Origin of the sequence: Methylobacterium sp. Leaf466 (assembly GCF_001425565.1) — a bacterium.
In the GTDB taxonomy this organism is placed as follows: Bacteria; Pseudomonadota; Alphaproteobacteria; order Rhizobiales; family Beijerinckiaceae; genus Methylobacterium.
In genome coordinates this window covers 434,883-490,820 of the sequence record NZ_LMRC01000031.1, presented here as the reverse complement: position 1 = coordinate 490,820, position 55,938 = coordinate 434,883, and the positions used below count along the sequence as shown (strand labels likewise).

Sequence of the window (55,938 nt, the reverse complement as noted above, 5' to 3'; positions counted from 1 at the left end):
GGGGCAATGACACGGCCGACTATCGTGACAAGACCACGGCCGTGGTGGTGACGCTGAACGGCGCGACCGGGGTGACTGCCAGCATCGGTGGCGTGGCGGAGGATACGCTTCAGAACATCGAGAACATCTTTAGCGGAGCGGCAGCCGACACGCTGACCGGCGACGGACTGGCCAACCTGTTCCGGGGCGGGCTCGGCGCTGACACGCTCAATGGCGGGGTGGGGCTCGACACGGCCGACTATGGCGACAAGACGACGGCTGTCGTGGTGACGCTGAACGGGGCGATGGCGGTGAACGTCATCGTCGGCGGCGCCGCCGAGGACACTATTCAGAACATTGAGAACCTCATCGGCGGATCGTCCAACGACACGCTGACCGGCGACGGGCTCGCCAACATCCTGACTGGCGGGCTGGGCAACGACATTTTGCGCGGCGGCCTGGGCAATGATCGGCTCGACGGTGGCGTCGGAGTCGACACGGCCGACTATCGCGAGAAGGCGACGGCGGTGGTGGCGACGCTGAACGGGGCGACGGCGACAAACGTCACCGTCGGCGGCGTTCTGGAGGACACCATCCTTAATATCGAGAATGTCTATGGCGGCTTGGGCAGTGACACGCTGACCGGCGATGGGCTCGACAACTACCTTTACGGCTTTGGAGGCGACGACATCCTGCGCGGCGGGTTGGGCAAGGACCGCCTCGACGGCGTCGGGGGCAATGACACGGCCGACTATCGTGACAAGACCACGGCCGTGGTGGTGACGCTCCAGCATCGGTGGCGTGGCGGAGGATACGCTTCAGAACATCGAGAACATCTTTAGCGGAGCGGCAGCCGACACGCTGACCGGCGACGGACTGGCCAACGTTTTGGCTGGCGGGCTGGGCAACGACACCTTGGATGGCGGGCTGGGCCAGGATGCGTTCGTCTTCAACACGGCCCTGACCGGCACGAGCAACACCGACACGATCAGTGACTATGTCGTCCTCGACGATACGATCCGGCTAGAGAACGGCGTGTTCACCACGCTGATCAAGACGGGCGTGCTGGCGGAGAACGCATTTCAGGATCTCAGCTTGGGCGCAGCCGATACCAACGACCGAATCATCTATAACCGCACCACAGGCGCGCTGTTCTACGACGCCGACGGGTCGGCGTCGGGCGCATCGGCCATCCAATTCACAATCATCTCCAACAACGCTGTGCTTACTAACGCGGACTTCCTGGTGATCTGAAGGCGATGCCGCCGCGCAGGACGTAGAAGATGGTGTTCAGATTCTTTCGCATCGTCCAGACAGGCCGACGACCGCAGGAGGCCCGCTCCGGCATCAGCGGGGCGATCACGGCCCACTCGCCATCCGTCAGGTCAGTTTCGTAGCGCAGGTTGGCGCGGCTATGCTGCCGGCGAGTGGTCGGGATCCACATGGCACTTCCAGGTCAGGCTTCAGCACCCTATCTGGAATCAGCGCCATCCCGGCCACTCAACCCCTGCCGGACGTTATCGGACAGGCTCTAACACACGTTTGACATCAACAGCGTAACCATAGATGTGCGAGATCAAGACCTGGAAATTTGACTGCTTCAATCATGAGGCAGCGTTGAGCAAGGTCGCCTTCGGCAAGAAGGCCATATCGACCGGTTGTCGTTGCCTGTGTATGCCCCAATAGAAAGCCAAACTCCTCGTCACGATAGCCGGCACGCCGCAGCGCGTCGGCCATTCCATGCCGGAACGAATGGAAATTGACAGACCCATCGTCCTTCACTCCGATGCGCTTCAGATAGCGCGCATACCATCTTGAATAGTGGCCGGCGAGCGAACCGCGAGTGTCCGGCTTGATCTCTGGGAACAGGCGAGATCCGGTGCATTCGGCGTGTAAGCTCAGAAACCCTAAGCGCTCGAGCGTCGGGTGAACTGGGATGACGCGCATCGATCCCTTCGTTTTGATGACCTTCGAAGGGTCGCCCTCTGTGGTCACATGAATGATCCAGCGCCCACGATCCTGTCGCACGTCTGACGCGAGAAGTTGGGCGAGTTCACCCAAACGGGCGCCTGTAAATAATGCGAGGAGTGGAAGCCAATAGCGGTGATCGCGGACGTGAACGTTACCCGGCTTGTGAGGCTCATCTTCCGACTGCGATCCTACAAACAACGGCGAGGCAAAAATCTTGTTTAGCTGGTCAGGCGTGTAAGGATGAATTTTGCTCGGCCTCCGATCTTTACCAAGGTGCATCCCGTCAACGGGATTGGTTTCGAGATGGCCGTTCTGCATAAGCCATTGACAGAAGGCGCCAAGGGCCGATAGGTATTTGTTAATGGTCCGATCCGCGAGGGTCGGACGCTTCAGGCGGTCGTTCTCGATGACGATCTTTTTGAAGTGAAGGCCTCGGAACTCACGAACCTCAACGGCTTTGATAGGGAAACGCCCAAGGGCCTGTTTCCACTCACGTACCGCACGCTTGTCGATTGCCGAGGCCGGGAAGGTCGACCCGACGTGCTGCGCGAACCAAGCGACGATTTCCCGGTTCATGCGTAGCGTATCGGGCTTCACTCCCTTGGGGTTTTCTCGGGCAAATGCGTCGAACAACTCCATCACGCCCTCACCTGGGGCCGCAACCTTCGCCGTGGATGCCCGGTGAGCATTGAGGATCGGGTCGAGCGGCTTGCCGGTGAAGTCGCCTCGGTCCTGCTCCTCAGCACGTCTCAGCCCCTCGATCTCGACGCGCATGAGCCGATGTGCGAGATCGCGGAAAGCCGGGCTCTCCTCTTCGATCGCGTAGCCTTCCCGGTGAATGACCTCCCGAACTGCGTCGTTCACGAGCACCGTCTCGTTGACTGCGAGATGACGTTCAAGCTCGTGTCTACGCCGCGCTCGAAACTCTCTATCTAGACCAACTTGCCCGTCGAGTAGCATCGCGTCTGCAACGACGTTGATGAAACCGACCGGGCCTTCCTCTACATCGCCTGACTCGATCCGAGTTCGCGCCGCCTGCTTGGCTGCATCGATCTGATCCGCTGATGGAAGTCGCTGTCTGTGGTCGTGGTGGTTCTGGATCTCATTTTGATAGTGATCCCACGTCACCGAAGCGAGCTCGTCAGCGGTCGCTTCCCTCCGCCTGCGCAGGTTGGTGAACTCGGCGTGCCAACGGGCAAGTACCGCGCAGACCCGCGCTTTTGCCTCGCGCGCATCCTTGGTGCCAAGGGACTGCCACAGCTCGCGCTTGCCCATCACCTCCCGAAGGTCTTTCGGGACTGCAAGCCGTGCATAGTAGGAAGCTGAGCCAGAGCGGCGAGCAATGTTGGTCGCGATACACATAGACCGATCCAGGGCGTCACCGGGACGTATTGCCGTAACAGTTAGTCGTAACATGGCCACCGAAAAGATCAACTAGTTCAGTAGTTTGCTTATGAATCAATGGGTTGAGAAATGTAGCTGGGAATCCTGGCGCCCCAGCCAGTCCCAATACCGATTTCCTTCGACAAAGACCGGGCCCCGCACGGCCTGTCACGGGCGGTGGGTCGATCGCGTGACGTTCAGCGCGCTCGGCGGCACGGATGGCGTCCGTCTTCGGACGCCGCGCGCTCCGTCATTCGCCGGTCGCATCGCTCTCGCGGTGAATGGACCTTACGACGGTGCAAGTCTTCGCGCCTGTCGGGTCGGTTGAAGTCCGGGCGCCCTATGGTGCGATGCGGTGCCCTTAAACCTGAATTAACCAGCGTATCGATAGGTGTAGTGTCACGCTGGGGCGAACGTCATGCTGTCAAACTTCACGATTCGCGCGCGCCTCATCGGTGCGCTGGTGATGCTGTTCGCCCTGACCTCCGGACTGGGCGCATTCTCCTACGTCCGGCTCCAGGCCCTGAGCGTCGCCACCGACGAGATCGGCGGCAACGCGCTGCCGTCGACGCGGATTCTGGGGCGCCTCGCCACGAACTTCGAGACGCTGCGAAGCCGGCAGCTCGCCTATTTCGTCTCCAGCGACGAGCGCCGTCCGCAGTCCCTCGTGCGGTTGCAGGCGAGCAAGGCCGATATCGCCAAGGACCTGGCCGATTACGCCCCCCTGGTCAGCAAGGGCGAAGAGGCTCTGTGGAAGGCCGTCGCCACGACCGTCCCGGCCTATGCCGCGCTGGGCGAGGAGTTCCTGCAGCGTCTGCACGATGCCGACGTGAAGGGCGCGCGCGATCACCTGCTCGACGGCATGCTGCCGGCCCTCAACGCCGCCCGTGCCGCCTTGAAGGCCGAACTCGACTTCAACGAAACCTCCGCGAAGCAGGCCGCCGTCGTAGCCATCGCCCTCGGTGAGAGCGGTCGCTTCGGCATCGCCGTCGTCCTGGCCCTGGTCGCGGCGGTCACCGTGGCGATCGGCTGCATCGCCGTCACCACGATCTCGGTGCCCGTCCGGCGGATGGCCGGCGTGATGGAGACGGTGGCGCAGGGCGACACCACCGTCGGCGTCCCGCATGCGGGCGAGCGCAGCGAGATCGGCGCGATGGCCAGCGCCGTCGCGGTCTTCAAGGACAATCTCGTCCGGGCCCGCCGCATCGAGGCCGAGACGGCCGATGCCCGTCTGGCCGCCGAGGAGCAGCGCAAGGCCGGCATGCGCCAGATGGCGGACGATTTCGAGACCGCGGTCGGCGGTGTCATCGGCATGGTGTCGGCCTCGGCCACCGAGTTGCAGGCCACCGCCCGGACGATGACCGCCACGGCGACGGAGACGGCGACGCAATCGATCAGCGTCGCCACCGCCGCCGAGGAGGCGGCCACCAACGTCAGCACCGTCGCGGCCGCGGCCGAAGAGCTCGGTTCGTCGGTCCAGGAGATCGGACGGCAGGTCGACGGCTCGGCCGAACTGGCGCGCAAGGCGGTGTTCGAGGCCGACCGCACCGGTGCGCTGGTCCAGGAGCTGAGCGGGGCCGCGGCCCGCATCGGAGACGTCGTCGGGCTCATCTCGTCCATTGCCAGCCAGACCAACCTCCTGGCGCTCAACGCCACCATCGAGGCGGCCCGCGCGGGCGAGGCGGGGCGGGGCTTCGCGGTGGTCGCCGCCGAGGTCAAGGACCTGGCCGGCCAGACGACCCGGGCGACGGAGGAGATCTCCAGCCAGATCGCCCGCATCCAGACCTCGACGGGTCAGGCGGTCACGGCCATCGGCGTCATCACCGATCGCATCCAGGAAATCTCCGGGGTCGCCACCTCTATCGCGGCCGCCGTCGAGGAGCAGGGCGCAGCGACGCAGGAGATCGTGCGCAACGTGGCGCAGGCGTCGAGCGGCACCGGCGACGTCACGGCCAATATCGCCAGCGTGGCGGGGGCCGCCGAGGAGACGGGCGCGGCCGCGACCCAGGTGCTGGGCGCGGCCTCCGAGCTGTCGCGCCAGTCCGAGCACCTGTCGGCCGAGGTCACGCGTTTCCTCGCGACGGTGCGCGCGGCCTGACCGCATCCCAGGCGTTACCGGGCGAAGCCAGCAACGCTTACCCGCGTGAGGCGGGGAGGCGTGCCGCCGGGCGCGCGGCGAGCCGGCAGCGGCCGCCCGTGCCATGACGACGGCGTCCGATCCCGCCGGCTAGGTCCGGCCGGAGGTGGCTGCGGTTCTCGCCGCGATCCCGGTGAGGCGTCGGCGGGCGGGGCGCTCCTGCCCGCCCTCGCGCCCAAACGCGTCCACGGAGAAGGGCAGGGGTGTCCGGTCGAACCGTGGCTGTGGCGGTGCCGACACACCCCAAAAGCATCCCGACATCGCCTTGGGAGACGCCCTCATTCGCCGCGATCCCGCCATAAACCGGGACCACCTCAGCATCCGCGGTAAACGGCTTTTTCCCCAACGCGTTACCGCAGGATTTCGGGTCATTCGCCCAACGCGCCGAACCGGTCGCCCCATCGCCTCGCCGGCGGTGAGCGCGCCCGCATCCGCGAAGGGGACGATCCGGCGTCCATGCACAACGGACCGGGGGCGCGGGACAGGCGATGGACGTGCGGACCACAGACAAGTCGAAACTTCCGAGCCGTCACGTCACGGAGGGGCCCGAGCGGGCGCCGCACCGCTCGTATCTCTACGCCATGGGCCTCACCAAGGAGCAGATCCACCAGCCGTTGGTCGGCGTGGCCTCCTGCTGGAACGAGGCGGCGCCCTGCAACATCTCGCTGATGCGCCAGGCGCAGGCGGTGAAGAAGGGCGTCTCGGCCGCCAACGGCACCCCGCGCGAGTTCTGCACCATCACCGTCACCGACGGCATCGCCATGGGCCACGCCGGCATGCGCGCCTCGCTGCCCTCGCGCGAGGTCATCGCCGATTCCGTTGAGCTGACCATGCGCGGCCATGCCTACGACGCCCTCGTGGGCCTGGCCGGCTGCGACAAGTCCCTGCCCGGCATGATGATGGCCATGGTGCGCCTCAATGTGCCGTCGATCTTCATCTACGGCGGCTCGATCCTGCCCGGCTCGTTCCGCGGCAAGCCGGTCACCGTGCAGGACCTGTTCGAGGCGGTGGGCAAGCACGCCGTCGGCGACATGAGCCTCGAAGACCTCGACGAGCTGGAGCAGGTCGCCTGTCCCTCGGCCGGGGCCTGCGGCGCCCAGTTCACCGCCAACACCATGGCCACGGTCTCCGAGGCGATCGGCCTGGCGCTGCCCTATTCGGCCGGCGCGCCCGCCCCCTACGAGATCCGCGACAGATTCTGCATGACCGCGGGCGAGAAGGTGATGGAGCTCATCGCCAAGAACATCCGCCCGCGCGACATCGTCACGCGCAAGTCCCTGGAGAACGCCGCGGCCGCCGTGGCCGCCTCGGGCGGCTCCACCAACGCGGCGCTGCACCTGCCGGCGATCGCGCACGAGTGCGGCATCAAGTTCGACCTGTTCGACGTCGCCGAGATCTTCAAGCGCACGCCCTACATCGCCGACCTGAAGCCGGGCGGGCGCTATGTCGCCAAGGACATGTTCGAGGTCGGCGGCATCCCGCTCCTCATGAAGACGCTGCTCGACCACGGCTTCATGCACGGCGACTGCCTGACCGTTACCGGCCGCACCATGGCCGAGAACATGGAGCACGTGGCCTGGAACCCGGACCAGGACGTGGTCCGCCCGGCCAACGCCCCCATCACCGTCACCGGTGGCGTCGTGGGCCTGCGCGGCAACCTCGCTCCCGAAGGCGCCATCGTGAAGGTCGCCGGCATGGGCCCCGACAAGCAGGTGTTCACCGGCCCGGCCCGGGTGTTCGACGGCGAGGAAGCCTGCTTCGAGGCGGTCCAGAAGCGCACCTACAAGGAGGGCGAGGTTCTCGTCATCCGCTACGAGGGCCCGAAGGGCGGCCCGGGCATGCGCGAGATGCTGTCGACCACCGCCGCCCTCTACGGCCAGGGCATGGGCGACAAGGTCGCGCTCATCACCGACGGACGCTTCTCGGGCGCCACCCGTGGCTTCTGCGTCGGCCACGTCGGGCCGGAAGCCGCCATCGGCGGGCCGATCGGCCTGATCCGCGACGGCGACGTCATCACGCTCGACGCGATCAAGGGCACCCTCGACGTCGCCCTGTCGGACGACGAGATGGCGGCGCGCCGGGCCGCCTGGACGCCGCGGACCAACTCCGCGACCTCGGGCTATCTCTGGAAGTACATGCAGACCGTCGGGCCTGCGGTGGACGGCGCGGTGACCCATCCGGGCGGCGCCGAGGAGATTCAAGCCTATGCGGATGTCTAGGACTGACCTCAGCCGGCCCGTGCGGCCGGCCGGGGCCGATCCCGGCCGGCCCGCGGTTTCCGCTCGGCTGCGCCTCGCCCTGGCGGCGGCCGCGGTCGTGGCCGGGACACTGCTGCCCGGCATCCCGCCGAGCCAGGCCCTCGATGCCGCCGCCCGCACGCCCGTGCCGGCCGGGAACTATCGCACCGCCCGCGAGGCCCTGCGCTCGGGCGTGCGCGACTACAACGCCGGCGACAAGGAGGGCGCGGCGCGCGCCCTCGAATACGCCGCCGGCCAGGGCCACGCCCTCGCGTTGTGGAAGCTCGGCCGCATGTACGCCGAGGGCGACGGCGTGCCCCACGACGACCTCAAGGCCTTCGAGTTCTTCTCCCGGATCGCCGACGACACCACCGACGACGGCCCCGACGCCCAGAACTCGGGCGTGGTGGCCAGCGCCTTCACGGCGCTCGGCGCCTATTTCCTCGACGGGATCAAGGGCACCTACGTGCGCCCCAACCCCGAGCGCGCCTACGACATGTTCAATTACGCGGCCTCGTACTTCGGCGACCCGAACGCGCAGTACAACCTCGCGCGGCTCTACCTCGACGGCACCGGCGTCGAATCCGATCCGCGCCAGGCCGCGCGCTGGTTCAACCTCGCTGCGGAGAAGGGGCATGCCCCGGCCCAGGCGCTGCTCGGCCAACTGCTCATCAACGGCCAGGGCGTGCCGGTCCAGCGCTCGCGCGGCCTGATGTGGCTGTCGCTCGCCCGTGAAGCCGCTCAGGGCCGCAAGGACGACTGGATCGTCGCCCTCTACGACAAGGCCTGGACCCAGGCCAGCGAGACCGACCGCGCCGAGGCGCAGACACAGGTGCAGACCCAGGTGACGGGATCGGCCAAGCGGCGGCGTTGAATGCAGGTCGTCGCTGAGCGCAGCCTTCCGGCCTTCCAGGACAAGCACCCACGGAGAGAATCCGCGTGGCGTGCCCTGTTTCATTGCGCGCTGAGCGACCACAGCGCCTGACCTCGGACCAGATCCGTACGATCAGCGACGCCTAGCCATTGGCGATGGCCCTGCTGATCAAGCCGTACCATCTGGAACACGACGCGGCCTGATCAGCGCGGGATACGAACCGCCAAGCGATGCCGCGGTCAGCCGCCGGTGGAGGCCGACACCGCCTTCACGAACGACGGCCGCTCCAGCGTCGCCGCCACATAGGCCGCGAGCTTGGGCCAGCGGCCCGCATCGACCTCCTCGCCGGCGAGCTTCAGGTTGTGGAAGCCGGTGACGATGGAGATGTCGGCGATCGAGAAGGCGTCGCCCACGAGGTAGGGGCCGTCGACCTGGGTCTCGAGGTAGTCGTAGAGCTTGGGCAGGTCCACGGTGAGGGCCTTGTCGATCGCCGCGTCGTCGCAGGGCTGGCCCATCATCTTGGGCTTCACCACTCGGTTGAAGAACGGCGTGATCAGCACGGGAAACAGCTCGGTGTCGCCGAACTTGTCGAACCAGATCGCGCGGCCGCGCGCCTTGGCCTCGGTGGGCAGCAGGGCCGGCGTCGGGTGGTTGGCCTCGATGTAGAACAGGATCGCGGAGGAATCGGCGAGCTTGAAGCCGCCGTCGTCGATCGCCGGGATCTTGCCCAGCGGGCTCGCCGACTGGAACGCCGCGTCGGGGGAATGGAAGAAGCAGGGGTTGTGTTCGGCCTCGACACCCTTTTCGGCCAGGGCGACGAGGATCTTGCGGACGTAGGGAGACAGGCTGGTGCCGTAGAGGATCATGCGGAAGCGTTCCTGAGGTGGGTAGAAGCGACCGGGCCCGGGAGGGGCGCGGGGCGCGGCCGTCGCGCTCCATATGGGTCCGGGTTCAGCGATCGGCGAGGTCCACCGTCACCGGCACGTGGTCGGAGGGCTTCTCGAGGCCGCGCTGGGATTTGTCCACGGATGCCGAGACCAGCCGGTCTGCGGCCTGGGGCGAGAGCAGCAGGTGGTCGATGCGGATGCCGGCGTTCCGTTGCCAGCAGCCGGCCTGGTAGTCCCAGAAGGTGTAGAGGCCGCTGCTCCCGTCGCAGGCCCGCAGCGCCTCGGTGAACCCTTCCGCCAACAGCGCGCGGAACGCGGCGCGGGTCGGAGGCAGGAACAGCGCGTCGGCGACCCAGGCCTCGGGGTTGGCGGCATCCTCCGGCTCGGGAATGACGTTGTAGTCGCCCGCCAGAACCAGCGCCTCCTCGGCTTCCAGCAGCCGGCGGGCATGGGCGCGCAGGCGGCCCATGAAGGCGAGCTTGTAGTCGTACTTCGGTCCCGGCGCCGTGTTGCCGTTGGGGAGGTAGATCGAGGCCACCCGTACCGGCGCCAGATCATCGCCGGAGATCAGCGCCTCGATGTAGCGGGCCTGCTCGTCGGCCTCGTCGCCCGGCAGGCCGCGGCGGATCTCGCTCATGGCCAGCGGCGCGCGCACCAGCAGCGCGACGCCGTTGTAGGCCTTCTGGCCCAGGGTCTCGACGGAATACCCCGCCGCCACGATCTCGTCGCGCGGGAAGGCCACGTCCTGGCATTTCAGCTCCTGCAGGCAGACCACGTCGGGCTTGGCCTGCGTGAGGAAGGCCGTGAGATGCCCGACCCGCTGCTTGATCGAATTGACGTTCCAGGTGGCGATCCGCATGGGCTCTGATCTGGCTGGCGAGAGGAGGGGCGGCCCGTCATCGGGCCTTCGCAGGCCGCTGGCAAGGCGAGCCGTGGCCCTCGCGCCGCCGCAACCGGGAGCCGCGTGGTGACCGAGACCTGGTTCGTCCCCATCCGGGCCTATTGCGAGCGCGGCGATGCGTCGTTCTGGGCCGAGCCGCTCAATGCCGTCTCGAACGGAGCCTTCCTGCTCGCCGCCGTCGCCTTGCTCCGGCGCGAGCGGCGGGCCGCGGCCGCCGATCCGGCCGCCCTGGCCCTGGCCGGCCTGATCGCCGTCGTCGGCCTCGGCTCGTTCCTGTTCCACACCGTCGCGGTACGCTGGTCGCTCTTTGCCGACGTCGTCCCGATCGCGCTGTTCATCTACGCCTACTTCCTGCTGGCGATGCGCCGTTTCCTCGGGCTGGGCAGCGCGGCGGCCATCCTCGTCACGCTGTCGTTCGCCGGCTTCAACATCGGTCTGGAGCCGGCTCTCGACGCGATCGCCGGGCCTTCGCTCGGTCTGCGGACGAACGGCTCGCTGTCGTACCTGCCGGCGGTGCTCGCCCTGGTGGGCGTCGCCGCGGCCCTGCGCCTGACGAAAGGACAGGAGGCGTCGGCGCGACGGTCCTCTTCGGCGCTCATCGGCCTCGCGGCGCTGTTCGCCCTCTCGCTCACCCTGCGCACCGTCGATACGGCGCTCTGCCAAAGCCTGCCGACGGGCACGCATTTCCTCTGGCATCTCCTCAACGCCGGGGTGCTCTACGGCCTCGTGGCGACGGCCTCGCGCCATCGCGCCCGCTGACGGCGGTCTCGGACAACGACGGTCTCGGACAACGACGGTCTCGGACGACGACGGTCGTCGGGTCAGACCGCCGTGCCGACGAGGCGGCCGATACCCGCCGTCACCGCCATGGCGAGGGCACCCCAGAACGCCACGCGCAGGGTGGCGCGCACAACCCCGGCCCCGCCCGCCCTGGCGCCGAGTGCCCCGAGCCCGGCCAGGAACACCAGCGACGCGCCCGAGACCAGGTAGACGACGAGGTGGGCCGGAGACGCCCAGGCGACCGCGAGCGGCAGGGCCGCGCCGGCCGAGAACGTTGCGGCCGAGGTCAGCGCCGCCTGGATCGGCCGTGCGGTGGTGAATTCGGAGATGCCGAGTTCGTCGCGGGCGTGGGCGCCCAGCGCGTCCTTGGCCATCAGCTGGTCGGCCACCCGCCGGGCGAGGTCGTGGTCGAGGCCGCGCGCCACGTAGATCCCGGCCAGCTCCTCGCGTTCGGCGGCAGGATCCTGCAGCAGTTCGGCGCGTTCGCGGGCCAGGTCCGCCCGCTCGGTATCCGCCTGCGAACTGACGGAGACGTATTCGCCGGCCGCCATCGACATGGCACCGGCCACGAGCCCGGCGCAGCCCGCCACCAGGATCTCGCTCGATGCCGCCGCCGAGGCGGCGACGCCGACGATCAGGCTCGCCGTCGACACGAGGCCGTCGTTGGCGCCGAGCACGGCCGCCCGGAGCCAACCGATCCGGTCGATGAGGTGGCTTTCGCCATGGGAACCGGCAGGCGGCATCGTTGATCCCTGACGAACGTCGCGCCGGGAGCGACGCGCCAGCGGCCTGCCCGATCGTGTCTCAGGCGGCGGAGGTTGCGGTCTCTCCCGACGCCGGAGTGTGGGTTCCCCGCGGCCTCAGCCGCGCCGCCGGATCGGGGAGGGCACCGGATCGCGGTGCTGGAGCAGATATTCCAGGCGTTCGTTCCAGGGCCGCCGCTGCTCGGCGGGAAGCGTGTCGAGATCACGCTTGGTCGACAGGAGGTCGAGGATCATCAGGACGATCCAGGGTCCGCCGATCCCGAGGAAGAATGCCATCCGCCCACCTCCATGCGCGACCTTGAGCGTCGCCTCGCGGCATTATGGCATGGGGTCTTTCGGCCGGAAAGCGTCGTGTCGTCTCATCGCTCGCGCCGCCACAGACCGGCCCGCTCGGAGCGGGCCTGCTCCTCCGCGGCGAGGAGGTCGGCCGGCGCATCCTCGCCCGCCCGTCCGCCGCCCGCCGCCAGGATCAGCGAGGCGAGGTCGTCGCCGTCGATCTGGCAGCGGACCGTGCCGGGCGTCCCCGCCGCCGGCTCGGGAGGAGCGGCGCAGGTGACCTCGCGGCGACGCAGGTAGCGGGCGAGCTGGCGGGCGAGGGCGCCGCCCTCGCCCTCGACGCCCAGGAGCCGCACGACGCGGCCGCGGAAGGCCAGCGTGCCGGTGTCGATCACCTCGGGCACGCCGCGCAGGTCGGCGCTCGCCGGCGTCGACGGCGGGGCGGCGGCGGGAGCCGGCTGCGCCCGGGCGGCGGAGGGGCGCTTACGGGCCTTGGCCATCTGCGCGGAAGCCCGTTCGACGAAGTCGCGGAAGATGGCGGCCGGCAGGTCGCCGCCGCTGACCTTGTTCATCGACGTGTTGTCGTCGTTGCCGACCCAGACTCCCACCACGAGGTCCGGGGTGAGCCCGACGAACCAGGCATCGCGGTAGTCCTGGGTCGTGCCGGTCTTGCCGCCGACGGGAATGTTGGCGACGCGGGCCGCCTTGCCGGTGCCCCCGTCGACCACCGCCTGGAGCGAATCGAGCATCATCGTCCGGCTCTCGCCGGGCAGCGGCACGCCGGCCTTCGGCTCGGGCCGCAGGTAGAGCGGCTGGGGGGTGCCGCCGCGGATCGCGTGGACCCCGAAGCTCTCGAGCCCGGTGCGGTTGGCGAGCACGCCGGTGTAGGCGCGGGTCATCTCCAGAAGCGTCACCTCGGCCGAGCCGAGGGCGAGGCTCGGCAGGTTGGGCAGGTCGGATTGGACGCCGAGCTGGCGGGCGGTCTCGATCACCGCCGGGATGCCGACCTCGTCGGCGATCTGGGCGGCGATGGTGTTGATGGAGAGGGCGAAGGCGCTGCGCAGCGGCACCGCCCCGCGAAAACGGTTGTTGGAGTTCTGCGGCTCCCATTCGCCGATCTGGATCGGCCGATCCACCAGCACGGTTTCCGGCGTGTAGCCCTTCTCGTAGGCGGTGAGGTAGACGAACAGCTTGAACAGCGATCCCGGCTGGCGCTTGGCCTGCGTCGCCCGGTTGAACTGACTCTCCTCGTAGTCGCGGCCGCCGACCATGGCGAGGATGGCGCCGTCCTTCGACATCACCACCATCGCCGCCTGGGAGGCCTTCTTCTTGACCCCCTCCGCATCGAGGCGGCGGGCGACGATGCCCTCGGCCAGGCTCTGCAGGTCGAGGTTCAGGGTGGTGCGCACCGTGACGTCGCCGGTGGTGTCGGCGAGGCGCTTGGCATCGGCGGCCACCACGTCGAGAAAGAAGTTGGTGCCCGGCGGCGTCTCGGGCGGCGTGCGCAGGGTGATGGTCTCGGCCCGCGCCTTGTCGGCCTCCGCCGTGGTGATGGCGCCGGTCTCGACCATGGTCTGGAGGACGACGTCGGCGCGCTCCTTGGCGCCGCCGAAGTTCCGGGTCGGCGAGAGCTGCGAGGGCGCGCGCACGAGGCCGGCGAGCATCGCCGATTCCGGCAGGGTCAGGGTCTTGGCCGGCTTGCCGAAGTAGCGCCGTGCCGCCGCATCGACGCCGTAGGCGCCGGCACCGAAATAGGCGGTGTTGAGGTAGCCGAGCAGGATCTCCTGCTTGGTCATCTGGCTCTCGGCGCGCAGGGCCAGGATGGCCTCCTGCAGCTTGCGCCGCAGGGTCTTCTCCTGCGTCAGCGAGGTCAGGCGGACGTACTGCTGGGTGATGGTGGAGGCGCCCTCGCGCACGCCGCCGCTCGACAGGTTGCGCCAGATCGCCCGGGCGAGGCCGCGCGGGTCCACCCCCCAGTGGGAATAGAACCGCCTGTCCTCGATCGCGATGATCGCCTGGGCGAGGTGGGGCGGCAGGTCGGCGGCCACCAGCTTCTGGCCCTGGAACACCCCGCGCGTGGCGAAGACCCGGCCGTCGTCGGCCTCCACCGTGATCGCCCGGCGCTCGTTCTCCGTCACGACGCCGCCCAGCGGCGGCAGCGTCGCCAGGATCCACAGGAGGTAGCCGGCGATCGCGAAGGCCGTGACGGCGCAGGCCATCCCGACGGCGAAGGGTACCTGCCGGCGGCGGCCCGTGGCGGGAGGTGGCGCGGACCCGGTGCCCGATCGTGGCGTCGGCACGTCCGCCGGGGCCGGCTTGGTGCGCAGCCGCGCGGCCAGGGTGGCGCCTGCCGCCGCGCTGCCGGCCGCCAGGCGGCCCATCACGCTGCGCCCGCGCCGGCCGCCTGAGCGCGCCGCGCCGGCGGCGAGGATGCCGAGCTGACGGGCGAGGACGCGTGCGGCCGCCACCGCTTCCCCGGCCGCCGCCCGTGGATCGGGCTCCGTGGCGCCCGGCTGCGTCGCGGCAGGCGAGGGCGTCGTGCGCGAAGGCTCGGCCGGGGCCGATGCCGCCATGGCCGCCATGTCGGGCGCGGGTTTCGGCTCGGGGCCGGGGGCCTGCCTGGCGGAGGCGGGCGTGTCCTGGACCGTCGTCGGACCCTTGCGGTCGGCGTCGTCGGGCGGGGTCGAGGTCATCCGGTTCGTGTGTCCTGACCGCTTGATGTACCCCGGCCGACCAGGGAAGGGGACGATGGCGACCGTGAAGTCACGGTCGTGGCGCGGCAGTCTTAGCCGCCCGGCGCCGGGCGAGGCTAGGCCGTGGAGGACGCCGGGACAGGTTTTCGCGTCGGACGCCGATGCCGTGGTGCCGCGTGCATCTTCGGTGTCGTCTTGACCGCGATCCGCAAACCCCGCTTGTTCGCGGCCGAGTCCTGCCCCAACAATCGGGAACCACCGCCATGACCGCTTCGGACACGCCCCTCAAGACGCTGCGCGATGTCTCCGGCCTCAGTCCCGCGCCGGCCGCCCTGTCCGGCTCCGCCCTCGTGATGATCGACCTGCAGAACACCTATCGCGAGGGCGTGATGCGGTTGGAGGGCGTCGAGCCCGCGTTGCTGGAGGCCCAAAGCCTGCTCGCCCGCGCCCGCGCCGCCGGCATTCCCGTGTTCCACGTCCAGCACGATGCCGGGCCGGGCTCGCCCTACGACGTCACCGCGCCGATCGGCGCGATCAGCCCCGAGGTCGCACCGCAGGGCGACGAGCCGGTGATCGTGAAGACTTTTCCGAACGCCTTCGTCGGCACCGACCTCCAGGCGCGGCTGGAGGCGGCGGGCGTCAAATCGGTGATCCTGGCCGGGTTTATGACGCACATGTGCATCAACTCGACGGCGCGCGGCGCCTTCAACCTCGGGTTCAGCCCGACCGTGGTCGCCTCCGCCACCGCCACCCGCGCCCTTCCCGGGCTCGACGGCGGCATCGTGCCGGCCGCGGCCCTGCAGGCGGCGAGCCTGGCGACCCTGGGCGACCTGTTCGCCGTCATCGCCCCGACGGTGGCCGAGATCGGCGCCTGACGTTTCACGGGAACGGGTGACCGGACCCGGCGGTTCGGCTCCTGAACACGGGAACCGCACCATGCGCATCGCCACCGTCGCCGATTTCCTCGTCGAGACCCTGCAGCAGGTGGGGGTCCGCCGCATCTACGGGGTGGTCGGCGACAGCCTCAACGCGATGACGGAATCGATCCGGGCGCGCGGCGTCATCGATTGGGTCCACGTCCGCCACGAAGAGGTCGGCGCCTTCGCCGCTGGCGCCGAGAGCCAGATCACCGGCGAGCTCGCCGTCTGCGCCGGTTCCTGCGGGCCGGGCCACGTCCACCTCGTCAACGGCCTGTTCGACTGCCACCGCAGCCGCACCCCGGTGCTGGCCATCGCCGCCCACATCCCCTCGGCCGAGATCGGCTCGGGCTACTTCCAGGAGACCGACCCCAAGGCGCTGTTTACGCAATGCAGCCATTATTGCGAGGTCGTCTCGGACCCGGCCCAACTGCCCTTCGTCCTGGAGAACGCCCTGCGCGCGGCGATCGGCCAGCGCGGCGTTTCCGTCGTCATCATCCCCGGCGACGTGGCGCAGATGGATGCGCCCAAGCGCGCGGCCTCGCCCAATCCCGGCCTCAAGCCGCCGCGTCCGCTGGTCCGGCCGGCCGACCGCGACCTCGACGCCCTGGCCGAGCTCCTCAACGGTTCGGCCAAGGTCACCCTGCTGTGCGGGCGCGGCTGCGCCGGAGCCCACGCCGACCTCCTGGCCGTGGCGGGCAGGCTCAAGAGTCCGATCGTCCATGCGCTCGGCGGCAAGGACGTCGTGGAATACGACAATCCCTACGATGTCGGCATGACCGGGCTGATCGGGTTCTCGTCGGGCTATGCCGCGATGATGGGCTGCGAGACGCTGTTGATGCTCGGCACCGATTTTCCCTACAAGCAGTTCTATCCCGGCGACGCCAAGGTGGCGCAGGTCGACATCCGGCCCGAGCAACTCGGCCGGCGCAGCCGCCTCGCACTCGGCCTCGTGGGCGACGTCGGCGACACCCTGCGGGCGCTCCTGCCCAAGCTCACGGTGAAGGCCGACCGCGCGTGGCTCGATGCGAGCCTGAAGCACTACGCCAAGGCCCGCGAGGATCTCGACGATCTGGCCACCGGAACGCCGAAGTCGGGCTGGTTCGGCCTCAAGGCCGGGACGGCATCGCCGATCCATCCGCAGTACCTGGCGAAGGTCCTGAGCGATGCGGCGGCCGAGGACGCGGTCTTCACCGCCGATGTCGGCACCCCGACGATCTGGGCGGCCCGCTACCTCAGGATGAACGGTCAGCGCCGGCTGCTGGGATCGTGGGTGCACGGCTCCATGGCCAACGCCATGGCGCAAGCCATCGGCGTGCAGGCGGCCCAGCCGGGTCGGCAGGTGGTGTCGCTCTCGGGCGACGGCGGCTTCACCATGCTGATGGGCGACCTCCTCACCCTGCGCCAGGAAAAGCTGCCGGTGAAGGTGGTGATCTTCAACAACGGCTCCCTCGGCTTCGTCGAGATGGAGATGAAGGCCGCGGGCTATCTCGAGACCGGCGTCGAACTCGAGAACCCGGATTTCGCCGCCATGGCCCGGGCCGCCGGCATTCACGCCGTGCGCGTCGAGGACCCGGCCGACTTGGAGGCCGCCGCCCGCGGGGTGCTGGCCCACGACGGCCCCGCCGTCCTCGACGTGGTGGTGAACCGCCAGGAGCTGTCGATCCCCCCGAAGATCGACGGCCAGCAGGTGAAGGGTTTCAGCCTCTACGTCCTGCGCGCCGTGATGAGCGGACGCGGTGACGCGGTACTCGATCTGGCGAAGACGAACGTGATTCGGTAGAGCTTTTCCAAACTGGAAACGGGCCGACTCGTCTCGCCTCCCCCTTGCGGGGAGGGAAGCGCACGCGGGCTGGACGAGAACGATATGGAAACGCCATGCGCATCGGACTGTTCGTGCCGTGCTACGTCGACGCCTTCGAGCCGGAGGTGGGCATCGCCACCCTGGAGTTGCTCGAACGCCTGGGGCTCGACGTCGAATACCCGTTCGACCAGACCTGCTGCGGCCAGCCGATGACCAACACCGGCTGCCACGCCGAGGCCGCCGCCACCGAGGCTCTGTTCGTCAGGAACTTCACCGGCTTCGACTACGTCGTGACCCCGTCCGGCTCCTGCGCGCACCAGGTGCGCGAACATCTGACCGCGATCCCGCAGACCCCCGAGGTGACGGCGGTGCGGGAAAGGACCTACGAACTGGTGGAGTTCCTGCACGACGTGCTGAAGGTCGAGGCGTTTCCCTGGGCGCGCTTCCCCCACAAGGTCGCCTATCACTCCAACTGCAACGCCCTGCGCGGCATCCACCATGCCAAGCCGTCGGAACTGAACGCGCCGGCCTTCTCCAAGCCCCTCGATCTCCTGGCCAAGGTCTCCGGCATCGAGGTGGTCAAGCTGGCGCGGCCCGACGAATGCTGCGGCTTCGGCGGCACCTTCAGCGTGTTCGAGCCGGCGGTCTCGGCCAAGATGGGCTACGACAAGGTGGCCGACCAGGCCAGGGCGGGGGCCGACTACGTGGTCTCGGCCGATTCCTCCTGCCTGATGCACCAGAAGGGCTGTGCCGACCGGGTCGGCGTGCCGCTCAAGTTCATCCACATCGCCCGCATCCTCAATGGAGCGACAGCATGAGCATCGAGGACCAGCCCCGCCTCTCCGAGCCCCCGGCCGAGAGCGCCCGCGGCCAGGACGGGCGCCCCCTCCAGCATGCCGAGGCCGCGACGAAGCCCGTGGCGGTGAAAGCCCCGCGGGAGGCCCAGCCGCGCGGCGCCAAGATCCGCGGCGACCGGCCGATCGACCAGGCCGAGGCGGCCGAACGCTTCCTCGCCGCCCCGCTGCACCAGGCCGCCCACGACGCACGGCTCTGGGACCTGCGCACCAAGCGCGACACCGCCGCCTTCGGCATCCCGGAGTGGGAGGAGCTGCGCGAGCTCGCCTCCGCCATCAAGACCCACACGCTGAGCCGCCTCGACCACTACCTCGAGCAGTTCGAGGCGGCCGCCAAGGCCAACGGCGTCCACGTGCATTGGGCGACCGACGGGGCCGACCACAACCGCATCGTCCACGGCATCCTCAAGGATCACGGCGCCAGGTCGCTGATCAAGTCGAAGTCGATGCTGACCGAGGAATGCGGGTTTCGCCACTACATGGCGACCACCGGCATCGAGGTGATCGAGACGGATCTCGGCGAGCGCATCCAGCAGCTCGACGACGAGGAGCCGAGCCACGTCGTGGTGCCGGCCGTGCACAAGACCCGCTTCGACGTGGCCGAGGTGTTTGCCCGCACCATGGGCACCGACCCGGAGAACGACGATGCCAAGTACCTCGCCGAGAGCCAGCGCATGCACACGCGTCCGCTTATCCTGGAGGCGGACGCCGGGTTGACGGGGTGCAACTTCGCCATCGCCGAGACCGGCACGGTGGTGACCTGCACCAACGAGGGCAACGCCGATCTCTCGGGCAACGTGCCCAAGCTCCAGATCCACTCCATCGGCATCGAGAAGCTGATCCCGCGCATCGAGCATCTCGGCGTGTTCCTGCGCCTGCTCTCGCGCTCGGCGCTCGGCTCCCCCATCACCCAGTACACCTCGCATTTCCGGGCGCCCCGCAAGGGCACCGAGATGCACATGGTGCTGGTCGACAACGGCCGTTCGGAGCGGCTCGGGATGGAGGAGTTCTGGACCTCGCTCAAATGCATCCGCTGCGGCGCCTGCATGAACACCTGCCCGGTCTACCGGCGCAGCGGAGGCTTGAGCTACGGCGCCACCTATTCGGGGCCGATCGGTCTCATCATCGATCCGACCTTCAACAAGCGGAAGTACTCGACCCTGCCGTTCTCCTCGACGATGAACGGTTCCTGCACCAACGTCTGCCCGGTCAAGATCAACATCCACGAGCAGATCTTCGCCTGGCGCAAGGTGCTGGCCGAGGAGCACCAGATCCCGCTCCTCAAGCAGGGCATGATGAAGGCGGCGGGCCAGGTGCTGAGCCGCCCGGCGGCCTACCGCGCCGCCATCGGCGCGGCCGATTCCGCCTTGAAGGTCCTGCCGCGCTTTGCCGTCTACAACCCGCTCAACACCTGGGGGAAGGCGCGCGAGATGCCCGACAGCCCGGGCCGGAGCTTCCACAGCTGGTACAAGCAGAACCGGATGGGGAAGAAGGCCGGAGCCGGAACGTCCGCTGCGAAGAAGGACGGCGCATCGTGAGCGCGCGCGAGACCACCCTCGCCACGATCCGGCGCAACCGCCCGGCCGGCGACCATCCCCTGCCGGAGATCCCGGCGTTCGCGCCCCTGGTCGGCGACGATCTCGTGGCCGAGTTCGGCGAGCGCCTTCAGCGCATGGGCGGGCGGGTCGCCGAGGTCGTGCCCGGCCAAGACCCGTTCGCCGCCGTGCGCGAGCGTCTCGACGGCGCCGCGGTGATCGCCTCCGCCGTGCCCGAGATCGCGGGCAACCGCGACCTCGCGCAGGTGGCGCTGCCGGCCGATCTGGCCGATGTGGACGTGGCGATCGTGCGCGCGGTGTTCGGCGTCGCCGAGACCGGTTCCGTGCTGTTCACCCAGGCGGAGTTGCAGGTGAACGCCGTGGCCTACCTCGCCCAGCACCTCGTCGTGCTGCTCGACCCGGCCGATATCCTGGTCAACATCCAGGCCGCCTACCGGCGGCCGGACTTCGCCCGGGCGGATTACGCCGTGCTCCACACCGGCCCCTCGGCCACCGCCGACATCGAGGGCGTGCTGATCCACGGCGCGCAAGGGGTGCGCTCGCTGACGGTACTGCTGCTGCCGCGGACGGAGGAGGGCGTCGGCGAACGGTCCGCGACGTCCTGAACGCCGCCACCCACGCCGTGGCCGCGGGCCGTCGCGGATCGTGCAGCGGCGACGCGGTTCTCCGACGCCCGCCTGGCGCGAGCGCGTGGAACCCCGCCCGTCTCGCGATCTTGGCTGTGCGAGGTCCGGTCCTTGCTTTGCGGCACGGAACGGCGGTCGATGTGATGCCAGGGAGCGACGAGTGCGATACGAGCTGGGCTGCAGTCTGTCCTACAATATCCTCTCGGAGACGGTCTTCATCTTCAACGTGGAGGTCGCCCACCTCCAAAGCCTGGAGATCCTGAGCGAGGCCCTGACCCTGGCGCCCGACCTGCCGCGGCGGACCTACGTGACCCCCGACCTGCAGAACCGCTACCTCGGCGTCGTGGTGCAGCCCGGTCCGTTCTCGCTCGAGTACAACGCCACGGTGGATCTGACCCCGTTCCGGGCCGACCCGGCGACCATCGGCGAGACCCCGGTCAATCGGCTGCCCCTCGACATCCTGCCCTTCCTGCTGCCGAGCCGCTACGTCTCCTCCGACCGGCTGACGCCCTTCGCCGTGGCCGAGTTCGGCGCCCTGCCCAAGGGCCACCAGCGCGTCAACGCGATCTGCTCGTGGATCCACACCCACATCACCTATCAGGCCGGCACAAGCGATGCGGAGACCACCGCCGACGAGAGCCTGCTGCGCCGAGCCGGCGTCTGCCGCGACTTCGCACATCTCGGGATCGCCTTCTGCCGGGCCCTGGGCATTCCCGCCCGGTTCGTCTCGGCCTATGCGCACGGCCTCGTGCCGAGCGACTTCCACGCAGTGTTCGAGGCCTATCTCGACGGGCGCTGGTGGCTGTTCGACGCGACCCGGCAGGCCAACCTCGACGGCCTCGTGCGCATCGGCGTCGGCCGCGACGCGGCCGAGATCGCGTTCTCGACCCCCTTCGGCAACATGCAGCCCACCGCCATGCAGGTGCGCATCGCCCGCTCGGACGGGGTGAGCGACGCGGTGATCCGCACCGTCGACGCGATCTCGACGGAGATCCCCGCTCCGCATGCAGGGGCGGCGTAGTGGCGCTCGGAATGCTAGTCTCACCTGCGAGGATCGTTGCGGGAGGCGTGCAGGTGCCAAATCCAGACATCACGGACGGGCATCCGATCGTTCGCCTGCCGGAAAGCGCGCAGGCCGCCCTCGATATGATCGCCGGTGTTCCTCAGGTCGAGCGGGTGATCCTGTTCGGATCGCGGGCGATGGGCGATCACGACGAACGATCCGACCTCGACGTCGCCGTATCGGCGCCCGATCTCGGCCGTGCCGGCCTCGCGACGTTGCGGGACAAGCTCAATCGGTTTCGAACGCTGTACACGATCTCGCTGACGCCGATCGAGTCGATGCCGCCCCGTCTGAGGGATCGCGTTCTCGCCCAGGGGGTGGTGTTGTATGAGCGACAGGAAGCTGAAGGATAGCCTGGGTAACCTGACAAAAGCGGTGATCAACCTGGAACGGGCCTTGGAGATCCCGAACGACCGGGAACTCGTTTCGGAGGGAACGATCCATCGCTTCGAGATCGCCATGGAGTTGATGTGGAAAACCTTGAAGCGTGCGCTCGAATTTGAAGGCCTCGGCCCTCGAACGCCGCGGGAAAGTCTGAAAGAAGCCTTTAGAGCAGGATGGCTTCACGACGAAACGGTCTGGCTTGATATGCTCGATCATAGAAACACGACGTCCCACGCTTATCTCGCCGAGGAACTTGCCGACGAGAACTACCGTGATGTCGTTCGCGTGGCGCCGATCTTACGCGAAACTCTGGACTTTCTCCTGAAACGCTACGACGGCACCGCTCGCTGATCGAAACATCCGATCCACCTGGGCAGAGAGGCCTTCAGCAGATGCCCTATCGCCACGTCGTCGGCCCCAAGACCCATGTGTTCGCCGACCTCGCCACGCTCATGGCCAAGGCGACCCCGGTGCGCTCCGGCGACCGGCTCGCGGGCATCGCCGCCGAGACGGCGGAGGAGGGGATGGCCGCGCGCTGGTGCCTTTCGGAGGTGCCGCTGGCGGAGATACTGGCCAGACCCCTGATCGCTTACGAGGACGACGACGTCACCCGCCTGATCCTCGACGGCCACGACGCGCCGGCCTTCGCCGAGATCGCCCATCTCACCGTCGGCGACTTTCGCGAGTTCCTGATCAAGGCCTCGCCGGAGACGCTGACCCGGATCGCGCCCGGCATCACACCGGAGATCGCGGCCGCCGTCTCGAAGGTGATGCGCAACCAGGACCTGATCCTGGTCGCCCGCAAGTGCCGGGTGGTGACGAAGTTCCGCAACACCATCGGCCTGCCCGGCCGGCTCTCGGTGCGCCTCCAGCCCAACCACCCCACCGACGATGCCGCCGGCATCACCGCGGCGATCGTCGACGGCCTGTCCTACGGCTGCGGCGACGCGGTGATCGGGCTGAACCCGGCGTCCGATTCGGTCTCCACCCTCGGCGGCCTGCTCCATCTCTTCGACGACCTGATCCAGCGCCTCGCGATCCCGACGCAGGGCTGCATCCTCACCCACGTCACCACGACGCTGGACGCCATGAACCTCGGCCTGCCGGTGGACCTCGTGTTCCAGTCCATCGCCGGCACCCAGAAGGCCAACGCCAGCTTCGGCGTCACCCTCCCCATCCTGAAGGAGGCGCACGAGGCGGCGCTGGCGCTCAAGCGCGGCACGGTGGGCGACAACGTCATGTACTTCGAGACCGGCCAGGGTTCGGCGCTCTCGGCCGACGCCCATCACGGCATCGACCAGCAGACCCTGGAAGCGCGCGCCTACGCGGTGGCGCGGCCGTTCCGGCCGTTGCTGGTCAACACCGTGGTCGGCTTCATCGGGCCCGAATACCTCTACGACGGCAAGGAGATCATCAGGGCCGGGCTGGAGGACCACTTCTGCGGCAAGCTCATGGGCCTGCCTCTGGGTTGCGACGTCTGCTACACCAACCACGCCGAGGCCGACCAGAACGACATGGACACGCTCCTGACGTTGCTGGGTACGGCCGGGTGCACCTTCGTCATGGGCATCCCGGGTGCCGACGACGTGATGCTGAACTACCAGTCCACCTCGTTCCACGATTCGCTCTACATCCGCGAGGTGCTCGGCCTGAAGCGGGCGCCGGAGTTCGAGGCCTGGCTCGAACAGATCGGGCTGACCGACGCCGACGGGACACTGCTGCCGGAGGGGCCGAGCGCCCGGCTCATCGCCGCCGCTCCGGGCCTGTCGGGAGACCTCGCGGCATGACCGGCGAAGACCCCTGGGCGCGCCTCGCCCGCCTCACGCCCGCCCGGATCGGCCTCGGGCGGGCCGGCGCCGGCCTGCCCACCATCGAGGTGCTGCGCTTCGGCCTCGCCCACGCCCAGGCCCGCGACGCGGTCCACACCCCGATGGACGCCGGCGAGGTCGCCGCCGGCATCGAAGCGCTCGGCTTCACGACCCTGACCGTGGCTTCCGCCGCCACCGACCGCGCGACCTACCTGCGCCGGCCCGACCTCGGGCGCGCCTTGAGCGAGGACGGCCTCGCCGCATTGACGCAGGAACCGGCCGAGCCGGTCGACCTCGCCATCGTGGTGGCCGACGGGCTCTCGGCCCGTGCCGTCCACGAGGGTGCGGCGGGCTTCCTCACCGCCTTCAAGCCGCACATCGACAAGGCCGGCTGGAGCCTCGCCCCGGTGGTGGTGGCGACGCAGGGGAGGGTGGCGCTAGGTGACGGCATCGGCGCGGCACTCAAGGCCCGCGCGGTGGTGGTGCTCATCGGCGAACGGCCGGGCCTGTCCTCGCCCGACAGCCTCGGCGTCTACCTCACCTTCGCGCCCCGTGTCGGGCGCTCGGATGCCGAGCGCAACTGCATCTCGAACGTGCGGCCGGCCGGGTTGTCCCACGAACTGGCGGCGTTCAAGCTCGAATGGCTGCTGCGCGAGGCTCTTCTGCGCGGGATTACGGGGGTGAGCCTCAAGGACGGCAGCGGCGTCGCCCTGGAAGCGGCCCCACGCAGTGAGCTTTTGGGCGACGCCTCGAAAGCCGACCCGGCGCCTTGAGGCGGTCCCCGTCCGTGACGTGACCGGACATCCTGTCCGGCCGGAATCAGCGCGGGGCGAGGGCCTGCGTGGCGGAGCCCGAGAACCGGGCGGTGGCCGGAGCCTGCGATCCTTGCGCCGAGAAGCGGGTCGCCGCCATGGCGTCGGCCGGCCGGGCGACGAGACCGTCGGGAGCGCCCTCGGTGCGGGGACGGGCGACCGCCATATGCACCACCGGCGCCACCCGATCGATCGACTGGGCGACCGCGACGGCGAACAACCAGCGCATCTGCGCGCGCGGATCGGAATCCGGCGGCAGTCGCGCGGAGGCGGGAAGCGGATCGGGCTCTGCGGCGGCGAGGTTCGCCGTCGCGGCGGCCCGCGCCGGCACCGAACCGAGATTGGCCATGCCGGCGGTTCCGAGCGAGGCGACCTGGACGGAGGGACGCGGCGGCGGCAGGGGCATCGCGAGGGCAGCGGCCACGGCGGCGAACTCGGACGGCCGGCGCGGCGGCGCCGGCATGATCGCCTGGACCGTGTCCTTCACCGCCTGCGGCTCGGCGGTGAGCAGGCTCTGGGCATCGCGGCCATCGCGACGGGCGGATTTCGCGGTCTGCTCGGCGGCGGCGTAAGCCAGTGCCGCGCGGGTCCCGGTCGTGTCCTCCGGATCGGCGCTGGCGACGGCGACGATGGGCCTGGTCCGTGCCTTGGCGGGCGCGGCCGGTGCTTGGATCTGGGCCTCGCTCGGCCGGCTGCCGCCGCCGAACAGGCCGGCGAAGAAGCCCTTCAGGCTCGGGCCCTCGTCCTCCTCGCCGCCTTGGGCGTTCTGGGTGTAGCCCAGCACGGTGCCGCCGCGCGACAGGATCTCGGCGCGGGCTTCCTCGTAGCGGGCGAGCGGACGGTTATCGCTGGGCAGGTGGACGGTCCGGCCGTCGGGGAACAGGCGCGCGAGCTGGTCGTGGCTCATGCGCGGCCAGGAGCGGACCGAGCCGACGTCGAGGTGGACGAAGGGAGAACCGGCGCTCGGGTACCAGCCGACGCCGCCCCGCTGCATCTGCATGCCCACCGCGCGGATGCGGTCGACCGAGACGTCCGGCAGGTAGAAATCCATCGCCTTGCCGCGGGTATGCTGGCTGAACTCGGCCACGCCCCGCGAACGGCGGCGCAACATCGCGTTGGTACCCGGCGAGCGGTAGGCCGAGACGACGGTGATCGGCTCGGACGAGCCCACCGAGCGGTAGGCCTCCCACACCGTGTCGAACAGGCGCGGGTCCATCTTGGTCGGCTCGTCGACCCGCCAGTCGCGCAGCATCCAGTTGAGCTGCTCCAGGGCGGCGCGGTCGTAGCGCCCGTCACGCTTGAACGTGATCGTCGCGCTTTCCTTCGTGTGGGAATGGAAGATCGAGATCGTTCGGGTGTCGCCGTTGGCGACCGCGTCCTGCGTCCCGTGCGCGCCACCGAGGACGCCCGCGGCGATGCCGGTCATCAGGGCGAGGGATCGCGACAGGAGTCCGCGGCGATGCCGGGATGGCGCGGGCGATCTGTCTCGCTGATGTGCCTGCACGATCGTCCCCACCCTCTGCCAGACCACGCCTGAGCGCGACACGTCATGGTGAATGCAGGGTTGCCGAAAACCGTAAACGGGGGGTTAACGGACCCGAACGCTGCATCGTTTGCAGGCAAACGGCTAAGTCCGAACCGTGGCGAAATCGTGCCGCGCAAGAGTGGCCGCGCACATGGACCGACGCTGTGGCAACCCTGCCTCAGCGTGGTTGGACGGAACGGTACCCTCCCTCACGACAAGGGCGCGGCCCGCCAAAGCGGTCCCGCGCCCTTTTCCGACGTTCCGTGACGATGCCGCTCAGGCGGCGGGCGCCTTTACCGGTACGCCCTTCTCGGCCAGGAACTGCTGCAGTTCGCCGGACTGGAACATCTCGCGGGTGATGTCGCAGCCGCCGACGAACTCGCCCTTCACGTAGATCTGCGGGATGGTGGGCCAGTTCGAGAAGGCCTTGATCCCGTCGCGGATGGCCATGTCGTCGAGCACGTTCACGCCCTTGAACGGCACTTCGAGGTGGTTGAGGATCTGCACGACCTGGCCCGAGAAGCCGCACATCGGAAATTGCGGCGTGCCCTTCATGAACACGACCACGTCCTGGGATTCGATCTCGGCCTTGATGGCGGTGTTGGCGTCGGTCATCGGGTATGTCCTCGTTGGTGGCTTGATCTAGTGATGGTCGGCCGGCCTGTTCAAGGTCGAGGCGAGGCGCTCCAAGGCCCAGTCCATCGTGAAGGTCTCGGAAACGAGTTCTTCGGGTGTGAACGGTATCGCATCGGGTAAGCCCACGACGAGGCGATCGTCGAACATCCGGAGGGAGACTTCCGCCTGGATCCGTGCCGTCTTCCACAACCACGACCAGTCGATCCGCTGCCGCATGCCGGGAGAGTAGGCCCGGTGGGCCGCCGCATGAAAAGCGATCACCTCGGATCGCCAGGATCGGGTCGATTGTGCACTCGGCGCAGACATGTACTTCAGCACGTGGATGAGCACCTGCAGGAGCTTCTGCTCGACCGCGCTGATCTGGGACCGCCCCACGCTCTCGATCTCCTCGGCGACGTTCTCCCAGTCGAGGGCATTCGACAGATCGGGCCGTGACGCGAGGGCGCGAACGGCAGCGGCCTGCTGCTCGGCCCAGGTCACGATGTCGTCGTCGTAGAGGCTCGGCTGATCCATGTGATCGACCCCGCTGAAGCGGATCAATCCTGGGGGACGCCCGTGGTCAGCGCAAGGGCGTGGAGGACACCCCCCATCCGCCCCTGGAGCGCGTTGTAGACGAGCTGGTGCTGGGCCACCCGCGTCTTGCCCTTGAAGGCCGACGAGATGACGGTGGCGGCGTAATGGTCGCCGTCGCCTGCGAGATCCTTGATCTCGATCCTCGCGTCGGGCAGCGCTTCCCGGATCATCGCCTCGATCTCGCGCGCATCCATCGGCATCGGGTGTCTCCTCGAAGAAATGTCAGGCGGCGGCCGGCCGGCTCGCCATGTAGGCGGGAAGCCAGCCCTCGTGCGCCTCGCGCAGGGCCGTCAGCGAGATGGTCTGTCCGCCGGGCAAGGTCAAACCGTCGCCGCCGACGCTGCCGACGATGGCCGCCGCGATGCCGAGTTCCGCTGCGCGCGCCAGCAGGTCCTGCGCCGTGGTGAGGTCGGTGCTCAGGAGGTAGCGGGCCTGGTCCTCGCCGAAGAGCCAGGCATGGGCCGGGACGCCGGCGGGGCCCTCGCCCAGGGTCGCGCCGAGGCCGCCGGCCAGGGCCATCTCGGCCACGGCGATGCCGAGGCCGCCGTCGGAGAGGTCGTGGACGCTGTCGATCCGCCCGGAGCTGATGAAGCCGCGCAAAAAGTCGCCGTTGCGGCGCTCGGCGGCGAGGTCGACCGGGGGTGGTGCACCTTCCTCGCGGCCGGCGACGACCGCGAGGTAGACCGACTGGCCGAGCCAGCCCGCGGTCTCGCCCAGCAGCACCAGGACGTCGCCCTCGCGCTTCAGGGCGATCGTTGCGTGGCGCGTGACGTCGTCGAGGAGGCCGACGCCGCCGATGGTCGGGGTGGGAAGGATGCCGACGCCGTTGGTCTCGTTGTAGAGCGAGACGTTGCCCGACACGACGGGGAAGTCCAACGCCAGGCAGGCCTCGCCGATGCCCTTGAGGCAGCCCACGAGCTGGCCCATCACCTCGGGCTTCTCCGGGTTGCCGAAGTTGAGGTTGTCGGTGATCGCGAGCGGGCGACCGCCGACGGCGGTGATGTTGCGCCAGGCCTCCGCCACCGCCTGCCGGCCGCCGGCGACCGGATCGGCCTCGCAGTAGCGCGGGGTGACGTCGCAGGTGAGCGCCAGACCCTTGGGACCGTCCTCGACGCGGACGATGGCGGCGTCGCCGCCGGGCTTTTGGACGGTGTTGCCGCCGATGAAGTGATCGTACTGCTCGTAGACCCAGCGCTTCGAGGACAGGTCCGGCGACCCGAGGAGGGTCAGCAGCGCCTCGGCGTCGCCGACCGGGGCCGCTACCTCGGCGGCCGCGACCACCGGCTGGTGGGTGTTGGCGATGTGGGGGCGGTCGTAGAGGGGGGCCTCGTCGCCGAGCTCCTTGATCGGCAGGTCGGCCATGACGACGCCGTCGTGCTTGACGACGAAGCGCAGCGTGTCTGTGGTGTGCCCGATCACCGCGAAGTCGAGGCCCCATTTTACGAAGATGGCTTGCGCCTCGGCCTCCATGCCGGGCTTGAGGACCATGAGCATGCGCTCCTGGCTCTCCGACAGCATCATCTCGTAGGCGCTCATGCCGGCCTCACGGGCCGGCACCTTCTCGATTTGGAGTTCGACGCCCAGATCGCCCTTGGCGCCCATCTCGACGGCCGAGCAGGTCAGCCCCGCCGCTCCCATGTCCTGGATCGCGATGACGGCGCCCGAGGCCATGAGTTCGAGACAGGCCTCCAGCAGCAGCTTCTCCGCGAAGGGGTCGCCGACCTGGACGGTGGGGCGCTTCGATTCCGAGGCGTCGTCGAACTCGGCCGAGGCCATGCTGGCGCCGTGGATGCCGTCGCGGCCGGTCTTGGAGCCGAGGTAGACGATCGGGTTACCGACGCCGGTGGCCGCCGCGTAGAAGATCGCGTCGGTGCGCGCCAAGCCCACCGCCATGGCGTTGACGAGGATGTTGCCGTCGTAGCGGGAATGGAAGCCGACGGCGCCGCCCACCGTCGGCACGCCGAAGGAATTGCCGTAGCCGCCGATGCCGGCCACCACGCCCGAGACGAGGTGGCGGGTGCGCGGATGGTCCGGCGAGCCGAACCGCAGGGCGTTCAAGGCCGCGATCGGCCGCGCTCCCATCGTGAAGACGTCGCGCAGGATGCCGCCGACCCCCGTCGCCGCGCCCTGGTAGGGCTCGATGAAGCTCGGGTGGTTGTGGCTCTCCATCTTGAAGACGCAGGCCAGCCCGTCGCCGATGTCGATGACGCCGGCGTTCTCGCCCGGCCCCTGGATCACGTGCGGCCCCGTGGTCGGCAGCCCGCGCAGATGCTTGCGCGACGACTTGTAGGAGCAGTGCTCGTTCCACATCGCCGAGACGATGCCGAGCTCCGTCAGCGTCGGGTCGCGTCCGATCAGGCCGCGGAACCGCGCGTACTCGTCGGGCGTCAGGCCGTGCTGCTTGATGAGCTCGGGGGTGATCGGAACTTCGTTGCGGAACATGCGACTCCCCTCGACCGGCTCGGCCGGAACCGGAAGGCACGGCTCTAAGCAGGTTTGCGCGATGTGGCCACCGGTTTGTGGCCGCCGGTTTCGCGACGAAAACCCGGCCGTCAGCGCTCGACCTCGGCGGACTCCTGCCCCATCGGCTGCGCCTTCACGCTGCGCCACCGCTCGATCAGCCCGTGGATCGGCTCCGCGCCCGTGATGAGGCTGATGTAGTCGAAGGTGTCGGGGCTCTCGCTCGACATCAGGAGCTGGAAGTGCATCTGGAACAGGTTGAAGCGCCGGCGCGACAGGCGCTTCTCCGAGACGAGGTCGGGCATCCGCACGTGGAATTCCACCGGCCGATGCGCTTTGGGCGAGGGCAGCCCCGAGGCGCTGAGCGGATCGCGCTTGTGGATCGAGAGCCAGTCCCACTTCGTGCGGATGTCGAGCCAGCCGATCGCCGCGGCGGCCCCCACCCGGGCGAGCGCCGCGCGGCTGGCGTGCGCGTTGGCGTCCAGCGTGATCCAGGGGATCACGCTGCCGATCGTCACGAAGGAGACCGGGGTGCCGCGGGTGCCGAAGTCGGGGTCGTTCAGGAGCACCCGGTCGAGGGCCTCGTAGCCGAAGAAGCTCGACGAGGAATGGCCGATCAGCACGATCTCGCTGGCCTTGCCCTCGGCGGCGCGGATCAGGGCCGCGAAGGCGTCGAGCCGCGCCTCCATCTCGGGGGCCTCGCCCTTGGCATGGGCATGGGTGAACGCGGTGTCGTCCACGAGATGGGCGACGAAGAACGGCTTCTCGCGGGTGATCCGCATCAGCCACCACAGGATGGCGTAGGCCGCCGCCGGCACGGCGAGGATGGCGACAGGCGCCGGCATGACGGAGGCGGGGAGCAGCAGCATGGTGCAGGCGAGGGCGACGCTCGCCGCCACGATGCCGAGGTAGATCAGGTGGATGCCGACGATGACCCGGTAGAACCGCCGCGCCTCGCGCCGGTAGGCGCTGAGGTAACCGGTGCGCCACAGGCGCCAGCCGAGCGCCAGGGTCTCCGCGAAGCGCCGGTCGTTGGGGCGGGGAAACCGGGCACGCACGATGTCGTCCCAGCGCAGCAGGGTGTAGCGGGTCGCCTGTCCCTCGCTCGCGAGCTCCCAGTCGAGCCGCAGCCCGTCGGCCGAGCGCACCGGATCGCCGACCGTGATCGGCGTGTCCCGCCGCGTCGCGGTGAGCCGCGCCTCGCGGCGGAACAACCCCCAGTAGGTCTCGGGCTCGCGCGGATCGAAACCGGGCATGTAGAACACCTGCCGGGGCAGGGCGTCCCTGGCTCGGGTCTCGGGTGGCGTGCCGGTGGGCGCGATGTCGTGGGAGATGGGCCGTCCGTCCGGTTGTGGCCGCGCCGGGGCGATGAGGCCTCGGACGCGCGCGGGACATGTCCCCTACACGATCCGGCCACCCTGCGACGAGGGGAAACCGCGTCAGGCCGACGCGGCGGGGCTCCCGGCCAGGAACTCGGCGATCGCCCCCACGAAGCGCTCGCCATACGCCTCGCGCTTCTTCTCGCCGACCCCGTGGACGGTGCGCAGGGCGTAGAGGTCGACCGGCTTGGATTTGGCCATCTCGATCAGGGTGCGGTCGGGGAAGACCATGAAGGCGGCGATGCCTTCGGAGCGCGCGATGGTGGCACGCAGGCCGCGCAGGTGCTGGAACAGGGCCTCCGTCGCCGGATCGAGGTCGAGGTCGGCCTCGTCGCGCACGGGGCCGGCCCGGCGGCGGTCGCGCGGTTCGGCGGGGCGCGGCTCGGGGTCGGGGCGCAACTGCACGGTCTGGCGCCCGAACAGGATGTCCTCGCCCTTGCCGGTCAGGCTGAGGCCGCCGTGCCCGTCGGCGTTCTCGGCCACCGCGCCGGCGGCGAAGAGCTGGCGCAGCATCGCCCGCCAGGCCGGCACCGGCCTGTCGGCGCCGACCCCGAAGGTCTTGAGCGCGGCGTGGCCGTTGCGGCGGATCTGGTCGGATTCCTTGCCGTGGACCACGTCGCAGACGTAGGCCGCCCCGAACCGCTGGCCGGTGCGCACGATCGCCGAGAGCAGCTTCTGGGCCGGCACCGTGGAATCCACGAGCGAAACGCCGCCGCGGCACAGGTCGCAACGCCCGCACGGCTCGCTCGCCTCGTCGAAATAGGCGAGCAGCGACTGGCGCCGGCACAGGGCGCCCTCGCACAGGGCGATCATCGCCTCGAGCTTGCGCCGCTCGACCCGGCGACGCTCGTCCGGCACGTCCTTCTCGTCGATCTGGCGGCGCTTCAACGACATGTCGTCGAGGCCGTAGAGGGTGAGGGTGTCGGCGGGCAGGCCGTCGCGCCCGGCCCGGCCGATCTCCTGGTAGTAGCCCTCGACGTTGGAGGGCATGTCGGCGTGGCAGACGAAGCGGACGTCGGGCTTGTTGATGCCCATGCCGAAGGCGACGGTGGCGGTCATCACCACGCCGTCCTCCTGCAGGAAGGTGTCCTGGTTCTTCATGCGCGTGCCCTGGTCGAGGCCGGCGTGATAGGGCAGGGCGTTGAAGCCGTCCTTGGCCAGCACCTCCGCCAGTTGCTCGGTGCGCTTGCGCGACGAGCAGTAGATGATGCCGCTCTCCTGGCGGCGCGACTTCAGGAACCGCTCGATCTGGCGCGTCGGCTGGTCCTTGGGCGCGAAGGTCAGCCGGATGTTGGGCCGGTCGAAGGAATGGACGAAGGCCTTGAGCGGGCGCCCGGCGGGAAACAGCCGCTCGGTGATGTCGGCCCGCGTCGCCTTGTCGGCGGTGGCGGTGAGCGCCAGGGTCTGGACGTCGCCGAGCGCGGTACGGGCGCGGGCGAGGTCGCGGTATTCGGGCCGGAAGTCGTGTCCCCATTGCGAGACGCAATGCGCCTCGTCGACGGCCAGGCGCCGCACGTCGGCGTCGCGCAGGGCCTCGATCAGCCCCTCCATCATCAGCCGCTCGGGCGAGACGAACAGCAGGCGCAGGTCGCCGGACCGGATCTGCCGCCAGGTCTCGCGGGAGGTCGCCTCCGGCACCGACGAATTCAGCGTGGCGGCCGCGACGCCGAAGCCGAGCATCTGCTGCACCTGATCGTGCATGAGCGCGATCAGCGGCGAGACCACCACCGTGAGCGAATGCTCGACGAGGGCCGGCAACTGGTAGGTCATCGACTTGCCCGACCCCGTCGGCATCACCGCGAACACGTCGGTCCCGTCGAGGACGGCCCCGATCACCTCGTCCTGCCCGGGGCGGAAATCGTCGTAGCCGAAGGTGGTCTTGAGGGCGCGCCGGGCTTCGTCGAGGCGGGATGTCATCGCTGCCTTGTGGGATCGTGGTGCGGTCGTCCGGCCGGGACGAGGGGGTGCCGGTGGGGGCTTGTAGCGGGCCGCGCTCAGGGCGTCCCGCGGGGCCCGCTCTCGGGCGGCTCGCCGTCCTCGTCCTCGTCGATGGGCGTCGGGATGGCGTAGCGGTCGGTGAGCCAGCGCCCGAGGTCGACGTCGGCGCAGCGCGCCGAGCAGAACGGCGCGAAGCCCGCCTTCGCCGGCTTGGCGCAGATCGGGCAGGGCGGCACGTCGGAGGTCGGAGCCTTGCGGGCGCTCACAGCGGGCTTCCCCAGCGGTCGCGTACGGGAAAGCCTTCCCCCTCCAGGAGGGTGAGGGTTTCGTAGAGCGGCAGGCCGACCACCGCCCCGTAGGACCCGACGAGCTTGACCACGAAAGCCCCGGCCAGCCCCTGGATGGCGTAGCCCCCGGCCTTGCCGCGCCACTCCCCCGAGGCGAGGTAGCGCTCGATGTCGCGGGACGACAGGCGCTTGAACCGCACCCGGGTCTCCACCAGCCGCTCGCGGCGCTGGTCCTTGGGCGACAGGACGCAGACCGCGGTGAAGACGCGGTGCTGGCGGCCCGACAGCAGGCGCAGGCAATCGGCGGCCTCGTCGGGCAACTCGGTCTTGGGCAGGATGCGCCGGCCCACCGCCACCACGGTGTCGGCCGACACGATGTAGGCCGCCCGCATGTCGTCGCGCCGGCGCGCGGCCTCGCCGGCCACGGCGAGCTTGTCCCGTGCCAGGCGACGCGCGTGGTCGCGGGGCGTCTCGCCCTTGAGGGGCGTCTCGTCGACGTCCGCCGGCAGGAGGGCATCGGGCTCGATGCCGGCCTGCTGCAGGAGGGCGAGGCGGCGGGGCGAGGCGGACGCGAGGACGAGACGCGCCGAGGCGATGGTGCCGGATGGTGCGATGTCGTTCATCGTGGCGGGAAAGCCGGCATGGTGGATGACGATCCTGTCTGAAGCCAGGGTTCGGGACGGTGCCGCGCCCGTCGACGGCGCCGGCGACGAAAAAGGGGGGGCGGTTCGGCGGCGGGACGCTACTGGAAACCGGCCGGCTTGGGAACGCGCCGGGCGAAACGGTCTGCGGTCGATGCCGGCTCCTTTCCCGCCGGCGGGTGCGCAGTCGAAAACCGCGCCGGGCCCGCCGGAGGTTCCGTTTCGGGGCGAAATGCTCTAGGCCGCCACACGATGATCCGCACCGCGCTCTACGCCGGGTCCTTCGACCCGGTCACGAACGGACACCTCGACGTCATCCGTCAGGCCTGCCGGCTCGTGCCCCGTCTCGTCATCGCCATCGGCATCCATCCGGGCAAGACCCCGCTGTTCTCGCCCGAGGAGCGGGTGGACCTGCTCCGGTCCACCTGCGAGCCCCTTGCGATCGCGGAAGGCACCGAGCTCGAAATCGCCACCTTCGACGATCTCGCCGTCACCGCCGCGCGGCGCCACGGGGCGACCCTGTTCATCCGGGGCCTGCGCGACGGGACCGACCTCGACTACGAGATGCAGCTCGCCGGCATGAACGGCACCATGGCGCCGGAGGTCCAGACCGTGTTCCTGCCCGCCTCCATCCACGTCCGGCCGATCACCGCTACCCTCGTGCGCCAGATCGCGGCGATGGGCGGCGATGTCGGCGCCTTCGTCCCGCCGGCGGTGGCCGAGCGCCTCGCCGCGCGTTTCCGCAAGGCCTGAACCCCCCCTCCTTTGTCGTTTTCCGGAGAAGACTTGCCCATGACGACTCGTGCCTCGAAGACGATGCCTACCCCGATGACGCGCCGCCTCGCCGCCGCCCTCCTGTTCGCCGCCACCCTCGGCGGCGCACCGGCCGCCCGCGCCGCCGACGGCGACACCCTCTACCTCGACACCAAGGACGGCCGCGTCACCATCGTGCTGCGCCCCGACATCGCCCCCAAGCACGCCGCCCAGATAAAGACGCTGGTCCGCCAGGGCTTCTACGACGGTCTCAAGTTCCACCGCGTCATGGACGGGTTCATGGCCCAGACCGGCGACCCGAAGGGCAACGGCACCGGAGGCTCGTCGCTGCCCAACATCCCGGCCGAATTCTCGCAGGCGCCGTTCAAGCGCGGCACCGTCGGCATGGCCCGCTCGTCCTCGCCGAACTCGGCCAATTCGCAGTTCTTCATCTGCCTGGGCGACGCGCCGTTCCTCGACGGCCAGTACACCGTGGTCGGGGTCGTCACCTCCGGCATGGATGTCGTGGACAAGATCAAGAAAGCCGCCCCCGGCGCGCAGGGCGGCGCCGTGCAGAACCCGGATTCCATCGTGAAGCTGCAGCTCGCCCAAGGGGCGAAGTAGCGGGACTCCGGGGCATGGATCGTCGTAGCCGGGCGGCCGTCCCGTTGCGCGGCGGCGTGGCGCTGGCGGTCGTCAGCGCCTCGGCGATCCCCCTGGCGGCGGTGGCGGCAGTCGGGCAGCCGCTGAGCCTGCCCACCACGCTGCGCGCGACGGTCCAGGTGCCAGTCCAGGCCCCGGCCGTCGCGCCCGAGCCGGCCTCGAGCCTGCGCGCACTCTACGCCCGGCTCGGCGCCTGCTGGCAGCCACCGGCGGGCCTCGCCCGCTTCGAGCGCACCGAGGTCACCGCCCGTTTCGCCCTGCGGCGGGACGGTTCGGTGATCGGCGAGCCGCGCATCACCTTCGCGACGCAGCCGAGCGACGGCCGAGCCTTCCGGCTCCTGGCCGACGCCGCCCGCGACGCCATCCGTCGCTGTACGCCCGCGCCGATCACGCCCGGGCTCGGCGGCGCCATCGCGGGGCGCCCCATCGCGCTCCGTTTCATCTATCAAGGACCCAAAGGACAGGGAGTTTGACCATGGCAGAGACCGAGACCCTCACCCTCGAGACCACCAAGGGCCGCATCGTGATCGGCCTGCGGCCGGACCTGGCGCCCAACCACGTCGAGCGCATCAAGACGCTGGCGGGACAGGGCTTCTACGACGGCGTGCCGTTCCACCGCGTCATCGACGGCTTCATGGCCCAGACGGGCGACCCCACCGGCACCGGCTCGGGCGGCTCCGAGCTGCCCGACCTCAACGCCGAGTTCAACGCCGAGCCGCACGTGCGCGGCACCTGCTCGATGGCGCGCACCAACTTCCCGCATTCGGCCAACTCGCAGTTCTTCATCTGCTTTGGCGACGCGCGCTTCCTCGACAAGCAGTACACCGTCTGGGGCAAGGTCACGGAGGGCATGGACGTGGTCGACACCCTCAACAAGGGCGAGCCGCCGCGCTCCCCGGACAAGATCGTCAAGGTGACGGTCGGCGCCGCGGCCTGATCCTCAGCCGGTTTTCGTGGGTTGCCCCACGAAAGCCGGCTGATACGGTTCCCGCTTGAATCAAGCGGGAACCGTATCACCGAGCCCGCGCGGCGCCTGAGCGAAGCCCATTTCCGCATCACGAAGTGATCAACCGGAAATGGGATGAGATCTCTTTCATGGCGCATCGTTTCTTCCTGCGAATCGCACAACACGTCGCAGGACGATACATGGCCGCCCGCTCACCTCCTGGAGCGTCCGAGCCCGGCTCGGGCGCTCCGTTTCGTTGCGGCCTCCTGCCCGGCCACCTCCCGAAAGCGACCCGATGAGTCCGGCGACGCTCCCCCTTCGCGACCTCCTCCTCGCCCTCGCGGTGGTGGCGGTGTGGGGAACCAACTTCGTGGTGATCCGGATCGGGCTGGACCACCTGCCGCCGCTGCTGTTCGCCGCCCTGCGGTTCCTCTTCGCGGCCTTGCCCGCGGTCTTCCTGCTGCCGCGCCCGCCCGTGCCCTGGCCGAACCTGGCCGCCTACGGCCTCCTCATCGGCGTCGGGCAGTTCGGCGTGCTGTTCGTGGCGCTCCGCGGCGACATCTCTCCGGGCCTCGCCTCGCTGGTGATCCAGGTGCAGGTTTTCTTCACCATCGGCCTGTCCGTCGCGACGATGGGCGAACGGGTGCGGGGCTACCAATGGGCGGCGCTCGCCCTGGCGGCGGCCGGGATCGGGATCATCGCCCTCCATACGGATGCCACCACGACGCCGCTGGGGCTCGGGCTCGTGACCTTCGCCGCCATGGGCTGGGCGGGGGGCAATATCGTCGCCAAGCGCGGCGGCGCGCCCAACATGCTGGCCTACGTGGTCTGGGCCGCCCTGTTCTCGACGCCGCCGCTGCTGGCGCTGTCCTTCGCGCTGGAGGGCTGGGACGCCATCCGGGCCGGCCTTCTCAGCGCCGACGCCGTCACCTGGGCCACCGTGATGTGGCAGTCGGTGGGCAACGTGATGTTCGGCTACGCGATCTGGGGCTGGCTGCTGGCGCGCCATTCCACCGCGCTGGTGGCGCCGCTGTCGCTGCTGGTGCCGGTGATCGGCCTTGCGACCTCCGCGCTCTGGTTCGGCGAGCCCCTGCCGTTCTGGAAGATCGGGGCGGCGCTGCTGGTGCTGAGCGGCCTGGCCATCGGCGTCCTGTATCCGCGCTGGCGCCGCCGGACCGTGCTCGACGGCCTTCCGCCGGCCGCGTGAGCGCCAGCCGCGTATCCTATCCCGGCGCTCGCAGACACGCTTGGGCCGCCGCCAGATCCTCGGGCGTGTTGACGTTGAGGAACGGGTCGAGGGGCGTCGCCGCCCATTCCACCGCCACGGCACCATGGCGGGCGAGGTAGGCGCCGACCCGGCGTTCGTCGCGCTCGACCAGGGCCGCCCGCAGGTCGTCGCGCAGGCCGACCGACCACAGCGCGGTCGTGAAATGCTGCCGCCCGCCGGAGGACGCGACCGCGACCGTCGCGTTCGCTGCACCCCCGGCCGCGGTCCCTCCCGCGATGGCCGCCCTGAACCGCCCCACTAGATCGCGCGGCAGGAAAGGCGAATCGCCGGTGACGCTGGCGACATGCGTGACGTCGGGATGATGGGCCACGGCATGGTCGAGGGCCGCCAGGATGCCGGCCAGCGGCCCCGGATGTCCCGGCACCCCATCGCGGACGATGGGATGGGCGAACCCCGCGAAGCGGGCAGGGTCGCCGTTGGCGTTCAGGATCACGCCGGCCGCGCATTGCGGCGCGAACCGCTCGCAGACGTGCTCGAGGAGCGAGCGCCCGCCGAGGCGCAGGAGCGGCTTGTCGCCGCCGCCCATCCGGCGCGACAGCCCGCCGGCCAGGACCACGCCGAGGACCGGCATGGTGCGGCTACTCGATGACGATGCGCGGCGCGGCGCGGGGTGCCGGCCCGCCCGCGAGGTTGCGCCACAGCAGCGCGGCGATCTCGCGGTAGACCTTGGCCTGCGGCCCGTCGGGATCCACCGCCACGACCGGCCGGCCGGAATCGGAAGTCTCGCGGATCGTCATGTTGAGCGGGATCTCGCCGAGGAACGGCACGTCGAGCCGCGCCGCCTCGGCCCTGGCGCCGCCGTGGCCGAAGATGTGGGAGGCATGGCCGCAGTTCGGGCAGACGAAGGTCGCCATGTTCTCGATGACGCCGAGGATCGGCACCGCGACCTTGCGGAACATGGTCACGCCGCGCCTCGCGTCGATCAGCGCGAGATCCTGGGGCGTGGAGACGATGACGGCGCCCGAGAGCGGCGTCGCCTGCGCCATCGTGAGCTGCGCGTCGCCTGTGCCCGGCGGCATGTCGACGATCAGGATGTCGAGTTCGCCCCAGGCGACCTCGCGCAGCATCTGGGTGATGGCCGATTGCACCATCGGCCCGCGCCAGATCATCGCCGTCTCGGGCTCGATCAGGAAGCCGATCGACATCACCTTGATGCCGTAGCCGTCCATGGGCGCCAGCAGGCGCTCCTCGATCACCTTGGGCTTGCCCGACAGCCCGAACAGTTTCGGCACCGAGGGGCCGTAGATGTCGGCATCGAGCAGGCCGACCTTCAGCCCTTGCGCCGAAAGCGCCAGGGCGAGGTTGCAGGCGGTGGTCGACTTGCCGACGCCGCCCTTGCCGGAGGCGACGGCGACGATGTGGCGGACGCCCGGCAGGGCCGGGCCGGTGCGCGGCGGCGCGGCGCGGCCGGGGGCGGGCGGCTGCGGCGGGGCCGGCTGGCTCGGGCCGCGCTCGGAGGTGAGGCTCGCGAAGACGCCGGAGACGCCCGGCATCGCCAGCACCGTTCCCTCGGCGCGGCTGCGGATCGGCTCGAAGCGCGCGGCCTCGCTCGGGTCGATCAGGATCGAGAACATCACGCGATTCGTGGCGTCGACCACCACCTGCGACAGGCGGCCGGAGGCCGACAGGCTCGTTCCCGCGTCGTCGATGGTGACGGCGGAGAGCGCTTTCAGCACGTCGTCGCGGGTCATGGCCACACACTCAGTTCCTTGAGGCGGGCGGGCGCCGATCACCCGTCCCGTGCATGCATGTAGCCGGGTCGGCGCGAAACACCAGTGCGCCGCATCCCCGCGCCGAAACCATCCCGGCGCCCGTCCGTTGTCGACACGATTTCCAGAGCGTCGGCTGTCGCTTCGGAACCCATCCCCATCACGGAGTACCCTCGCATGCACGACGGCAACCATCGCGACCACGACGGCGCGAAGAAACTGTTCGACCTGATCAAGGACATCAAGGTCGCGATGATGACCACCGCCGACACCGACGGAAAGCTCTACAGCCGCCCGATGTGGAACCAGGACGCCGACGAGGCCGGTGACCTGTGGTTCTTCACCAAGCTGCACAGCCCCAAGACCGCCGAGATCAGCCGGGACAACGCGGTGAACCTGTCCTATTCCGACCCCTCGAACCAGACCTACGTCTCGGTGGCCGGCAAGGCCGAGATCGTGCGCGACCAGGCGATCATCGACCAGAAGTGGTCGGAGAGCATGAAAACCTGGTTCCCCAAGGGCAAGGAAGACCCCGAGGTCGCCCTGATCCGCGTGCATCCCGAGAAGGGCGAGTACTGGGACAGCCCCAACGCGACGATGCTGCACGTCTTCGGCTACGTGAAGGCGGCCCTCACGGGCGAATCGCCCAAGACCGAGACCAAGAAGGTCGATCTCGCCTGACGTCGTCTCGCCGGAGAGGCGGGTTTCGGGAGCGGCCGTGGCCGCGTTCCCGGAACCCGCTCAGGGGGGCGAAGGCGCCGGGGTCCGAACCAGCGCCACGAGCCCGATCAGCACCACGATCGGTACGACGAGACATCCGAACGACCACGCCGCGACCCCGAACGCCCCCGCGAGCGCGCCTCCTGCGAAGGCGACGACGGCCGGCACCATCCGCCGCAGGCGCGCCCGCGCCGGGCCGCCGACCGGTGCGGCCCCCCGGGCGAGGTCGACGGCGTCGATGACGGCTTGGGTGACGTTCACGGTCATCACCGTCGTGGCGGCGAGATGCGCGAACCCGAGGCGGCCGATGGCGTTCTGAACGCCCATGGCGGCCACGCCGAGCATGCCGACGGTGATCGAGGCGATGCCGTCGGGCGAACCGACCGGCGAGAGGGCGATGCCGATCCCGCAGAAGGCGGCCAGCACCACGATCTCGATAGCCAACAGCCAACGCAACGGCGCGCGGCCACGCCGCTCCAGGGCGAGCGACGCCAATCGCGTGACGGCGACGGCGGCGACGAAGACGGGCAGCGCGAGCAACTTCGCTACCACCCCCGTCGAGGTCGAGACGAGTTCGGCACCGATCAGCACGAAGTTGCCGGTGACATGCGCCGTGAACAGGCCGGCCAGGGCGATGAAGGCGGCGGCGTCCACGAAGCCCGCGACGAAGGCGAGGCCGATGCCGGCCCAGAGGTCGACATCGCGAAGGGGGCTCGCGGCGGTCGGCCGGGCTGCGGGAGGCAGGGATGGCACGCAATCTCCTCCACGCCGTGGTGACCGGCCCGATCTCACCCTGCACGGAACCGGCAAACAAAAAGGCGACCCGAAGGCCGCCCCTGTGATCCATTGCCGTCCATCGTGAATTCTTGGTCGGAGCGAGAGGATTCGAACCTCCGACCCCTAGTCCCCCAGACTAGTGCGCTAACCGGGCTGCGCCACGCTCCGACACCCCGAAGGGTGCGGGGGTCTTAGCTTCCCGACCCTCGCGGCGCAACCCTTTATCGGCCCTGCTTCACGCTCCTGCCGGTGTGGCATGCGGCCCATGGGCATCCGGCGTGCCGCCATGCCCGTCGTGGCCGCTCTTCTTGCCGGTGAACCGGATCAGGATCTTGCGGATCACGACGTAGAACACCGGGGTGAGGAACAGGCCGAACACGGTGGCGCCGATCATGCCGAAGCACACGGCGGTGCCCAGCGCCTGGCGCATCTCGGCGCCGGGCCCCGTGGCGATGACCAGCGGCACGGTGCCCAGGATGAAGGCGAAGGCCGTCATCAGGATCGGGCGCAGGCGCAGGCGGCAGGCCTCGACGGCGGCGGCGACCGGCCCCTTCTTCTCGGTTTCCTCGAGCTGGTGCGCGAACTCGACGATCAGGATCGCGTTCTTGGCGGCCAGACCGATGAGCACGATCAGGCCGATCTGGGTCAGGATGTTGTTGTCCTGCCCCCTGAACTGCACCGCCGCCAGCGCCGAGAGCACGCCGGTGGGGACCACGAGGATGATCGCCAAGGGCAGGGCCCAGGATTCGTACTGGGCCGCCAGCACCAGGAAGACGAGAAGCACGCCCAGACCGAACACCAGGATCGCGGTGTTGCCGGTGGCCTTCTGCTGGAACGCGATCTCGGTCCAGTCGTAGGCGTAGCCCTGCGGCAGGCTCTGCGCGATCTTCTCCATGGCGTTGAGGGCCTGGCCGGTGGAGACGCCGGGCTTGGAATCGCCCTGGATCGGCACCGAGTAGAACAGGTTGAACCGCTGCACGATCTGCGGCCCGCTGATCTCGCGGATCGAGGCGAGCGTCCCGATCGGCACCAGCGCGCCGGTGGAGGAGCGCACCTTGAGCTGCTCGATGTCGCGCTTCTCCAGGCGGAAGCCGGCATCGGCCTGGGCGCGGACCTGGTAGATGCGCCCGAAGGTGTTGAAGTCGTTGACGTAGGCGCCGCCGAGGTTGGTCTGGAGCGTCGAAAAGACGCTCGCCAGCGGCACGTTCAGCATCCGCGCCATGGTGCGATCGATGTCGATGTAGAGCTGGGGCGTGTCGTTGCCGAAGGTGGTGAAGACGCGCTGGACGTCGTTGCTCTGGTTGGCCTGCCCCAGGATCTCGTTGACGGCCGCCAGCAACGGCCCGATCTCGGAGCTCTGCCGGCTCTCGATCTGCATCTTGAAGCCGCCGCCGGTGCCCAGGCCGCGCACGGGTGGCGGCGGGATGAACAGGACTCGCGCCTCCTGGATGCCGGCGGTCGCCTTGAAGACGTCCCCGGTAATGACCGCCGCCGTCCGGCCGGCGGCGGCCCGCTCCTTGGCCCCCTTGAGGGTGAGGAACATCACCGCGCCGTTGGTGGTGTTGGTGAAGGTCGCCCCGTCGAAGCCCGAGATGATGACCGCATTGGCGACGCCGTCGACCTTCAGGGCGAGATCGGCCGCCTTGCGCACCACGGCGGTGGTGCGTTCCAGGGCCGAACCCGCCGGCAACTGCACAACGCCGATGAGGTAACCCTGGTCCTGCTGCGGGATGAAGCCCGTCGGCGTCGTCGTCACCAGATGCAGCGTCCCGGCGATGATGGCGGCGTAGACGATCACCATGCCGATGATGCCGACGGTCTTGCCGGTGAGGAAGTTGATGGTGCTGGCGTAGCCGTTCGAGAGCTTGTCGAAGGCGCGGTTGAAGACGTCCGCGCACCAGGCGAGGAACCGCGTCAGGAAGAACGTCGGCTTGGCGTGGGCGTGGTGCGGCTTGAGCAGCAGCTTGCAGAGCGCGGGCGACAGCGTCAGCGAGTTGAACATCGAGATGATGGTCGAGGCTGCGATGGTGAGCGCGAACTGCTTGTAGAACTGGCCCGAGATGCCGGGGATGAAGGCGGTGGGGATGAACACCGCCGACAGCACCAGGGCGATGGCGACGACGGCGCCGCCGACCTCGTCCATGGTCTTGTGCGCGGCGTCACCCGGCGAGAGCCCCTCCGCCATGTTGCGCTCGACGTTCTCGACGACGACGATGGCGTCGTCGACCACGATGCCGATGGCGAGCACCAGCCCGAACAGGGTCAGGTTGTTGATCGAGAACCCGAGCGCCTGCATCACCGCGAAGGTGCCGATGAGCGACACCGGGATCGCGATCACCGGGATCAGGGCGGTGCGCCAGCTCTGGAGGAACACCAGCACCACGATGATGACGAGGGCGACCGCCTCGAACAGGGTCTTGTAGACCTCGTAGACCGATTCCTCGATGAACTCGGTCGGGTTGTAGGCGATCTTGTACTCGACGCCGGGCGGGAAGTTCTTCTTGATGGTGTCCATCGTCGCGCGGACCTGCTTGGCCGCGTCGAGGGCGTTGGTGCCCGGCCGCTGGAACACACCCACGCCCACCGCGGGCGTCCCGTTCAGGAAGGACTGGGTGGTGTAGGTCTGCTGGCCGAGCTCGACCCGGGCGATGTCCTTGATGCGCACGAGGCGGCCGTCGCTCGCCTTGACGATGACCTCGGTGAACTCTTCGGGGGTCTGGAAGCGGCCCTGCGACTGCACCACGAGCTGGAAGGCGTTGTCCTTCGGCGCCGGCGGCGCCCCCAGGGCACCGGAGGCGACCTGCACGTTCTGCTCCTGCAGGGACGAGAGGACGTCTGTGGTGGACAGGCCGTAGGCGGCGAGCTTGTTGGGGTCGATCCAGATGCGAAGGGCGTACTCGCTGCCGCCGAACACCGTGATGTCGCCGACGCCGTCGAGGCGCAGGAGTTCGTCGCGGATGCGCAGGTAGATGTAGTTCGAGAGGTAGTTCTGGTCGTAGGAATTGTCGGGCGACAGCAGGTGCACGACCATCATGAGGTCGGGCGAGGACTTGCGCACGGTGACGCCGAGGTTGCGGACGTCCGGCGGCAGGCGGGGCTGGGCCACCGACAGGCGGTTCTGCACCAGCACGTTGGCGATATCGAGGTTGGTGCCGACCTTGAAGGTGACGGTCAGCTGCATGTTGCCGTCGTTGGTCGACAACGACGTCATGTAGAGCATGTTGTCGACGCCGTTCACCTCCTGCTCGATGGGCGTCGCGATCGTGGCGGCCACCGTCTCGGCGTTGGCGCCGGGGTAGGAGGCGCGCACCACCACGGTCGGCGGCACGATCTCGGGATACTGCGCCACGGGCAGCGATTCGTAGGCGACGTAGCCGAGGATCAGGAAGATGATCGACGTGACGGACGCGAAGATCGGCCGATCGACGAAAAAGTGGGCAAAGCGCATCGGTCAGACCTCTCGCCGCGTCATGCGGCTCGGCGGTGATGTCTCGGTGTTTCAACCCTCCCCCGCAGAAGGGGGAGGTCAGGACCGCGGTGCGATGCGCCTTACGTCCGCGACGGCGGCAAGGTGGTGGCTTCGGCCGCCACCTTGGCCCCGGGCCGCACCCGTGTCAGCCCGTTCACGACCACGTTCTCGTCGCCCTTGAGGCCGGACCGGATGACCCGGTAGCCGTCGACCTTGGGGCCGAGCTGCACGTCGCGGGTCGAGACCGAGCCGTCTTCGGCCACCACGTAGACGATGCGCTTGTCCTGGTTGGCCGAGACCGCCTCGTCGGGCAGCAGCACCCCTTGCGCCGGCTTCGTCGCCGGCAGGGAGACGATACCGAACAGGCCCGGCTTGATGAAGCCGTCGGGGTTCTCGACGGTGGCGCGCAGGAGCACGGTGCCGGTGGCGTTGTCGACCCGGTTGTCCACGAAGTCGAGCAGGCCCTTGCGGGTCGGCTTCGTCTCGTTGGTGAGCGCGATCATGATCGGCGCGGCGTTCTGCTTCTGGGTCGCGCCCATCCCGATCTTGAGGGTGGTCTGGTATTTCAGGAACGACCGCTCGTCGACGGTGAAGCTGAAGTAGATCGGGTCGAGCGACACGATCGTCGTCAGCATGGTCTGGTCGGTGACGACGATGTTGCCCTCGGTGACGAGGCGGCGGCTGATCCGGCCGGAGACGGGGGCCTTCACCTCGGTGAAATCGTAGTTGAGCTGGGCCTGGCGCAATTGCGCGTCGGCGCTGTCGACGTTGGCCTGCGCCGTCTGCGAGGCCTGGCGGCGCTGGTCGGTGACCTGCTCGGAGATGTTGCCCGAGCGGCTCAGGGTCTGGGCGCGCTCGAGGTCGGTGGTGGAAAAGTTCAGGCTGGCCTTGGCGGAAGTGAGTGCCGCCTGTGCCTGGTCGAGGGCCGCCTTGTAGGGGCGCCGGTCGATCACGAACAGGATGTCGCCCTTCTTCACGGTGGCGCCGTCCTGGAACAGCACCTTCTCGAGGTAGCCGGTGACGCGGGCGCGGACCTCGACGTAGTCGACCGCCTCGAAGCGGCCGGTGTAGGTGTCGGTCTCGACGAACTCGCGCACCACGGGCTTGGCCGTCGTCACCTTCGGCGGCGGTCCGCCGGGGGCCTGGGCATGTACCGCCAGCGGCGCCCCGAGCACCGCCAGGGCGAGGCCCATGGACGACAAGCGACGAATCAATCGAGCCATGGGCATGTTCTGGTTCCCTGCGCGTCCCGAGCTAGAGGCTCGGTCCACGGCTTGTCGTGCGGTTGCGCACATGCTGGCTCCACCCTGACGGGAACCGGCCGTGCCGGGGGATTACGAGTCGATCGGCTCGCCGGCGGCCGCCCAATCCTTGAAGCCGCCCCGGTAGTGGGCCTCGACGGGGATGCCGGCCGCCTGCGCCGCATGCAGGGCATGGACCGAGCGGACGCCGGACATGCAGGAGAACACCGGGCGGCGCCCGTCCTCCGCGATCAGCGCCGCCAGCGCCGTGGTGTCCAGGGTCGAGAGCGGATGCGGCACCGCGCCGGGGATGTGGCCGCCCTCGAACTCGTGCGCCTCGCGCACGTCGATGAGGAGGATGCCGCCTTCGGCGAGGCCCCGCTTGATGTCGTCCCGGTGCAGATCGACGATCGTCATGGTGGTCCTTTTCTCGGAGCGGTGGAGGCGGTCGTCTCGGGGTGTCGGCCGAAGGCGGCCGGGCATCGCTAACGCATGTTCATATTCGTCAGGCGTCACGACCGCAAATCCGGGCCTGCCGTGGCGACCATGAGGCCGCTTTCGACGGCGGCCTCGGTCTCATCGTGTTGTCCCGTGAAACGCGAGCCGGTTCACGCAAAGGTGGCGAGGATCGGGTCGACGAGCGCGAAGTGGTCGCGCCAGGTCGGGGGGGCGTAGCCTCGCAGCCGGTCCGCCATGGCGGCGCGCGTTTCCGAGCCCGGCTCGCTCAGGGCCAGGATCGCGTCGCGCCAGCCGGGGCCGTCGAGGGGGTCGATCAGGGTCGCGAAGCCCGAGCCGACCTCGCGATGGACGGGAATGTCGGAGGCCACCACCGGCAGGCCGCAGGCCGCCGCCTCCACCACCGGGATGCCGTAGCCTTCCGCGAAGGAGGGCATCAGGAGGGCGGTGGCGCCGCGCAGGATCCCGGCCAGCCCGTGGGTGGAGAGCCCGTGGACCTCCGTCACATGGGCCTCGATGGCCGGGCACCGGTCCAGCATGTCGATGACGTTCTCCGCCTCCCAGCCGCGGCGCCCGACGATGACGAGGTGGGGCGTCGCCTCGCCGAGATCGGCGGCGAGGCGACGCCAGAGGTTGAGCAGGAGGAGGTGGTTCTTGCGCGGCTCGATGGTGCCGCAGGCCACGAAGACCGGTCGCCCTGGCGCGAAGGCGGTGGCGCGGTCGGCCTCGCAGAACACCGTCTCGACTCCCAGCGGCGCCACGCTCACCGGCCTCGCCCGAAGCCCGTTCGCCGCGAGGTGACGCGAGAAATGCCCCGCGACGTCGGCGGAATTGGCGATCACGTGGTCGGCATGGCGGGCCATCGTCTCCATCCGCACCGCGTGGCGCGCGTCCTCCCCCGGGCGGCCGTATTCGGGATAGGCGATCGGGATGAGGTCGTGGACGAAGAACACCGCGCGGACGTCCGGGCGGTCGTAGAGCCAGTCGAACCGCCCGGGCTTGTCGAGGCGCAGGTGCGAGGTGTGGAGATAGAGCGTGCCCTGCGGCAGCGCCTCGTGGCCGCCGGCGCGCAGGGTCCGCAGCGCCGCCTCGATGCGGACGCGGGTCCGCCGCCTCGGGCCGGCCGCTGGCGCACCGGCCGGGCCCGCGGCGCCGCCGAGCCTGGCGATGAGGCCGCGATAGACCGGGTCGGCCAGGGCGTCGCGATCCTCCTCCCAGCCCGTGGCCGCCGCCTCGACCACGGCCAGCGCCCCGGCGCGGTCGAGGACGCGCGGCCCGAGCATCGTCGACACGAGGCCGAAGCGGTCGCCCGGCTGGTCGAGGACGTGGCGGGCATAGGCGAGGTCGACCCGGTCGATGCCGCTCGGGCTCGCGTGCGACAGGCGGGTGATCAGGCGGGTGAGGTCGATGGCGATGGCGGGCATGGTCCTCCGGGACGTGGCCGACGGCGGCGCGGTTTCGCCGGCCGCCCGATCCGGCCTATATGCGGTGCGCACCGCCCGAGACCATCGGTCCGGCCCCATTCCGTTCAGCGACACGCCAGAGAGAGCGCCCTTGTCCCCCGGCTATCTGCCCTTCGCGGGCGCCCTCCAGCTCCCGGCCTATACCTGCGACAACTGCGGGTTCTGGCAGCGGCACTTCGAGACGCCCGCCTCCTGTCCCCTCTGCCTCGACGCCCGCCACGTGGTGCCGCAGGGCGGGTGGCAGTTCTGGACCGAGACGCAGGCGCAGGAACGCTTCCCCTGCCATTGGGCCGAACTCGAGCCCGGCGTCTGGCGCTTCTGGAACGACCCGGTCTCCGGCATCGGTCCGAGCGCCTACCTGATCCAGACGCCGGCCGGGAACATGGGCTTCGAGGCCTGCCCGGTCTTCAGCGAGGCGGCCCTGCGGCACATCGCGGACTTGGGCGGGATGCAGGTGCTCTCGGCCTCGCATCCCCATTCCTACGGCGCCCTCGTCCAGCTGCAGGACCGGTTCGACCCGGAGCTGTGCCTGCCGGCGGCCGATTACACCTGGAGCGCCGGCCTCCAGGTCTCCTGGCCCTACGACGACCTCCTCGAACCGTTGCCGGGCCTCGAACTGCACCGCACGGCGGGGCATTTCGACGGTCACGCCGTACTGTTCGACCGTGCCCGGAAGATCCTGTTCTGCGGCGACGCCCTGAAGTTCGAGCTCGACCCGGCCGACCCGCGCACGGCCCTGACGATCTCGGCCCACAAGGCCTTCGTGCGCGGCGTGCCGCTCACCCCCAACGAGTTGCGCCGCTACCGCGACGTGTTCGCGCCCCTCGACTTCACACAGACCTGGACGCCGTTCGAGCCGGCCGCCAACTGCGGCCGGGCCGAGGTCCTGGCCCTCATCGACGGCATGCTGGCGAGCCGGCCGCACGCGGCGCCGGTGCCCCTCCACAGCCTGCGCCGCTAGGGCGGCTCAGGCCCGCGCCACCCGTTTGTTGAAGGCGAGGGTGAGCCGCGTGCGCACGATCGGCGCGATCTCGGTCTCGGATTCGATCCGCACCGCCGGCATCTCGGACCCGATCGTGCTCGTGGGCTCGAAGGTGAAGAGGAGGTGGCGCACGCCGATCTCCAGGGACACCACGCCGTCCGACTGGGTCAGGTCCTCGCCGAACACCTCGATCAGCGGCCCGTCGGGGTCGCCCTTCTCGATCTGGATGATGAAGTAGCCGGCCGGCTCCTCCTCGTCGTCCGCCCCGGAGATCAGGCAGATCCCGTTCTCCTCGTCGTGGCGGACGCGGCCCACCGTGAAGGTCGTGACGTCGTCGAGTGGCGTATCTCGGTCCATCGGCGTGTTCCGGTCCATCAGCGTTGCCCGTGGGTGGCGTCCTCGAACAACGCCTTGAACTCGCGCGGCTGGCAGCGAAAATACTGCCGGGGCGCCCGCACCTGGGCTCCGAGTTCGGCTGCCGCGTGCCAGGGCCAGCGCGGATCGTAGAGCATCGCGCGGGCGAGCGCGATCGCGTCGGCCTGGCCCTCGGCCAGGATCGCCTCGGCCTGCCGGGCCTGCGTGATCAGCCCGACCGCGATGGTGGTGAGCCCGGTCTCGGCCTTGATCCGCGCGGCGAAGGGCACCTGGTAGCCCTCCGACAGGGGAAACTGCTGCCGGGTCGACACACCGCCGGTGGAGACGTGGATCGCGGCCGACCCGCGGCGCTTCAATTCGCGGGCGAGCGCGACGGTCTCTTCCAGGGTCCAGCCGCCCTCGACCCAGTCGGTGGCCGAGACCCGCATCCACACCGGCTTGCCCGAGGGCACCGCCTCGCGGACGGCGTCGAAGCATTCGAGCGGGAACCGCATCCGGTTCTCCAGGCTGCCGCCGTAGGCGTCGGTGCGCGTGTTGGCCAGCGGCGACAGGAACTGGTGCAGCAGGTAGCCGTGGGCGCCGTGCAGCTCGAACCCGTCGATGCCGATGGCGAGCGCCCGCCTCGCGGTGGCGACGAAGCCGTCGCGCACGCGCTTGAGGCCGTCCGCGTCGAGGGCGTGCGGCGGCGCCTCTCCCTCCGCGTGAGGAACGGCGGAAGGTCCTTCGGTGCGCCACCCGTCCGGCGCCTCGGGCGGGATCTGGGCGCCGCCGTCCCAGGGCGCCCGGCTCGATCCCTTGCGGCCGGCGTGCCCGATCTGGATGGCGATCGGAATCGGCGCAGAGGCCCGCACGGCGTCGAGCACCCGGCCCAGCGCCAACTCGGTCGCGTCGGAATACAGCCCGAGATCGCCGGGCGAGATCCGCGCCTCCGGCGAGATCGCCGTGGCCTCCAGGATCAGGAGGCCCGCTCCGGATTGCGCCATCTGGCCGAGGTGCATCAGGTGCCAGTCGCCGGCCTGCCCGGCATGGGCCGAGTACTGGCACATCGGCGCCACGACGATGCGGTTCTCGAGGGTGAGCCCATCGAGGGTCAGGGGCTCGAACAGGCGTGCGGTCATGCGCGACTCCGGCAAGGGCGAGATTGAGGGCGAGAGCCAGGACGTAGGATCGGCCCGCGTTCTACGCCGCTTTGCCGGACCCGCGCCATGCCCCCTGCGGCCGGGCCGCCGCCGGAAGCGGCGCGCCGGTTGGCCGAGCTACCCGCCGATCCCGCGTCCTTTCAGGCTCTCGCCGATCTCCTCAAGCACGCCCGCGTCGTCGATGGTGGCCGGCATGGTCCAGGCCTCGCCGTCGGCGATCTTCTTCATGGTGCCGCGCAGGATCTTGCCCGAGCGGGTCTTGGGCAGCCGCGCCACGGTCAGCGCCAGCTTGAAGGCGGCCACGGGGCCGATGCGCTCGCGGATGGAGGCGACGAGTTCGCGCTCGATCTCGCCGGTATCGCGCGACACGCCGGACTTGAGCACCACGAAGCCGCAGGGCTGCTCGCCCTTGAGCGCGTCGCGGATGCCGATGACGGCGCATTCGGCGACGTCCGGATGGGCGGAGAGCACCGCCTCCATGCCCCCCGTCGAGAGCCGGTGCCCGGCCACGTTGATGATGTCGTCGGTTCGTCCCAGCACGGTGACGTAGCCGTCGGCATCCACGACGCCGGCGTCCGAGGTGTCGTAATAGCCGGGGAAGGTGGTGAGGTAGCTCTGCGCGAAGCGCTCGTCCGAGCCCCAGAGGGTCGGCAAGCAGCCCGGCGGCAGCGGCAGCTTGAGGGCGATCGTGCCCATGGTGTCGGCCGGCACCGGCTTGCCGGCCTCGTCGAGGACGTGGAGGTCGTAGCCCGGCATCGGCCTGCAGGCACTGCCGTGCTTGACCGGCAGCTGCCCGATCCCGACCGGATTGCCGGCGATGGCCCAGCCGGTCTCGGTCTGCCACCAATGGTCGATCACAGGACGGTCGAGGGCGCGCTCGGCCCAGGCCACCGAATCGGGGTCGGCGCGCTCGCCGGCGAGGAACAGGCTGCGGAAGCCGGAGAGGTCGTAGCCGGCGACGAGTTCGGCGCGCGGGTCCTCCTTCTTGACGGCGCGCAGCGCGGTGGGGGCCGTGAACAGGCAGGCGATGCCGTATTCGGCGATCAGCCGCCAGAACGCGCCGGCATCGGGGGTGCCCACCGGCTTGCCCTCGTAGAGCACCGTGGTGCAGCCGTGGAGCAGCGGCGCGTAGACGATGTAGGAATGGCCCACCACCCAGCCGATGTCCGAGGCGCAGAAGTACACCTCGCCCGGCTTCACGTCGTAGAGATTGGGCATCGACCAGGTCAGCGCGACGCAATAGCCGCCGGTATCGCGCACCACGCCCTTGGGCTTACCCGTCGTGCCCGAGGTGTAGAGGATGTAGAGCGGGTCGGTGGCGGCCATGGCCGCGCAATCGGCCCGGCGCCCGGCCGCCGTCGCCTCGGCCACCGCCTGCGCCCAGTCGTGGTCGCGCCCGGCCACGAGGTCGGCCTCGCGCTGGGGCCGCTGCAGGATCAGGCAGGCGTCCGGCTTGTGCGCGGAGGTCGCGATGGCCGCGTCGAGGAGCGGCTTGTAGGGGACGATCCGGCTCGGCTCGATGCCGCAGGAGGCGGCCACCACCACCTTGGGAGTCGCATCCTCGATGCGGATGGCGAGCTCGTTGGCGGCGAACCCGCCGAACACCACCGAATGGACCGCCCCGAGCCGGGCGCAGGCCAGCATCGCGAACAGGGCCTCGGGCACCATCGGCATGTAAATGACGACGCGGTCGCCGCGGTTCACGCCGAGCTCGGCGAGCACGGCGGCCAGCGTCGCCACCGCATCGCGCAACTCGGCGTAGGTAACGCGTCGCTTGGCGCCGGCCACGGGCGAATCGTACAGGATCGCGGCCTGGTCGCCGCGCCCGGCCTCGACGTGGCGGTCGACGGCGTTGTGGCAGGCGTTGAGCGTCGCGTCGGGAAACCAGCGGCCGTAGGCCCCGGCCGCCCCGTCGAAGGCGCGGGTGGGGGGCGAGATCCAGTCGATCGCCTTGGCGGCTTCCAGCCAGAACCCCTCGGGGTCGGCGAGGGAGGCGGCGTGAACGGCGGCGTAGCGGCTGGACGCCGTCGGGTCTGTGGTGTCGCTGGCCATGGCGTTCCCCCGATGGCCGGTCGTCGACGCCGGCCTGATCGGAGCCCAGTATATCCACCGCGCGCCCGGGAGGGACGATATTCGGCACAAAAAAACCGCCGCCCTGGAGACCAGCGGCGGCGGCGAACGCATGAGACTTGAAGGACCGGGGCGGTGACGCGCCTAGTGGACGGATTCCGTCTTGAGGCGGTTCATCGAGTCCTTGAGTTGGAGCTTTCGTCTCTTGAGCTCTGCGATGCGCAGATCGTTCGCCGATGGGCTGTGGATGGCGTCGTGGATCTCCCGCTCCAGGGCTTCGTGCTTCCGAGCGAGCTGGGTGAGGTGTGTCTGCAGCGACATGGATGTCTCCTGTCATCGTTTCGACGTGGACAGATTGGCACACCTTTCGCCGGCTGTCGAAGGCCAAAATCGGCCGTGCTTGACGAAGCCTTTCAACAGGGTTCGCGCGCCCGAAACACGATTGCCCCCCGCGATGCCGCCGCCGGATCTTGCCCCTGGCACCACCCTGCCGCATGGTTCGAGGGCAGGCCTCCGGGCCGGCTGTCGAGGATGTCGGACGCGATGCCGGATGAGTTGGGTGACGAGGCGAAGGCCGAGTACGAGGCCGAGCTCCTGAGGCTGAAGCAGGAGCATCGCGACCTCGACGGGGCCATCGACGCCCTCGAGCTCGTGGTGGCCGGCGACCAGCTCCAGATCCAGCGTCTCAAGAAGCGCAAGCTCGGCCTTCGCGACCGCATCACCTACCTCGAAGACCAGATCACCCCCGACATCATCGCCTGAGCCGCCTTATCGCCCGAGCCGCCTTGCCCGCGCTGCGACCGGCGCGTATGCGGCGAACTCGGGTTGAGGCGGACGTGCCGCGCGGCACGCCCACAGAAACGGATTCGAGACGATGGCCGGCCAGCCCCGGATCGCGATCATCATGGGGAGCCAGTCGGACTGGGCGACCATGCGCCATGCCGCCGAGACCCTCGACGCCCTCGGCCTGGCGCACGAGGACCGGATCGTCTCGGCGCACCGCACGCCGGACCGTCTCGTCGCCTTCGCCAAGGGCGCCAAGGCCGCCGGCTTCAAGGTGGTGATCGCAGGCGCGGGCGGGGCCGCGCATCTGCCCGGCATGTGCGCGGCGATGACGTCGCTGCCGGTGCTGGGCGTGCCGGTCGAATCCAAGGCCCTGTCGGGCCAGGACAGCCTGCTCTCCATCGTGCAGATGCCCGCCGGCATTCCGGTCGGGACCCTGGCAATCGGCCGGGCCGGGGCAGTCAACGCCGCCCTCCTGGCGGCCGCGATCCTGGCGGTCTCGGACGAGGCGCTGGCCGAACGGCTGGAGGCCTGGCGCGCCGCCCAGAGCGCGGCGGTGGCGGAGTTCCCGCAGGCCGAGTTCCCCAAGGTCGAGTTCCCGCAGGCCGAGACACCATAGGGCGGATGGTCATGACCCGGATCGCACCCGGCGCCACCCTCGGTATCGTCGGCGGCGGCCAGCTCGGCCGCATGATCGCCCTCGCCGCTGCGCAGCACGGGCTGAAGGCGCACGTCTTCGCCCCAGACGCGGACAGCCCGGCCTTCGATGTCGCCGCCGCCACGACGGTGGCCGCCTACGACGACGCCGAGGCATTGGCGCGCTTCGCCTCCAGCGTCGACGTGGTCACCTACGAGTTCGAGAACATCCCGCGCGAGACCGCCGACCGGCTCGCCGCCCTCGCGCCCCTGCATCCGAGCGCCTCCGCCCTGGCCACGACCCAGGACCGCCTGTCGGAGAAGGCCTTCGTCAACGGGCTCGGCATTCCCACGGCCCCGTTCCGCAGCGTCGACACGCCCGAGGACCTGACCCTCGCGCTGGCCGAGATCGGGCTGCCGGCGGTGATCAAGACCCGGCGCTTCGGCTACGACGGCAAGGGCCAGCGCATGCTGCGCGTTGGCGATGCCATCGACCCGGCCGCGATCCTGTCCGAGTTCGGCGGCGCGCCCTGCATCCTCGAAGGCTTCGTCGCCTTCGAGCGCGAGGTGTCGGTGGTCGCCGCGCGCGGCGCAGACGGAGCGTTCGCCGCCTTCGATCCCTGCGCCAACACCCACCGCGACCACATCCTCGCGCTCACCCGGGTGCCGGCCCCCGGCATCGCCCCTGCCACCGCGGCCAGCGCCATCGACATCGCACGGCGCATCGCCGAGGCCCTCGATTACGTCGGCGTGCTCGCCGTCGAGATGTTCCTGGTCGCCGATGGGGACGGGCCGGAACGGGTCGTGGTCAACGAGATCGCCCCGCGCGTCCACAATTCCGGTCACTGGACCATCGAGGGGGCGCTGACCTCGCAATTCGCCCAGCACGTGCGGGCGGTCTGCGGCTGGCCGCTCGGGGATCCCGCCCGGGTCGGCGGTGTCGCCGTGGAGATGCACAACCTCATCGGCGACGAGGCGGCGGCCTGGGACGCGATCCTGGCCGAGCCGGGCGCCCACCTCCACCTCTACGGCAAGGGCGAGGCCCGGCCCGGCCGCAAGATGGGACACGTCACCCGTCTCTTGCTCCCGCCGTAGGGCCGGGCGATTCCTCGCCGATACCTGGCCTAAACTGCGTCGCGGATGGCACACCCGCGGACCGATCGGGCCCGCGCCGGCCCGGACTCGGGGTGAGGCCGGAAGAGGCCATATCTTCGCCACACGCAGCCGCTTGAGCGAGCCTGTGTCCCGGCTTTAAGCATGCGTTCACCGCCTTCGCCGACGGTTCGCCGGAGACGCGATGCGGCGTGCCGCGCCGGGCGCCGCCGATTGGGGCACGGCGATCGAGTCGGACAGCGAATCGAACGGGTGGAGGCGAACGACGCGGCACGCCGCGGTTCGCCGGAGGGAGCGGGGCGATGACGGTTGTGATGCTGCAGGCATCGAAGGTGGGGCTGATCGGGGCGGTGGCGCTGGCGGCGGCCGCGCTCGGCGGATGCGAGACCTACGGCAATGCCGCCGCGCCGCGGCAGTTCGCGGTGCTCGAATCGGACAAGACGGGCGCCACCACCGTCAACATCGCCTCCCTGAGCGAGGTGATCCAGCGCAATCCCAACGACGCGGCCGCCTATACCACCCGCGGGGCGGCCTATGCCCGCGCCGGGCAGTTCAACGACGCCATCGCCGATTTCTCGAAGGCGATCCAGATCGATCCCAACTCCGGCTCGGCCTACAACAACCGCGCGCTCGCCTATCGCCAGACCGGCCGCAACGATGCGGCGCTGGCCGATTTCTCGAAGGCGATCTCGGCCGATCCGAACTACGCGCCCGCCTACATCGGCCGCGCCAACGTGCTGCGCGCCCAGGGCGACCTCGACGGCGCCGGCAGCGACCTCAACCAGGCGATCCGTCTGGCGCCGGAATCGGCCGAGGCCTACCACGCCCGCGGTCTGGTGCGGCAGAAGCAGGGACAGAACACGCAGGCGATCGGCGATTTCGACGCCGCCATCGACCGCAACCCCTTCGTCAGCGCCCCCTATGCCGCCCGTGGCCAGAGCCTGATCGCCACCAACCAGTTCGACAAGGCGATCGAGGACTACAACGCCGCCCTCAACGTCAACAACAAGGACGCCACCTCCTGGGCCTATCGCGGCCTCGCCTACGAGAAGTCGGGGCGCCGCAAGGAGGCGATGGAGAACTACCAGCGCGCCTCGTCCCTCGAGCCGGGCAACCCGGTGGCGAGCCAGGGCCTGTCGCGGGTGCAGGGCGGCGTCGGTTCGCTGTTCAACTGACCGGTCTGGCCGGGCTTGCCTCCGGGCAGGCCCGG

53 protein-coding genes, 1 tRNA gene and 1 pseudogene are annotated in these 55,938 nt (G+C 69.7%); 27 read left to right on the top strand and 28 right to left on the bottom strand.

Annotation, left to right across the window (positions count from 1 at the left end; all coding sequences use genetic code 11):
- The coding region (locus tag ASG59_RS20805; protein WP_162245457.1) for a calcium-binding protein at nt 1-821 on the top strand (821 nt) is incomplete at its 5' end.
- Nucleotides 781-1,233, top strand: a complete 453-nt coding sequence (locus ASG59_RS13770) for a calcium-binding protein (protein ID WP_156399237.1) — start codon at nt 781-783, stop codon at nt 1,231-1,233. The genes ASG59_RS20805 and ASG59_RS13770, both read left to right, overlap by 41 nt.
- 1 nt (nt 1,234) lies before the next feature.
- Here ASG59_RS13770 and ASG59_RS20025 read toward each other — a convergent pair.
- Nucleotides 1,235-1,423: pseudogene (locus ASG59_RS20025) on the bottom strand (transposase); the annotation flags it as partial.
- A gap of 104 nt (nt 1,424-1,527) precedes the next feature.
- The gene (locus ASG59_RS20020) at nt 1,528-3,312 is read right to left on the bottom strand and encodes a site-specific integrase (RefSeq protein WP_347379713.1); all 1,785 of its coding nucleotides are present in this window, start codon (nt 3,310-3,312) and stop codon (nt 1,528-1,530) included.
- A 439-nt stretch (nt 3,313-3,751) separates the two neighbouring features.
- Between ASG59_RS20020 and ASG59_RS13760 the strand changes: the two genes are divergently transcribed.
- The 3 genes from ASG59_RS13760 (at nt 3,752) to ASG59_RS13750 (ending at nt 8,581) form a co-directional block, all read left to right on the top strand.
- Nucleotides 3,752-5,431 carry a methyl-accepting chemotaxis protein gene (locus tag ASG59_RS13760; RefSeq protein WP_056409359.1) on the top strand — a complete coding sequence of 560 codons (1,680 nt, stop codon included), beginning with the start codon at nt 3,752-3,754 and terminating at the stop codon, nt 5,429-5,431.
- Between the two features lie 527 nt (nt 5,432-5,958).
- The gene (gene ilvD, locus ASG59_RS13755; protein ID WP_055887580.1) at nt 5,959-7,689 is read left to right on the top strand and encodes a dihydroxy-acid dehydratase; all 1,731 of its coding nucleotides are present in this window, start codon (nt 5,959-5,961) and stop codon (nt 7,687-7,689) included.
- Nucleotides 7,676-8,581, top strand: coding sequence for a tetratricopeptide repeat protein (locus tag ASG59_RS13750; RefSeq protein ID WP_055887584.1), 906 nt, complete (start codon nt 7,676-7,678; stop codon nt 8,579-8,581). Before ilvD ends, ASG59_RS13750 begins: the two co-directional genes overlap by 14 nt.
- 239 nt (nt 8,582-8,820) lie before the next feature.
- Here ASG59_RS13750 and ASG59_RS13745 read toward each other — a convergent pair whose 3' ends face one another.
- On the bottom strand, nt 8,821-9,447 hold the full coding sequence (locus ASG59_RS13745; protein ID WP_056409356.1) for a glutathione S-transferase family protein: 627 nt from the start codon (nt 9,445-9,447) through the stop codon (nt 8,821-8,823).
- Between the two features lie 85 nt (nt 9,448-9,532).
- Nucleotides 9,533-10,327 (bottom strand): exodeoxyribonuclease III, encoded by a 795-nt coding sequence (gene xth, locus ASG59_RS13740; RefSeq protein ID WP_056409354.1) that lies wholly within the window; start codon nt 10,325-10,327, stop codon nt 9,533-9,535.
- Between the two features lie 108 nt (nt 10,328-10,435).
- Here xth and ASG59_RS13735 point away from each other — a divergent pair, with 108 nt between their 5' ends.
- Complete coding sequence (locus ASG59_RS13735) at nt 10,436-11,128, top strand: ceramidase domain-containing protein (protein ID WP_056409412.1); 693 nt, start codon at nt 10,436-10,438, stop codon at nt 11,126-11,128.
- A gap of 62 nt (nt 11,129-11,190) precedes the next feature.
- On the opposite strand, the gene ASG59_RS13730 is transcribed toward ASG59_RS13735, so the two are convergent.
- From ASG59_RS13730 to ASG59_RS13720, 3 genes are all read right to left on the bottom strand, one after another.
- The gene (locus ASG59_RS13730; protein WP_056409353.1) at nt 11,191-11,892 is read right to left on the bottom strand and encodes a VIT family protein; all 702 of its coding nucleotides are present in this window, start codon (nt 11,890-11,892) and stop codon (nt 11,191-11,193) included.
- 117 nt (nt 11,893-12,009) lie between these two features.
- Nucleotides 12,010-12,189, bottom strand: coding sequence for a hypothetical protein (locus tag ASG59_RS13725; protein WP_055887606.1), 180 nt, complete (start codon nt 12,187-12,189; stop codon nt 12,010-12,012).
- Nucleotides 12,190-12,272: 83 nt separating this feature from the next.
- The gene (locus ASG59_RS13720) at nt 12,273-14,882 is read right to left on the bottom strand and encodes a PBP1A family penicillin-binding protein (protein WP_244475707.1); all 2,610 of its coding nucleotides are present in this window, start codon (nt 14,880-14,882) and stop codon (nt 12,273-12,275) included.
- A gap of 263 nt (nt 14,883-15,145) precedes the next feature.
- Between ASG59_RS13720 and ASG59_RS13715 the strand changes: the two genes are divergently transcribed.
- The 10 genes from ASG59_RS13715 (at nt 15,146) to eutC (ending at nt 24,667) form a co-directional block, all read left to right on the top strand.
- On the top strand, nt 15,146-15,757 hold the full coding sequence (locus ASG59_RS13715) for a cysteine hydrolase family protein (RefSeq protein WP_056282984.1): 612 nt from the start codon (nt 15,146-15,148) through the stop codon (nt 15,755-15,757).
- A 61-nt stretch (nt 15,758-15,818) separates the two neighbouring features.
- Complete coding sequence (gene poxB / locus ASG59_RS13710; RefSeq protein ID WP_056409351.1) at nt 15,819-17,582, top strand: ubiquinone-dependent pyruvate dehydrogenase; 1,764 nt, start codon at nt 15,819-15,821, stop codon at nt 17,580-17,582.
- Between the two features lie 95 nt (nt 17,583-17,677).
- The gene (locus ASG59_RS13705; RefSeq protein ID WP_055887615.1) at nt 17,678-18,421 is read left to right on the top strand and encodes a (Fe-S)-binding protein; all 744 of its coding nucleotides are present in this window, start codon (nt 17,678-17,680) and stop codon (nt 18,419-18,421) included.
- Nucleotides 18,418-19,995, top strand: a complete 1,578-nt coding sequence (locus ASG59_RS13700; RefSeq protein WP_056409349.1) for a lactate utilization protein B — start codon at nt 18,418-18,420, stop codon at nt 19,993-19,995. The genes ASG59_RS13705 and ASG59_RS13700 overlap by 4 nt, the downstream gene beginning before the upstream one ends.
- Nucleotides 19,992-20,618 carry an LUD domain-containing protein gene (locus ASG59_RS13695; protein ID WP_055887620.1) on the top strand — a complete coding sequence of 209 codons (627 nt, stop codon included), beginning with the start codon at nt 19,992-19,994 and terminating at the stop codon, nt 20,616-20,618. The genes ASG59_RS13700 and ASG59_RS13695 overlap by 4 nt, the downstream gene beginning before the upstream one ends.
- A gap of 181 nt (nt 20,619-20,799) precedes the next feature.
- Entirely contained in the window at nt 20,800-21,660 is an 861-nt protein-coding gene (locus ASG59_RS13690; RefSeq protein WP_055887622.1) for a transglutaminase family protein, read from the top strand.
- 47 nt (nt 21,661-21,707) lie between these two features.
- The gene (locus ASG59_RS13685) at nt 21,708-22,055 is read left to right on the top strand and encodes a nucleotidyltransferase domain-containing protein (RefSeq protein ID WP_056409345.1); all 348 of its coding nucleotides are present in this window, start codon (nt 21,708-21,710) and stop codon (nt 22,053-22,055) included.
- Nucleotides 22,030-22,437 carry an HI0074 family nucleotidyltransferase substrate-binding subunit gene (locus ASG59_RS13680; RefSeq protein ID WP_056409343.1) on the top strand — a complete coding sequence of 136 codons (408 nt, stop codon included), beginning with the start codon at nt 22,030-22,032 and terminating at the stop codon, nt 22,435-22,437. The genes ASG59_RS13685 and ASG59_RS13680 overlap by 26 nt, the downstream gene beginning before the upstream one ends.
- A 41-nt stretch (nt 22,438-22,478) precedes the next feature.
- Nucleotides 22,479-23,873, top strand: coding sequence for an ethanolamine ammonia-lyase subunit EutB (locus ASG59_RS13675; protein ID WP_056409341.1), 1,395 nt, complete (start codon nt 22,479-22,481; stop codon nt 23,871-23,873).
- Entirely contained in the window at nt 23,870-24,667 is a 798-nt protein-coding gene (gene eutC, locus ASG59_RS13670; RefSeq protein WP_056409339.1) for an ethanolamine ammonia-lyase subunit EutC, read from the top strand. The genes ASG59_RS13675 and eutC overlap by 4 nt, the downstream gene beginning before the upstream one ends.
- A 46-nt stretch (nt 24,668-24,713) precedes the next feature.
- On the opposite strand, the gene ASG59_RS13665 is transcribed toward eutC, so the two are convergent.
- From ASG59_RS13665 to ASG59_RS13625, 9 genes are all read right to left on the bottom strand, one after another.
- Nucleotides 24,714-26,132: a DUF882 domain-containing protein gene (locus ASG59_RS13665; RefSeq protein ID WP_082528752.1), complete on the bottom strand. Its 1,419-nt coding sequence runs from the start codon at nt 26,130-26,132 to the stop codon at nt 24,714-24,716.
- A 375-nt stretch (nt 26,133-26,507) separates the two neighbouring features.
- Nucleotides 26,508-26,846 (bottom strand): Grx4 family monothiol glutaredoxin, encoded by a 339-nt coding sequence (gene grxD / locus ASG59_RS13660; RefSeq protein WP_055887632.1) that lies wholly within the window; start codon nt 26,844-26,846, stop codon nt 26,508-26,510.
- A gap of 27 nt (nt 26,847-26,873) precedes the next feature.
- Nucleotides 26,874-27,407 (bottom strand): DUF29 domain-containing protein, encoded by a 534-nt coding sequence (locus tag ASG59_RS13655; protein ID WP_244475706.1) that lies wholly within the window; start codon nt 27,405-27,407, stop codon nt 26,874-26,876.
- Entirely contained in the window at nt 27,404-27,640 is a 237-nt protein-coding gene (locus ASG59_RS13650) for a BolA family transcriptional regulator (RefSeq protein WP_055887638.1), read from the bottom strand. The genes ASG59_RS13655 and ASG59_RS13650 overlap by 4 nt, the downstream gene beginning before the upstream one ends.
- 22 nt (nt 27,641-27,662) lie before the next feature.
- Nucleotides 27,663-29,882 (bottom strand): phosphoribosylformylglycinamidine synthase subunit PurL, encoded by a 2,220-nt coding sequence (gene purL / locus ASG59_RS13645; protein ID WP_056409337.1) that lies wholly within the window; start codon nt 29,880-29,882, stop codon nt 27,663-27,665.
- Nucleotides 29,883-29,992: 110 nt separating this feature from the next.
- The gene (locus ASG59_RS13640; RefSeq protein ID WP_056409405.1) at nt 29,993-31,156 is read right to left on the bottom strand and encodes a hypothetical protein; all 1,164 of its coding nucleotides are present in this window, start codon (nt 31,154-31,156) and stop codon (nt 29,993-29,995) included.
- Between the two features lie 183 nt (nt 31,157-31,339).
- Nucleotides 31,340-33,196 carry a DNA helicase RecQ gene (gene recQ, locus ASG59_RS13635; RefSeq protein WP_056282961.1) on the bottom strand — a complete coding sequence of 619 codons (1,857 nt, stop codon included), beginning with the start codon at nt 33,194-33,196 and terminating at the stop codon, nt 31,340-31,342.
- A gap of 77 nt (nt 33,197-33,273) precedes the next feature.
- The gene (yacG, locus tag ASG59_RS13630; protein WP_055887646.1) at nt 33,274-33,483 is read right to left on the bottom strand and encodes a DNA gyrase inhibitor YacG; all 210 of its coding nucleotides are present in this window, start codon (nt 33,481-33,483) and stop codon (nt 33,274-33,276) included.
- A complete protein-coding gene (locus ASG59_RS13625; RefSeq protein ID WP_055887649.1) occupies nt 33,480-34,127 on the bottom strand; it encodes a Maf-like protein in 648 nt (215 codons plus the stop codon). The genes yacG and ASG59_RS13625 overlap by 4 nt, the downstream gene beginning before the upstream one ends.
- A gap of 270 nt (nt 34,128-34,397) precedes the next feature.
- Between ASG59_RS13625 and coaD the strand changes: the two genes are divergently transcribed.
- From coaD to ASG59_RS13600, 5 genes are all read left to right on the top strand, one after another.
- Complete coding sequence (gene coaD / locus ASG59_RS13620) at nt 34,398-34,898, top strand: pantetheine-phosphate adenylyltransferase (RefSeq protein ID WP_056282954.1); 501 nt, start codon at nt 34,398-34,400, stop codon at nt 34,896-34,898.
- Between the two features lie 75 nt (nt 34,899-34,973).
- Complete coding sequence (locus ASG59_RS13615) at nt 34,974-35,522, top strand: peptidylprolyl isomerase (RefSeq protein WP_055887654.1); 549 nt, start codon at nt 34,974-34,976, stop codon at nt 35,520-35,522.
- A 14-nt stretch (nt 35,523-35,536) separates the two neighbouring features.
- Nucleotides 35,537-36,034, top strand: a complete 498-nt coding sequence (locus tag ASG59_RS13610; RefSeq protein WP_056409335.1) for a hypothetical protein — start codon at nt 35,537-35,539, stop codon at nt 36,032-36,034.
- 2 nt (nt 36,035-36,036) lie between these two features.
- A complete protein-coding gene (locus tag ASG59_RS13605; protein WP_055887658.1) occupies nt 36,037-36,498 on the top strand; it encodes a peptidylprolyl isomerase in 462 nt (153 codons plus the stop codon).
- 304 nt (nt 36,499-36,802) lie between these two features.
- On the top strand, nt 36,803-37,714 hold the full coding sequence (locus tag ASG59_RS13600) for an EamA family transporter (protein ID WP_056282952.1): 912 nt from the start codon (nt 36,803-36,805) through the stop codon (nt 37,712-37,714).
- Nucleotides 37,715-37,730: 16 nt separating this feature from the next.
- On the opposite strand, the gene mobA is transcribed toward ASG59_RS13600, so the two are convergent.
- Together mobA and ASG59_RS13590 are read right to left on the bottom strand one after the other, a co-directional pair.
- Nucleotides 37,731-38,366 (bottom strand): molybdenum cofactor guanylyltransferase MobA, encoded by a 636-nt coding sequence (gene mobA / locus ASG59_RS13595; protein ID WP_056409333.1) that lies wholly within the window; start codon nt 38,364-38,366, stop codon nt 37,731-37,733.
- 7 nt (nt 38,367-38,373) lie between these two features.
- Nucleotides 38,374-39,492: an Mrp/NBP35 family ATP-binding protein gene (locus ASG59_RS13590; RefSeq protein WP_056282949.1), complete on the bottom strand. Its 1,119-nt coding sequence runs from the start codon at nt 39,490-39,492 to the stop codon at nt 38,374-38,376.
- Nucleotides 39,493-39,681: 189 nt separating this feature from the next.
- Here ASG59_RS13590 and ASG59_RS13585 point away from each other — a divergent pair, with 189 nt between their 5' ends.
- Entirely contained in the window at nt 39,682-40,185 is a 504-nt protein-coding gene (locus ASG59_RS13585) for a pyridoxamine 5'-phosphate oxidase family protein (protein WP_055887670.1), read from the top strand.
- A gap of 60 nt (nt 40,186-40,245) precedes the next feature.
- Here the strand turns inward: ASG59_RS13585 and ASG59_RS13580 are convergent, their stop codons facing one another.
- The 6 genes from ASG59_RS13580 to ASG59_RS13555 form a co-directional block, all read right to left on the bottom strand.
- Nucleotides 40,246-40,905 (bottom strand): YoaK family protein, encoded by a 660-nt coding sequence (locus tag ASG59_RS13580; RefSeq protein ID WP_156399242.1) that lies wholly within the window; start codon nt 40,903-40,905, stop codon nt 40,246-40,248.
- A 186-nt stretch (nt 40,906-41,091) separates the two neighbouring features.
- Nucleotides 41,092-41,169 (bottom strand) — tRNA-Pro (locus ASG59_RS13575).
- Nucleotides 41,170-41,236: 67 nt separating this feature from the next.
- Nucleotides 41,237-44,449 carry a multidrug efflux RND transporter permease subunit gene (locus ASG59_RS13570; RefSeq protein ID WP_055887673.1) on the bottom strand — a complete coding sequence of 1,071 codons (3,213 nt, stop codon included), beginning with the start codon at nt 44,447-44,449 and terminating at the stop codon, nt 41,237-41,239.
- Between the two features lie 101 nt (nt 44,450-44,550).
- Nucleotides 44,551-45,663: an efflux RND transporter periplasmic adaptor subunit gene (locus tag ASG59_RS13565; RefSeq protein WP_055887676.1), complete on the bottom strand. Its 1,113-nt coding sequence runs from the start codon at nt 45,661-45,663 to the stop codon at nt 44,551-44,553.
- Nucleotides 45,664-45,804: 141 nt separating this feature from the next.
- Nucleotides 45,805-46,128 (bottom strand): rhodanese-like domain-containing protein, encoded by a 324-nt coding sequence (locus tag ASG59_RS13560; RefSeq protein WP_055887679.1) that lies wholly within the window; start codon nt 46,126-46,128, stop codon nt 45,805-45,807.
- Between the two features lie 191 nt (nt 46,129-46,319).
- Complete coding sequence (locus ASG59_RS13555; RefSeq protein ID WP_056409331.1) at nt 46,320-47,591, bottom strand: glycosyltransferase family 1 protein; 1,272 nt, start codon at nt 47,589-47,591, stop codon at nt 46,320-46,322.
- A gap of 130 nt (nt 47,592-47,721) precedes the next feature.
- Here ASG59_RS13555 and ASG59_RS13550 point away from each other — a divergent pair, with 130 nt between their 5' ends.
- Nucleotides 47,722-48,591 carry an MBL fold metallo-hydrolase gene (locus ASG59_RS13550; RefSeq protein ID WP_056409400.1) on the top strand — a complete coding sequence of 290 codons (870 nt, stop codon included), beginning with the start codon at nt 47,722-47,724 and terminating at the stop codon, nt 48,589-48,591.
- Between the two features lie 6 nt (nt 48,592-48,597).
- Here the strand turns inward: ASG59_RS13550 and ASG59_RS13545 are convergent, their stop codons facing one another.
- The 4 genes from ASG59_RS13545 to ASG59_RS20015 all read right to left on the bottom strand — a co-directional run bounded on the left by ASG59_RS13545 (nt 48,598) and on the right by ASG59_RS20015 (nt 52,517).
- Nucleotides 48,598-48,969 (bottom strand): hypothetical protein, encoded by a 372-nt coding sequence (locus ASG59_RS13545; RefSeq protein ID WP_056409399.1) that lies wholly within the window; start codon nt 48,967-48,969, stop codon nt 48,598-48,600.
- Between the two features lie 17 nt (nt 48,970-48,986).
- The gene (locus ASG59_RS13540; RefSeq protein WP_056409397.1) at nt 48,987-50,105 is read right to left on the bottom strand and encodes an NADH:flavin oxidoreductase/NADH oxidase; all 1,119 of its coding nucleotides are present in this window, start codon (nt 50,103-50,105) and stop codon (nt 48,987-48,989) included.
- A gap of 138 nt (nt 50,106-50,243) precedes the next feature.
- A complete protein-coding gene (locus ASG59_RS13535) occupies nt 50,244-52,178 on the bottom strand; it encodes a propionyl-CoA synthetase (RefSeq protein ID WP_056409329.1) in 1,935 nt (644 codons plus the stop codon).
- A gap of 162 nt (nt 52,179-52,340) precedes the next feature.
- Nucleotides 52,341-52,517 carry a DUF465 domain-containing protein gene (locus ASG59_RS20015; RefSeq protein WP_082494456.1) on the bottom strand — a complete coding sequence of 59 codons (177 nt, stop codon included), beginning with the start codon at nt 52,515-52,517 and terminating at the stop codon, nt 52,341-52,343.
- A gap of 222 nt (nt 52,518-52,739) precedes the next feature.
- On the opposite strand from ASG59_RS20015, the gene ASG59_RS13530 reads away from it, so the two are divergent.
- The 4 genes from ASG59_RS13530 (at nt 52,740) to ASG59_RS13515 (ending at nt 55,903) form a co-directional block, all read left to right on the top strand.
- Nucleotides 52,740-52,958, top strand: a complete 219-nt coding sequence (locus ASG59_RS13530; protein ID WP_055887699.1) for a DUF465 domain-containing protein — start codon at nt 52,740-52,742, stop codon at nt 52,956-52,958.
- Nucleotides 52,959-53,070: 112 nt separating this feature from the next.
- Entirely contained in the window at nt 53,071-53,598 is a 528-nt protein-coding gene (gene purE / locus ASG59_RS13525) for a 5-(carboxyamino)imidazole ribonucleotide mutase (protein WP_055887702.1), read from the top strand.
- A gap of 5 nt (nt 53,599-53,603) precedes the next feature.
- Nucleotides 53,604-54,710 carry a 5-(carboxyamino)imidazole ribonucleotide synthase gene (locus ASG59_RS13520; RefSeq protein WP_055887704.1) on the top strand — a complete coding sequence of 369 codons (1,107 nt, stop codon included), beginning with the start codon at nt 53,604-53,606 and terminating at the stop codon, nt 54,708-54,710.
- A gap of 320 nt (nt 54,711-55,030) precedes the next feature.
- The gene (locus ASG59_RS13515; protein WP_056282937.1) at nt 55,031-55,903 is read left to right on the top strand and encodes a tetratricopeptide repeat protein; all 873 of its coding nucleotides are present in this window, start codon (nt 55,031-55,033) and stop codon (nt 55,901-55,903) included.
- Nucleotides 55,904-55,938 lie beyond the last annotated feature (35 nt).

Coding starts and splice junctions, on each gene's coding strand:
- grxD (WP_055887632.1), bottom strand. CDS start 26,846: ATGACCGACGCCAACACCGCCATCAAGGCCGAGATCGAATCCCAGGAC.
- ASG59_RS20015 (WP_082494456.1), bottom strand. CDS start 52,517: ATGTCGCTGCAGACACACCTCACCCAGCTCGCTCGGAAGCACGAAGCC.
- ASG59_RS13650 (WP_055887638.1), bottom strand. CDS start 27,640: ATGCCGATGGATGCGCGCGAGATCGAGGCGATGATCCGGGAAGCGCTG.
- ASG59_RS20020 (WP_347379713.1), bottom strand. CDS start 3,312: ATGTGTATCGCGACCAACATTGCTCGCCGCTCTGGCTCAGCTTCCTAC.
- ASG59_RS13605 (WP_055887658.1), top strand. CDS start 36,037: ATGGCAGAGACCGAGACCCTCACCCTCGAGACCACCAAGGGCCGCATC.
- ASG59_RS13760 (WP_056409359.1), top strand. CDS start 3,752: ATGCTGTCAAACTTCACGATTCGCGCGCGCCTCATCGGTGCGCTGGTG.
- ASG59_RS13585 (WP_055887670.1), top strand. CDS start 39,682: ATGCACGACGGCAACCATCGCGACCACGACGGCGCGAAGAAACTGTTC.
- ASG59_RS13680 (WP_056409343.1), top strand. CDS start 22,030: ATGAGCGACAGGAAGCTGAAGGATAGCCTGGGTAACCTGACAAAAGCG.
- coaD (WP_056282954.1), top strand. CDS start 34,398: ATGATCCGCACCGCGCTCTACGCCGGGTCCTTCGACCCGGTCACGAAC.
- ASG59_RS13625 (WP_055887649.1), bottom strand. CDS start 34,127: ATGAACGACATCGCACCATCCGGCACCATCGCCTCGGCGCGTCTCGTC.
- ASG59_RS13700 (WP_056409349.1), top strand. CDS start 18,418: ATGAGCATCGAGGACCAGCCCCGCCTCTCCGAGCCCCCGGCCGAGAGC.
- ASG59_RS13540 (WP_056409397.1), bottom strand. CDS start 50,105: ATGACCGCACGCCTGTTCGAGCCCCTGACCCTCGATGGGCTCACCCTC.
- ASG59_RS13750 (WP_055887584.1), top strand. CDS start 7,676: ATGCGGATGTCTAGGACTGACCTCAGCCGGCCCGTGCGGCCGGCCGGG.
- ASG59_RS13745 (WP_056409356.1), bottom strand. CDS start 9,447: ATGATCCTCTACGGCACCAGCCTGTCTCCCTACGTCCGCAAGATCCTC.
- recQ (WP_056282961.1), bottom strand. CDS start 33,196: ATGACATCCCGCCTCGACGAAGCCCGGCGCGCCCTCAAGACCACCTTC.
- ASG59_RS13515 (WP_056282937.1), top strand. CDS start 55,031: ATGACGGTTGTGATGCTGCAGGCATCGAAGGTGGGGCTGATCGGGGCG.
- ASG59_RS13565 (WP_055887676.1), bottom strand. CDS start 45,663: ATGGGCCTCGCCCTGGCGGTGCTCGGGGCGCCGCTGGCGGTACATGCC.
- ilvD (WP_055887580.1), top strand. CDS start 5,959: ATGGACGTGCGGACCACAGACAAGTCGAAACTTCCGAGCCGTCACGTC.
- ASG59_RS13720 (WP_244475707.1), bottom strand. CDS start 14,882: ATGACCTCGACCCCGCCCGACGACGCCGACCGCAAGGGTCCGACGACG.
- ASG59_RS13600 (WP_056282952.1), top strand. CDS start 36,803: ATGAGTCCGGCGACGCTCCCCCTTCGCGACCTCCTCCTCGCCCTCGCG.
- ASG59_RS13725 (WP_055887606.1), bottom strand. CDS start 12,189: ATGGCATTCTTCCTCGGGATCGGCGGACCCTGGATCGTCCTGATGATC.
- ASG59_RS13560 (WP_055887679.1), bottom strand. CDS start 46,128: ATGACGATCGTCGATCTGCACCGGGACGACATCAAGCGGGGCCTCGCC.
- ASG59_RS13610 (WP_056409335.1), top strand. CDS start 35,537: ATGGATCGTCGTAGCCGGGCGGCCGTCCCGTTGCGCGGCGGCGTGGCG.
- ASG59_RS13545 (WP_056409399.1), bottom strand. CDS start 48,969: ATGGACCGAGATACGCCACTCGACGACGTCACGACCTTCACGGTGGGC.
- ASG59_RS13675 (WP_056409341.1), top strand. CDS start 22,479: ATGCCCTATCGCCACGTCGTCGGCCCCAAGACCCATGTGTTCGCCGAC.
- xth (WP_056409354.1), bottom strand. CDS start 10,327: ATGCGGATCGCCACCTGGAACGTCAATTCGATCAAGCAGCGGGTCGGG.
- ASG59_RS13520 (WP_055887704.1), top strand. CDS start 53,604: ATGGTCATGACCCGGATCGCACCCGGCGCCACCCTCGGTATCGTCGGC.
- ASG59_RS13530 (WP_055887699.1), top strand. CDS start 52,740: ATGCCGGATGAGTTGGGTGACGAGGCGAAGGCCGAGTACGAGGCCGAG.
- ASG59_RS13570 (WP_055887673.1), bottom strand. CDS start 44,449: ATGCGCTTTGCCCACTTTTTCGTCGATCGGCCGATCTTCGCGTCCGTC.
- ASG59_RS13715 (WP_056282984.1), top strand. CDS start 15,146: ATGACCGCTTCGGACACGCCCCTCAAGACGCTGCGCGATGTCTCCGGC.
- purL (WP_056409337.1), bottom strand. CDS start 29,882: ATGTTCCGCAACGAAGTTCCGATCACCCCCGAGCTCATCAAGCAGCAC.
- poxB (WP_056409351.1), top strand. CDS start 15,819: ATGCGCATCGCCACCGTCGCCGATTTCCTCGTCGAGACCCTGCAGCAG.
- ASG59_RS13730 (WP_056409353.1), bottom strand. CDS start 11,892: ATGCCGCCTGCCGGTTCCCATGGCGAAAGCCACCTCATCGACCGGATC.
- ASG59_RS13705 (WP_055887615.1), top strand. CDS start 17,678: ATGCGCATCGGACTGTTCGTGCCGTGCTACGTCGACGCCTTCGAGCCG.
- ASG59_RS13640 (WP_056409405.1), bottom strand. CDS start 31,156: ATGCCCGGTTTCGATCCGCGCGAGCCCGAGACCTACTGGGGGTTGTTC.
- ASG59_RS13615 (WP_055887654.1), top strand. CDS start 34,974: ATGACGCGCCGCCTCGCCGCCGCCCTCCTGTTCGCCGCCACCCTCGGC.
- ASG59_RS13665 (WP_082528752.1), bottom strand. CDS start 26,132: ATGACCGGCATCGCCGCGGGCGTCCTCGGTGGCGCGCACGGGACGCAG.
- mobA (WP_056409333.1), bottom strand. CDS start 38,366: ATGCCGGTCCTCGGCGTGGTCCTGGCCGGCGGGCTGTCGCGCCGGATG.
- purE (WP_055887702.1), top strand. CDS start 53,071: ATGGCCGGCCAGCCCCGGATCGCGATCATCATGGGGAGCCAGTCGGAC.
- ASG59_RS13535 (WP_056409329.1), bottom strand. CDS start 52,178: ATGGCCAGCGACACCACAGACCCGACGGCGTCCAGCCGCTACGCCGCC.
- eutC (WP_056409339.1), top strand. CDS start 23,870: ATGACCGGCGAAGACCCCTGGGCGCGCCTCGCCCGCCTCACGCCCGCC.
- ASG59_RS13555 (WP_056409331.1), bottom strand. CDS start 47,591: ATGCCCGCCATCGCCATCGACCTCACCCGCCTGATCACCCGCCTGTCG.